Genomic DNA, 53103 nt, shown 5'->3' with positions numbered 1-53103 from the left:
AAAGCACCAGGCTCTCGACTACAAGACCCCGAGGCAAATTTTTGAAGCGGGCCGCGCCTGTGGATATGTGCATAACGCAAGCGCGTTACACACATCCCCACAGCCTCAACAGCAAGAAAGGGATTCAATCGATCAAGGAAAGATGGTAGCCTGAAACACCGACATTCTGGCAAAATCGCCAGCGACAATTAACCGGCAAGACTCTCTATCTTAAGTCAGCCCACTTTCTGTCCAACTGACGGGGTCCACCTAACTGCTCCAATGTCTGGTCAGAATGCGCCCGATCGCGGCGTTCAAGCGCGATGAAGACGAAAATTCATCTGAAGTTTCAAATCCGGGCGCGCCTGACTACGTTGACCCAGAACTCGCTCAACATTCCAACTCAGAAATGACGGCGTTTATTCGCAAGGGGAAAAGCGATGCGGCTACGATTAAGGCGACTTTGTCAAATGCCCCGTTTTGGCCTCGACGAAAGCTAGCAGTTAAGAATATCGAGGTTGGGGCGGTTATCGAACACAATAACGGTGAGTTGACGAATGTGGTTTTTTCGCAAACTGCGCATGCCCTGTCAAAGCATGAGCCAGTCGTCATTGCGTATGGTGCCGGACGTCACATAGGGCATTCAAATCTCCTGACCAATCAAGATCGGGACCAGAATCAATCGCTGTTTACAGACTCCATGGATTTGTATGACGCCGCCGAGATTTTAGGCAGAATGCACTATGCCGTACTAAATGAGCGTAACCATAATACCCAACGAGGAGCCGGCATTGCTCGACCCAAGCGGATCGGAAGATCCTCGGAATCATATTAGGTTTCACGATGAAGTTGTAGTTGGACTTTCTACGTCGGGACTGCTCACCATCTCAACGATGGGACTTGACGCTGGCGCTCGGGATGAAAGCAGGCGCGAGCGGTTGACGCAGCTTCGCTTGTACATTGCTATTATTGAGCGCCTGGGGCACGACCCCCACCCAAAATCCGTAGCAATGGTGGCCAACGCGCGGATTGCTTTAAATCAAGCCCCTACACCGAATGCTCCGTTTAGTTCTATGGCCATAGATTTTTTGGCAAAAAATCCACCACCCATATAACCTATAGGCAACTACGTAACAAAGCGACATATATATTGTGTAAATTTCTATTTTATATTTTATTATATTCTGATGCTGCAATTCATTATTTTGGTAGTGATATTACTTTCCGACAATAGATTCAAATTTACTTAACATATACATTAAATTGACGCGCGATTAATTAAATTGACATTTCAGATTATTTGCGTATTTTCCATCATGAATTTTCATGGAGGATGCAATGCAAACGCCCAGCCCTGTCATCAAAGCAAAGCCTACGAAAATTGACAGCGTTACGCTTGCGCGACTGATCGATGAGGTCCGGAATAACGATCTCGAAGCCTCGACTCGTGCATACGATAGAGTGCACAATCGTCACAACCGGTAATGCCTTCGGCAAAAATAGATACGGTACTCTTAAAGGTCGCTAGCCGCTGCAACCTTAATTGCACCTATTGCTACGTTTATCATATGGGTGATGACGGCTGGAAAACCCAGCCCAAACTCATGAGCGCCGATGTCAAGGCTGCAGTCGTAAAGCGGCTGATCGAACTCAAGCAAGAGCAGGCCGAACCGTTCAGCGTTGTCCTGCATGGTGGAGAGCCTTTGATGATGGGCAAGGCGAGGCTTGACGCCTTGCTTGGTGAGCTGCGCCAAAGTCTGACGCCAGAGACGGGCCTCCATATCCAGACGAATGGCCTGCTTCTCTCCAACGAAATGCTGGATGTTCTTGCGCAGCACCGAGTCGGCGTCTCCATTAGTCTCGACGGACCTATTTCGGTGCACGATAAGTTCCGTGTCGATCACCAGGACGGCGGTTCGCACGGCAAGGTCATCGATGCTGTTGTCCGCATAACGGCGCATCCAGACGCTAAAGCCCTTTTTTCAGGCGTGTTGGCCGTTGTTGATCCGGAATCCGATCCTGTGGCCGTGTATACGGCGTTGAAAGCCACTGGTGCTCCGAGCATCGACTTCCTGTATCGCGACGGCAATCGCACGAACCTTCCATATAAAAAGGCCAGTGTAGACTCGGTAGAGTACGGTGCCTGGATGTCGAAAATACTCGATCTTTATTTAGCGGACGAGGCTCCGCCGGTTATCCGTATTCTCGATGATATGATCAGATTGCTGTTGGGCGGTCGTGGCATCAAAGAAGGGATCGGCATCACGGACTATGGCATCGTGGTAATTGACACCGATGGTTCAATCCAAAAGAACGATACGCTGAAAAGCACCTATTCGACGGCCGACCGGTTCAAGAGTCCCTGGTCCGTACTTAGGGATCGGCTTTCGGACGTTATGGAGAACAACGAGTTCAAGAGCTATCATGTTTCTCAACGGCCTTCGTCTGCTACCTGTAAGAGCTGTCCGTTGCTTGATATTTGTGGGGGCGGTATGCCTGCGCATCGTTGGAGTGCAGAGGCCGAGTTCGACAATCCGACCGTCTTTTGCGCCGATCAGAAGCTTCTGATCGGGCGGATGCAGGAATGGATTGGCGACCATAAGAGAGCTATCGCATGAGCCAACTGAACACATCATTCACCGCTCAATCCACGACACCGTTCGCGCATTTCCGCGTTGATGATCTCTTATCGGAAAACCTTGCCGCGCGGGTGCTGGACTGGTTGCGAAACGACGCGCCCTGGCAACTCGTCATTGAAGAATTTTACGAACAGTACGAATTCAGTCTGCTTTCGTCGCCGCTGCCGGAAGACCTGAATTTTCTGACTTCGCCTGACTTTATCGCATCTATAGAAAGCCTTCTCTCGGCAGGGCTCACCTATATGGGCAAGATAACTATGGTGGAAATCGCTGCGCATAAACTTGTCCCGGGGCAGACAATTCGTGTGCATAATGATTTCATCGGTGAGGAAGAAACTCATCGAATGCTGATCCAGGTTAATGAGGGGTGGGATGCGGACAAGGGCGGTTTGCTGATGCTGTTCAACAGCCGTCGCCCTGAGGACATCGCGGATATCGTCGTACCTGACCACAACTCTGGCTTCGGCTTTGAAATTTCACCGCAGTCATTTCATGCAGTGTCCACCATTCATAATGGGGAGCGGTTCACGCTCGTATATACCTTTCGGCGGGCGCAGTGACGAATGCCGCGCTAGTTGCCGGTGGCGAGCCCTGGCTGTTACCGATTGAGTTCGCATCGTTTTGCGAAACCCCACTTCGTTCAAAACTGGCAACCGTGAATGAAGCGACTGCTGCGGCATTAGGCAAGCGTGGCGTTGTGTGTTTGCCGACGCCCGTACCAGAATCTGCTATCGCAGCAATGGATGATGTCGATATTTTGCTCGCAAAAGCGCCGTCGCTTCTGGAGCGCATAAGACGCTGTGTAGGAGAAATTGCTCTTCTTAAGGCACCGAGCGATGAATACGATGTGAGCCATAGTGAGCCGCAATGGCCTGAGCGGATATATGTCTCCGTACCGCAGTCGTCCTTGGTGCGTGACCTGCGTGTCGCTGAGGCGATCGTTCACGAAGCAATGCATCTTAACCTCAGCAATCTTGAACGTATCCAGCCACTATTCAAAGGTCAAAGTGAGCTGTTCTCACCTTGGAGAATGTCTTTGCGCCCCGTCAGTGGCGTCTTTCATGGTCTCTATGTCTTCACATGTGTTGCCCGGTTTTTCCAAAGCTTCGTGCTGCCTGAGGAAGTCGACGAAGTACGCCGCGATTTCATGAAACGCCGTCTGGCTCAGGTTTCGGATGATATTGCGCTCGTGCCCATCCCCGAGTTACGTCAATGTTTAACGGATTCAGGCGAGGCCATCCTCAAACAGCTATTTGTGAATTAAACATTTCATCTGAAATCCCGGCTTCGGTGCTGTATTTGCCCCCTTCCCTGCCGCGCGACCCTCGGATCGACGCCCCCCCCCCCGTTCCTCAGTTCGTCTCCCGGCTGGTGCGGCACCTGGAGCGGCGTGTCACGGTCGCCGACGCTGGCCAGCATATGCGACAAGTCGACGACGGTGCGGGCAATAAGGTGGACGACGTCGCCTTCCTTCTGGATGAAGCCGGTGATCAGGACCAGGCTTGAGCCATAGACGGCGCGCTTGTATTTCAGCCCGACCTTTTCCCAGACAACGATATTGGCGTCACCAGTCTCATCTTCGATGGTCATGAAGATAACGCCATTGGCCGATCCCGGCCGCTGCCTGACATTATGCCTTCCCCTAAATTTGCCTTGGAGGGCAAGAATTACGATTCCGGCGTCACGAACGTGCGCAATGTCGCCTCACCTCACTGGCGGCGATGGCTGGGCGTGGAAAGCCGGTGCGTTGTGCCAGCGACCTCGTTCTGCGAGCCCGACCAGGCGTCCGGATCCAAACAGAACACGTGGTTTGCTCTCGATGAAAGCCGCCCCCTCTTCTTCTTTGCCGGCATCTGGACGCCGCAATGGACATCTGTGCGCAAGGTAAAAGACGGCGAAACGACCGACGACCTCTACGCTTTCCTGACGACCGAGGCCAATGAGGAGGTCAAGGCCATCCACCCCAAAGCCATGCCGGTGTTCCTGAGGACGGTTGAAGACGTCGAAACCTGGCTGACGGCGCCAACGGAAGAGGCGTTGAAACTGCAGCGGCCACTGCCGGACGGCACGCTGAAAATCGTTGCTCGGAGCGCAAAAGCAGACGGTCCGACTGAACCTGGAGCGATGGCAATACCCACGGCGGGACAGCCAAGTCTTTTCTAAAAGCGGCACAGGGCCAGCGTCTACCGTGCTGGCTTCAGCTCAAAAGCATCGTCGGCCCAAGGCGTTGAAAGATCGACCTCGTCAGACCCGTCCAGCCAGGCTCGCCAGTTTTCGAAATCGACAACGACCGGTTCACGGTCGTGCACCTTCGCCATGCGAGGGCCTGGGTGCCGGGTCAACGAAGCCACGGATAATATGGGCCCATCCATCGTCTTGGCATGATCATAAATGCCGGCGACCCCAAAAGGCTTACCGTCCGCACGGGTGATAGCGACTTTTTTCGCGACCGGCTTTCCGCCGAACACATTGAGGCCGGTCGAAACCTTCTGGACGTATGTTTCCACGGGAATGATGACCCGGCGCTTTAAGGTCCAGGCATTTTGAAAAGACGGCAAGTCGGCCACTGTTTCCAATCGCGCATTCACCGTGCTCGCCTCCCAGGACTCGACAAAGCCGGTATAGGTCGCTGGGATCAGACCCCAATGCATCTCTATGTCGACGACCAGCCCCTCGCGGTTTTTGGCAAGCACCGTAATTGTCTTGGCGTCCCACAAGGCCTTGTTCACCTATCGATATATGCGAAATAAGAACAAATATAGAACGCTATGCTGTTTCGCACAAGAGTAGCGCCGGCCGCGGGCCATTCAAACCGCATCTGCCTTAACGGCTCTCGCTCCCGGTGTTGCAATTGTTTGGTCATTAGCTGTACTGACGCGCAATAATGAAGGGCTCGACGCGAGATTCAAGTTCGGTTTTGACGCACATTAGTTGAGACTGAAACGCGCGACGCGCGCACATTACGTGAGACACTGTTCACAATCCCTGAGACAGACGCAAGATCGTGAGACGATGGCGCCGATTGCTGGAGACAGGTCAGCGGGGCAGCCCAGCGGCACGCATTTCGTCGATCAATTCGTTCGTCCGCTGAGGGTTTAGGTTACCCCGCATGAGCTGGCAGATTTCCACGGCTTCGGCGTCAAACTGATCGCAAAGGGTTCTGACGTCATAACCATGGCGGGTCAATTCCGGTTCCAGGTCATCTATCCTGCGCGATAGCACAGTCTCAACAATGCTGGCATCGATACCCTGACCAATGTGCGACTGCTAGAACTTACTGACGCAGTTGTGTTGAAACATATTCGAAACAGAAGCAAGGAATGCAGCGAAGCAATCAAGCTGCGCGTGCAGCAAAATCCCAAGACAGTGACTATGATCAAGTCTGAACTCATTGCCGATGTCGATTACCAGGTGAATTTCACTGGAGCCGTCGATGCTCAGGTTAAAACAGAAATACTGTCGACTGCCGCCGCGTCCCTTGGGGCTAAAGTCATCAGTAACGACTCCTCAAGCTCCCACCTCACGGGGCAGAATTTGGTCTGGGGTGTCGTGGACGATGCCGTCCTTGGGATGTTTGGGATAAACTTGCCTTCAACTGGGGGCGCGCCTGCTGATCGTCAAATATTGAAAGGCAAAGGGGCGATCGAAAGGACGGAGTCGGCTGCAGTGGCACGCAGAACCTATTCATCCAACAAAACGTCCGTAAGGTGGGACGTACCGCCCATGAAGCAAGTAACTTCGATGGGGTGCTGGGCAACGGTTTACACCATGATGCTGTCTTGGAAGCAGAAACGTGTCGTTCCTGTGACCGACGCATTAACGAGTCTCGGAGGTGATTATCTCGATAGTTATCTACACGACACAGGATTACCCAGCGGGGCTGAGCGTGGGTTTGCAACCTTATCAATGGTTGCCGAACCTCCCGCATCATACACTTTGGCATTTTGGCGGGAAACGTTGGGCCGGTACGGTCCGCTCTGGGTTACTCTTGGCGACGGCATAAACTCACATGCGCTCTTGCTTGTCGGCATTTACGGTAGCGGAGATGGTACGAGCAAAGCCGATTACGACGACTCTGAATTCGAATTTATTGATCCTGCGTCGGGAAGCTATACCTATCAGCCTGCGTTAAGTTTTATGAACCGCTTTGAAGCCGAGGCGGCATTGATCGTCGCTGTCGGAGGCAGTGTCGACCTTCGCTGGCAAATTATCCATTGGCGCGCTTAATGTCCCGTCAAAACCAAAGGTCCAAGATTGGCCAAAAAATTCGGCAGAGCCTTCAAAAAGGTGCTAAAGTCCAGCATCTGCGAATCTTTGGAGTTAGATGAATCTTGACTTTCCATTCCGGAAGGCCATTTTAAACAGTATAATGCTATGCTGGCGAAAACATCGCAATGAGGTGAACCCATGATCAGCGAAACTTACGAGATTGCGCCGCAAGCGAAAATCCAAGTCTCGACTCTTTCACCTAAGGAAACAACTGAACTCAAAAAAGTTCTGGCAGAGCCTTCAGTAGCTAATACCACGTCGACATCGAGCGGACACTTTGTTTCGAGAATTGGCAAAGCCACTCGGGTTTTATGGGAAAAGCCCGTAAACTCCGTTCCACGGATTTTGAACGTACTGAGCTTTTCTGCCGCCAGCCAGAAATAATGAGCCTATTGCTGCCCTTCAAACTCGACCTCCAAGCAGCGGAGGCCGAGCTTTCAAGCTTTGAGGCTTGGTTCTCGACTGTCGGATTTGTGAACGAGAAAATCGTCGTCGACGAAATTAAAAGTCGACCTCATATGTCTATCCTGATCGGCACGATCGGAAACGTAGTCGTTCCAGACCTCTATAAGTGGGAGCTAGGTTTAGGTGGGCTGTATCGAACTGATTTTGTTGTCGGGAACAACAATCTGAGACGTTTCCTGCTGGTCGAATTCGAAGGCGCGAATGAATTCAGCCTGTTTGGCAAAAAAGGCACCGCTCAATATCGCAACTGGTCGCCCGAACTGGAACATGGCTTTGGGCAAACCGTGGATTGGGCCAGCTACCACTCGTATCACAAGACCGATGCTACTCTGGAAAGCAATTTTGGCGGCCCGATTAAATCCGCGAATTACCTTGTCATATGTGGTCGTGACAAGGGTATTGTCGGCCCACTCGAACACCAGCGGCTAACATATCGTCGTGAGCATGTGAGAGTTGAAGGTATTCAGGCTCAAGTGCTGACCTATGACGAGATGCTCGTATCTCTGAAGCAAACACTCGAAATGTTTAAAACCGTTTGATCCAAATGCCTAACTTAGCGTTCACGACCAGTTGGACGATCTTTCGGCTCCTGGTCAATGGGCCTAGTCAACCTAAAGCGATCCGACAACTCTCCGCCTAAGCGCTGATCCTGAACGTCAGGCGACGCATTCAGAGCCACCACCAGATTTGCATACTTCCGGCGGACATCAGCCTCTGTGGATCTCGCCTTCGCAACGCGGTCGGCGCCGGCAGCCCCCTTGCCAACGCTATGCAAAGCTTCGCCGCGATGTTTCATTTCCTGAACTGACTTCTTCTCGCTTCGCTCGGTTTTCAGCCGGGCTTGCCGAGACGTTGCCGCCGCCTCCACCCCATGCTCGCGTAGCGCGTAAGCAAACCCTTCGCGCCAGCGCTGTAAATCCACCTTGCGAGGATTGAGCCTCGTACCATCCAGTCCTCGCGCCTTGACCGTCAGGTGCACATGAGGGTGTTTGGCGGGGTCTTGATCCGGATCGGTATCATAGGTGTGCAGGGCCATCGCATACTGGTAGCCTCCGAACTCCCTTGCGGCAAAATCCCGCGCCGCGTTTTTCACAGCAAGGGCTGGCGTTCCCTCCGGCATCGACAAAACGATATTGAAGGCGTCCTTAACCTCGCCCTCTTCCGCTACCTGAAACCCGCCGTACTTCCATTCGTCGCGCAGCATCTGAAGTTCAGCGCGGCCGTTCACAACCTCACCATCCTGTGTTTCCAATTCAATCTGGCCATTTCGGGAAATGTAATCCATGTGGTTTTTGATCTGGATCATCCCCTTCCCGCCGCCGGAAATCTTCACCATCACCTCAGGCGCGCGTTTGACTACGGCGCGGAGCTTGGCGCGTATGCCGTCGGCGTTCGAGAGTGTGCCGCCCTTGGTCGCCTTCCCTTTACGCACCTTTGGCAGGCGTCCGGTCAGGACGTTTCGAGGCGCCCCCTTGGTATGGAGCGTCGGTGGCTGATTGAAGAGGCTCGCCCCCCAATCTAGCAACATCCCATCAATACGTGCCCTACTCACCATGCAACCTCCAACGGGCCGCATTCCCCGTCATCAGGTTCGAGACCTTGGCGACATGGCTTCGTATCTCTGCCTCCAGATCCCGGATATCGCGGGCCTCCTGAGCGCCGGCACCGCCACGCATGTTCGCGGCCTTGGCCAGGGCGTTCAGGTTTCGACCAATAGCGAGCATCTGCAAGTTGGACTGCGCCAGAGCCTCAAGCTCTTCCTGGCCGAACTGAGCCGTGCCGGTTAGACGCGCCCGGATGAGGGCCACAATCCATTTCGTAATGGATAGGCCGTCGGCCTCGGCCATGGCCGCTACCCGTCCCTGCTCTGAGGCCGTCAGGGCAATCTCATGACGTATGGTCGGCCGCTCTGCGACCAACACCATCAAACTTGATTGTGCAGGCACGGGCCCGCTCACCAGCTTCGCTATCGCCCGTCTCACGGCGTCACTGGGCTTTAAGCTCTGAGCTTTGCACCAGGCAAGCCACGGCTCGTGAAGCCCCCGCAGGTCAACCGTAATCTGTCGTGGCCTTCGCCATTTTGGCGTCGGTAAATCCCCCATCGCGCGGCCCCTCAATCCACAACCCGAACACATCCAACAGAAAATTGCATTGCAATTTCCGGCTGTAGCCTATCCTGCATCTAGTTAAAATAACAGAGTCCGACCATAATATTCCTTGGTCATGACCAAGACTTTCGGGCACCTCATCATGCGGTGACAGCAATCAGACACGGTCCTGTGACCCTTACGAAGTGTAGGACATCCCAGGTATTGAGTTAGGTGTACCAGATCCACGTTGCGCATCTCCCTCTTACTTAAACGCGCGGGGTGGGTGGGCGTAAAAAGCCGCGTGCCGGAGGCGCGCGACCATAAGAAAACCGCGCAAGTGAACAGCTTGCGCGGTCAATAGTTGGATATGGGCGGGATGACTTAAACGGCGGCCATCAGCTTCTTGGCCTTGCCCTCAAGCTCAAGTCTGGCATCCTGATGTTTCTTGCCACGGGCCAAAGCCGTAATCCCCTGCACAAAGTCGAAAACGCTCTGGGGTTTACGGTCTTCTTCTTTCAGCACGGTTTCAATGATTTTGGCTGTCTCGGGCTTGGTGAAACCGCGCTTAGTCAGAAATGCGGTGCGCTCATCATCGGTCTTTGCCACAAGGGTTTCGCGGGCGTTTTTGATACCGGTGATAAAGGCCTGCGGTGAGGAGTCGGCAAACCGTCGCAAGGCGGGGGCCGCTTCCTGCACGAAGCGGTTCGCGGCCAGTTTTGAATGGCGAATGCGGATTTCCTCGAACCCTTCCACCCCCCATAGATTGCGATTCTGACAAACCCCGCGCAGGTAAAAGGAGGCGATGCCAAGGGTCTTTGAGCCGACTTCGCTGTTCCACGCATAGAACCCCCGGAAATAAAGATCGGGCTCACCATTAGGCAAGCGGCCCGCTTCAATGGGGTGGGCGTCATCGACCAGAAACACGAACACATCCCGGTCACTGGCATAAAGCGTAGTTGTTTCCTTGGTCACATCGACATAGGGGTTATGCCGCATAGTTGACCAGTCCAGCACACCGGGGACTTTCCAGCGTGTATCGCCTGTCCCGTTGCCAGCAATTCGCCTGACCGCGCCGACAAGTTCATGATCCCAGATGCGGCCATAGTCAGGGCCTGTTACGGCGCGCAATTCGAGCTGCCCGCCTTCGGTCTCAAGGGCTTTGAGCATTTCGCCCCTGTGGTCGATCAGTCCATGTTGCAGGTTGATCCCGGCTATGGAGGCGGGCAGATGGCGCAAATAAGAGGCAGGGGCGCCGACCAGATTGCAAAGTTGGCCAAAGCTCCAATGGGTCGGGGCAATGGGTTCATCTCGTCCCGGCACCAAGAGTTGCAGTCGTTCATTGTCCAAGCGGTTAGCAACCACCTCAACCGCATTGCTACGCACGGTTCGCACGGTCGTGCTATCTGCGCGGGCTTTAACGGAACGATAGAGGTCATCCAGATTGAGAAAACGCTCATCGTCGGGACGGTTCCACCATTCCGACGACACGCGACTATTGAGGGTGCCGCGCGAAATATCGACCGCAAAGGCACCCGACACCGGAGCATTGTTTGGGCTGATAGGTGAACTGTTCATGGCCATCCCCCCTATTTCACGATGTGGGTGTAATGGATGAGGGCAACGAGATCGGCCAGGGTGAACGCCGATAAGGCATGACGAATGGGCACCATTCGCTCTTTTGACAGCGTCCGGTATCCCTCGTCATCGGGCTCTAGGTCCATAAGGCCATCCAGCACGCACACAAGCAACGGGGCCGCTGCCATGACCTTTCCGAGTATGTGCGCGGTCATGCCTTCAAGTTTCGCCATGGTCAGGCTGGCAACGATTGGGTAGTCCGGGTCATCCTGAACAATGACCATATCTTCGGGCTGGTATTTCAGATTCATTTAGCTCTCTCCTAGTGGGCTTGGGTTACAGCGCTTGAAAAGCCGCGCTGAAACCCTGCCCGTCGGCGAGACCGGGTAGCAAGGGCAAGGACGCTGTGGGCGGAGGGGTATCTCCCAGCCTGCACAAGGCCGCCTTCGGCCGCGGAAGGTTGGGGATGCCGCCCAGGGCGAACAAGGTGATCCTTGCGCGCGCGAGGGCGGACGCCCTTAGCCCTTCCCTCTTCTATCGACCTCCGTCCCAAGCCGCGATAAGTCGGGCGAGGTCGGGATCGATCGGACGCACATAGACGTGGGTCGCTGTGCGGAGCACCTGTCGGGCGTTTTCATTGTCGAGGAAGGGCAACCCGTAATGACGGATTTTGAGGAGTTGGTTTGGCATTGGTTTTTCCTTTCTTGCCATGAGGTGTGACCCATGATTGGCTCACCCTATATTTACTCTTGGGTTGCCGGTAAGGGCCCAGGACAACGCGGAAGGACCTGACATGACGGCCATTCACACCCGCGAGCCGATCATGCTGGAGCCGGATGCATGGGCCCAATGGCTCGACCACAATGAGACGGTCGATCTTGAGACGCCGTCGCCGACGGGCAGCTTCCGTCTGGCCGTGGACGCATGAGAGAAGCGCCTCACCCGATCGGGTGAGGCGCCCTGCGCTTAGTCGGGGTCACGTCGGGACCAGATGAGGAAGTAGCCGTCCTTCTCCTTGTCCTTGAACAGCCCGGCATTGATTGGGGCTGGGAAGGTCGGATCGTCGAACTTGAAGGAGACGTAGTCGCGTCCGCCCTCCGAGGTCTGGCTCCAGCCGGCGCCGGCTTCATAGCCGTTGACGTAAAGGCGATAATCCGGTGCGCTCTCGCCTGCGGCCTCCTGGGCCACGATCCGCGCCTTGACGTTCAGGCGCAGGGTCTTGATGGAACCGGTAAACCCGGTGTCGGTCTTGGTGAAGTTGCCGATGATAGACATGTTTTCGTTCCTTGTGCTCATCAGGCCGCGCTGATCCCGACCTCGATGGCGGTCAAAGGACGAAAGACGATCTGCCTGCACCCGAAGGGGCGAAACGCAGTGGCGCACGGGCTGCGCCCGTTGCGGGTTTTTGATCGAGACCTCCGGTCGGTCTTGCGTCAGACCCGGCCCAAACGAGTTCGCGACGTCTTCCGCGTGCCTGCGCGCAAAGAACGAAGTTTATCATCGGCGATTTCAGCATGACCGTCCCGCAACGGCTCAATCCTCCTGCAAAACAGAAAGCGATGTGCCCTTTGACCAGACGCAGGCGCGCAAACTGAAAATCACCGTGGTCAAAACTCCCGTCGTGTGCGAAGAATACAACCTCACAATGTAGGAGGGCCGTATGCGTAAAGCCGTAGTCGTTCTCATGGTTGCGTTCGCGTTCCCTTCGACACCGGCCCATGCGTGGAACGGTCGAGGACACATGACGGTGGCGGCCGTCGCCTGGAACCACCTGACGCCACAGGCGAAGGCGCGCGCCAGCGCGTTGCTGAAGCTCAATCCGAACTATGCCAAATGGACCACGGGCGTCGCGGCAGCAGACCGGGATCGCGTGGCGTTTCTGGAAGCGGCCACCTTCCCCGATGAGATGAAGGACGATCCGGCGACCTATATCAAGGACGGCTATACGCCGTCCGACCCGGCGGCGGGCGACATCACTGGCTATGCTGACAAGCACATGCACCGGGGCTGGCACTTCATCAACCTGCCCTTTTCGCCTGACAACACAGCGCTCAAAGACCCATTTGGGACCAATGCCGTCACGCAAACCCGTAAGGCGCTGGATATACTGGCCGATGCCACGGCTTCGGACGATGCCAAATCCTATAGTCTGACATGGGTGCTCCATCTGGTTGGCGATCTCCACCAACCCCTGCACGCGACCAACCGGTTAACCCAAGCGATCCCAGGCGGCGACACAGGCGGCAATGCCCAGACAGCTTGCTCAGATACACGCCCCAAATGCGGGGAGCGGGACAGCCTGCATGGCTTCTGGGATGGTGCCGTGGGCAACAGCACCAAGGTGGCGTCGCTGAAGATACTCATCAACCGACTGCCGGCAGCGTCCGCCGCCGATCTTCAGGTAACCGATCCGCAAGCCTGGGCGGAAGAGAGCCTGGAGCTGGCCAAATCGGTCGTCTATCAGCCGCCGGTCGGCGACGACAAAGGGCCTTTCAAACTGACCCTGGGTTACCGGAAGGCGGCAGGGTCATTGGCAGAGAAACGCATCGGCCTCGCCGGTGAGCGCCTGGCTATCCTCCTCAATGCCCGTCTGAGCTAAACTGCACACCTCCATCCACCGCCTCTCACACCCGACGGAGACCGACATGCCTAGCAAATACTGCGATCTGGTTATGAAAGGGGGGATAACGAGTGGTCTGGTTTACCCGACCGCCGCGATCGCGCTGTCGAAAGCCTATCGGTTCAAAAACATCGGCGGAACATCGGCGGGGGCGATTGCTGCGGCGGTCGTCGCGGCTGCCGCTGTGGGTGACCGTAAACGTCAGGCAACGCCGACCTTGACGGGAGACCTTGGGTTCGAAGGTTTAGAACAGGTTGCGCGTGAATTGGCGACAGAGGGCTTTATCTATAGTCTGTTTCAACCGGCCCATGGTGCTGGCAATGCCTATCGCTGTCTTGTCGTTATGGCCGCCGGCGCCGATACAGTGTTTAAGAAAATTCGCAAGGGCCTGGCGCCATTGCTAGCCGTCATCACTATCGCGCCAACGCGCACGGCGCTCGTTTTGCTCGTTCTCTTAGGTTTAGGCTACGGGTTTGCAGGTGTCGGGGGCATCTGGGCTGCGGCCCTACCGGCGCTTATGTGCGCCTTCGCCGCTGGCGCTTATTTCTCGGTGACCAAGATTGCCGGGCTTACGCGCAAGAACCGCATGGGCTTGTGTTCCGGACGGGCCGTGAAACGGCTTTTCCAGGCCGAGAAGCCGGGTCTGACAGACTGGCTCCATCAGCGGCTCCAGTCGTTGTCGGGAAAGCTCGAAGATGCGCCTCTGACTTTCAAAGACTTGTGGGATGCGCCCACCTACCCCGATGAGCCTGTCACCAAGCGTGCCCTGACGCTCCAGATGATCACGAGCGGACTGTCGCACAATGAGCCGCGCACCCTTCCCTTTGAAAACGGCACCTTCTGGTTCCGGCGCGAGGACTTCGACCTGTTGTTTCCGAAAGTGGTCGTCGAGGCGATGGTCAGGGGCGGCAAGAAGCTCGTAATCGATCAGGCCAGCTATTACCCTCTACCGCATGGGGGCGACCTGCCCGTGCTTGTCGGCATGCGCATGAGCCTGAGCTTCCCGCTTCTGATCAGTGCCGTACCGCTTTATGAGCCGGACCAATGGGCCTCGAAGGACAAATCGAAGGCCGACGAGACGTCCGATCTTACCGCCCAGCCGACGGAAAACACCGTCCAGTCCAGCGTCAACAGTCTTGCTCTGGGCGGTCGGCAGGGCGGTGGCGAGATTACACGGTTTCGGGTGTGCTGGTTTTCAGACGGCGGCATCAGCAGCAATTTTCCGGTGCATCTGTTCGACGCCCCTCTGCCGCACTGGCCGACCTTCGCCATAGACCTCATCGATAGCAAGGACGTCGATGCCTCGGACACGAAGGGCAAGGTTTATTTGCCGAAAGGCAATAATGAGGGCTGGCAACGCCGCTACAATGACATTTCGGCCAAATCGGCGACCAGTGAAGTGCGCAATTTCCTGTTCAGCATCATCTCGACCATGCAGAACTGGCGGGACCTCCTGCAATCGCGCGCGCCGGGCTACCGCGACCGTATCGTTCAGGTGCCGCTCACCCAGGCGGAGGGCGGCATGAATCTCAATATGCCGCAGCGCGTTCTGGAAGGTATCGCTGACAAGGGCACTCACGCCGGTGAGGCACTCGACGCCTTTTCGTTCGACAACCACTACTGGATTCGCTGGCGTACCCTTGCCGCCGCCTATCAGGGCTACGCCAGGAAGGTGGCCGACGATCCTGTTCCGCCGATTGCGGATTATTCGGCCGCGTTCGCGCTCGGTACGGACATTAAAACCAAGCCACCGGCTTATGAGTTCAAATCGAAGATAAAGCGTCAGGAGGCCATGAATATCGTCGGTAACCTGTCGACCAAGGGCGAGGAATGGGCTGATGATCCCAAACTGGATGTTATTGACGGCGCGCCGCGCCCACTGCCTCAAATGACCATCACGCCGACTTTCTGATCCGGGGGCTCTTACTTCATGACATGGCAAACCTGTCCGAAATCCATGGATGTCGCGCTTGTCCAGCCGCACGTATCTTTCCATCCACTCGCCAAGGACCGCCCACCTACCGTCACGACCATCAGCTTTACGCCGTCGGAAATGTTCGGCGCGGCAGCGCGCTGCAGCCACCTGATACCGGTCGATCCCACGCTTGTGACGCCGGAATCAAAAATCGTAAAGGCTTTGGTGCGGGAATATGTCGATGACCACTCGGCAGACTTCGCGATCCTGCGGACCGCCAACACATTGAAGGACTACGTGAAGGGATATCTGGCAGGTACGGTCGCCGCCGGTCTTGCCTATCTCGTGATGGTCAGGGAGGGTTATGTCTGGGCCGGGCATTTTGAAATCCTGAAGGGCGGCAATCCGGCCTCCAGACGCAGGCCGGACTTCGTCTTCGCAGCACCCGGCGGTGACATTGCCCTGATGGAGTCCAAGGGATCGCGCAGCTATTCCCGCAAGGCTTTCCATGTGATGGTTGAGGATGGCTACAAGGGCCAGGTTGAACCCCATATCGGCTTTAGCGTCGGTGGCGCCACGGCAAGCCACGGCTTCAGCATCGGCAGCTATCTCAAATCCAAAAAGAAAGCCGAATTCCATATCCATCATACCGCGCAACCCGTGATCGCAGATGATCCAGTTGACCAAGACCCGCCCGAGGCTCAGTCCGTGGAGGCGATTATGCGCGCCAACTACGCGACGGTCTTTTCGCTGGTCCATAGCCCCGACCTTGGCCGGGCCATTCTGCGCGGTGAAACGAGGCACAGGGTTGGTTTTATCGAATTCGATTGGCGGGGTTTGACTTGGTGGGCTGCAAGACCTGAAGAGCGCGCATTGAACCTTGGCACAGCTATCACCGAGGAATATATTTTTGCGATCGAAGCGAGCCGTGCGCGAACGGTCCTTAGTCACTTTCTGGAACCGTTTCCCGACCAGCCCGACCTTATTCTTCCCCGCCTGCCCATTGAACGATTTGGCGAGGAGTCCGCGCCTGAAGATGATTCTGGCGCTATTTTTCCTGATGGTCTGGCTGTTGTGAGCCGAATCGCTACCCTGACAGGTGACATCACACGCTGGCGCTCACAACAATGGATGGCAGCCATGACAAGAGGTGTTTCCTGGGACGAATTTGAACAGCAACCATACGAAGCTTACATGTACACCGAGACCGCAGCCGAGGCCGAGGAACCAAAACCCCTTCTTGAGAACTGGTAAGCCCACCGCGTTAGGGATCGGGCCCGAAGGGTGGAGACCTCTTTGGGCTCCATAGTCGCGGAGCCCGGCGCCGGGGACACCCGGCGAAACGCCAAAGCCCTACCTTCTTTTTGGCATCCAATGTCCAGACAAGGAAATGGGCACCCATGGGGGGCAAGGGTGCCCATTTTAGCGCGCCGGATTCGGGGGGATGAATCGGGCGGCAACGTCAGGTTAGCCACACGATCGGCTGATGACCACTCACGAAGTCGGCTGCTACCAACACGAAACCGTCAACCAAACGGCCGGGACATCGCCCTAATAGCGAGACGGGCGCAGTCCGGGATAGAGCCAGGGCTTGTGCATCTGGCCAGACCTGTCCCGATGCTCGACCACGATCTCGTCCGATAGCTGATCGTCGATCGCTGCTATGGCAGCCCTTTCGCTATCGAGAAGGGCACGGCGCGCATCAAGATCGTATTCCCAGAGCAGGGCTTCACGGAAACCCAAAACGACGGCCCGTTCAGCAAGGACCTTGGGGTGATTGTACAGCCAGTGTAGAAAAGCCAGAGCATTTGGCGTCTGCCGCCAGAGGACACCCTCCGCGTCCACATAGTCCCGCGCGGTTACCGGTCCAGCAAGGTTGGAGGCATGCCAAATGGCCAGGGGCGCAGGCTCCGGATTGCCGCACAGAATTTCAGCAATATAGCCGTTGGCCGTGAAGGCTTGCCGCAGGCGGGTGGCGGCTGAGGTCAGGCGGCCTTGCTTTAGGTATATGAGGGCAAGCTGGTATTGGTAGGGTGGGTAATGATCAGCCTCCTCGTCGAATATGAGGGAGGCCTTCAAAACATCGCCCAGGCGGAGATACCCCCCGCCGATCATGTACCGGATGCCCTGATTGTCACTGGGGTTCCATCGCAGAAGGTTCTCCATGACGACAACGGCGTCCCGGTTTCGGCCAATCGCGGAATAACACGTCGCCAAGCCCTGTGCGGCTCTGAGAAACGGGCGGTTCTCATGCCAGACCCACGCGATCGGCCCAGAAAAACCGACTGGCATGTGCGCCTGTCCAAGCTCATACCCCGAGAGACAGGCTTGTAGCGCCAGTTTCGGTTTGCCTTGTTCCTTGAGCGCAAAGCCCAGATGGGCGTAGCCGTCGATATAGTCCGGATGGTCGGCGATGATGTCCTTAAGAACAGCGATGTATCGGGTCAGACTGAGGCCACCGCTTTCACGATCTTCGATAGCCCTGTCGAGTGCCTCGACGGCCGCCGCAATGCCATCGTCGTAGCGGAACATGCCGCCATCGGTTTCAATACTGAAGGTCACCGCAGACTTCAAAGCGCCTTGTCTCCACAGCCAATGCTGACACCAGCATGCGCGCTCGTGTCAGCCCACGCAACCTTTTCCGACGATATTTATGGTGAAACCCTACGAGGACCACCAACCACTATCGAGCGCGATAGATCGATTTGAGTCGCACACCATCGGGTCTATAATCATCCTGCAAAAGGCGTTGGAGAGGACACACATGGGTGAGGCCAAACGCAGACGTCTGTCGGTCGAAAAGGCGGCATGCCTGTGCGGTTCGGGCAGGGCGGCAAAGACCTGCTGCCTTACCGGCGCGGGCTGGCGTCGTATGCCTGCACGCTTGGGACTGCACGCGCTCTCGGCTGGTCAGGCACTTAATAAGTGTTACATGAACGCGCTTGGCTCGTGTGAGGGCAAGATTTCGGGCGAGCATTTGATCTCTGAATCCGTCATGGACATTCTCTCCAGCGAGGGCGAATTCACGATCTCAGGCACACCTTGGTTGAAGCCAAATGAGGTCAAAGCCGTCGGCTTTAAAAGCCTGACGGCCAATTGCCTGTGCCAGAGGCACAACAGTGCGCTCAGTCCCCTCGATGCGGCTGCCAAAGACTTTTTTTCCGCGCTAAAATCGAACTTTGAAGGGAACTCCGGCACGGTCGATTCTCTCATTTCCGGCCACGATATCGAGCGCTGGCTGTTGAAGACGCTGAAAGCCCTGGCCGTTTCCCGCAATCTTGCGATCGATAACGAACGGATTGCCGGCGAGTTTGCTTCGGACATCAGGCTTTTGGACCTTCTCGACGATCCGACGAGTTGGCCGGATGGCACAGGCCTTTACTGCATCATGAAACCCGGAGACCTGACCGAAAACCACAGCCGGTTTCAGATTGCACCTCTGACCACTGACAGCGGATCGCTACGAGGGCTCGCGACCAACATGCTTGGTCTGCACTTTCTGCTCCTCCTCGAACCTTTGGACCGGGCCCGGAACCCGGATTTCTCACTGGCTGTTTTTCGGCCGGGTGAGATTATTGTACGGCACCCAACGGCCCGGTGCCGGATTGTCATTAGCTGGAGCGATGGCGCCGTCCATGACGGATCTCTGACACTGGAGCCCGTTCAAGATAGTGTGAGTTAGCCTGGGGTCAGTCGGGCGGCGGGTCGAGCCGGTTTCTCTCTATGAACTGTCCGTCATTTCCGAACAGGAAACTCAGGCGTCCATCTGCCATTTGTGCGCGGGCTTCGTCCTCTGTGTACCCGTTGAGAGGTGGCAATATAGCGCCGAAAGCGCGTTCCAGGAGTTGCCCCCGAATAGCCATTTCCCGGCGGTCGAGCCAAAGCCTCGGCCTCACGCCGACAAGTTGCCCCCTCTCATGCTCGGTGTGGCACAGAAAGGAGAAGGTCGGTCGGTCGCGCATATACAGGTTCATCAGGGCCAGTTCGACGACGATCTCGCGCGCTTGCAGCTCAGACAGCGGCCCCGTGATACGCTCAAGGGTCGGATAGAACAGGTTCGTGGCGCCGCCGGAGTCGTTCATCACGGCGTAGATCGCGACATCACCCAATCTGAGCATGGTCGCCTGGGCAAAAGACAGATCGACAAAATCGAATGGCTCGTCGTCCTGTTCCGGATTGACCGGCATGATCAACATACTGCCTACGGCGGTCTCGTCGATGCCTACGCCCGTATAGAAACACCTTACAACCGAATGAATATGATGCAGGTCCTCCCAGCTATAGTCGTCGCCGATACGCGCGTCGCCGAGCTGCCGGTTCAGATGAACGCGGTGGGCCCGGTCTTTCAGGTGGACTTTCAGAAAGATCAGGCCCATCCAGACAAAGACCTTCAGCGCATCGCCACCGACAATAAATTCACGGATTTGGTCGGCACCGCCCCTGACGACGTTGCTCATGGGGGTTTCAACCACACGCCCCATCAGGTCATTGCATTCAACACAACATGGCACCGTGTAGCGATCGTACCGGATACCGACACCATTCGGGAGCGTGAACTGCTTGTGGAAGAGCCCGTATCGGCGCTGAAGCCATTCCGGGAAGACATGCTCGTCATTGAAGGGCTTGTCGTCCGGCCGCGCGCCACAGATAAAGCAGCAATTCCCCGTGGCGATGTCGGTTATGAACCGCTCGAGACTAAAATGGATGATCCTGCCTTCGTCATCCACGACACTGCCATCTTCTATTTCAGTCCACACCTTCGCCTCCCTGACGCTACCATATCTCTCTCGAGCCAACGTTTTGTAGCCAATTGTAGACGACAATGCGGACGAGGTCATGCAGGGTCATGAAGCGGTGTTGTTCGTAGCTACCGCGCAGCGTCATACCCCGCCCTTCCAGGTCAGCCCGAAACACGCTGCCCCCGTGCGCGACGTTGGACCGCATATTGTAAAACTCGTTTTTGAGCTTGGTTGGTACGGTATCGGCCGAGGTATGCGCATCGATGAAGTTCCGGAACAACGCGGTGTTTCCAATCGAAATAGGCTGGCTGCAGGACTCACACGTTCCGGTACGCACGGGTGCCCCCATAAGCGCTTCTACGGCACTCACTAAGGCGACAAATGACGGCGAATTTCCGAAGGGACCGGCGAGACCTGCCTGCCTTAGCCAATAGGCAGCGCGAAGATATTTTTCATGATTTTCAGGTGACAGGCGGGCAATCTTGCCAAGGCTTGTCTCAAGCGAGTCCGGCACTTTAAAGGTGTTGTAGCGATGCTGATGGTCTTTATAGAATTCCTGATAGGGGACCACAGCCATCGGTGAAAGTCCTGCAATATCGCTAAATGCCTCCTGCGGGCCGCCCGGCACGATATACCCAACCTGATCATACTCCTGCCGCCAAAAGGCTGTTTCCGACGGCCCTTGGGTCCAGACCCGTCCGCCATGCGTCGCCTGCATTCTCACGAGTGCAGGGAGGAGCGGAATAAGCGTCAGTTCAATGCGGCTGAGGGCTCTGGCGCCACGCGTGACATTCTGGCCAAAATCGGCGCTTGATGTGAACGCCACTTCGAGCACGCTCGGATAGTCCGAGCAGCTATATTTGGGTTGTGGACTGTCGGCAGGCACCGCCATAATTTGAAACTGGCCCTCCGACTTATAAAACCCCTCGGTCTTAGCTTGTGAAAAGAGGATTTGCCGGGTGATCTGGACGGGTCCGGGTGTCAGCAGATCCTGTTCGATTTTCGTACGCAATGCGGAAACATCGCCGTTCTGGAAGTGCGGGCCTGGCGCTACCGAGGTGATGGCACCTGCAGCGTTGCACTTAACGACAAGCGCCGTCTCGTCCTGAACCCTTCCAAAGGTGGCATCCCGGTCATTTGTAAATTTGCCAGTCGAGTAATACGCCAGGAAAAGCTGGATAACTTCAGCCTGGTCGGCGCCTGCGATTCCCAACTCGTTCAAATAATTGGCCATTCCCCTCGTTCCTGCGGTCCGCCCAACTGGGTACTTCCAGATCCTCTACTTTAGACGCGATTCCCTCCGATCGTTGCGGAATTAGGAACGACCCTATACTTTCAAGCCTTAGCCTATCACAATCGACCGTTGTAGCTGCCATATCAACGCGGCGGAGACACGGATGTGATCTGGCAATTGGGGATATGTGACCATGGACGACGAACAGGACCTTCCATCCATCATTTCGGAGTTTCTGGAAACTGTTGATCCCCTTTTCAACGAGATCGACAAACCTCTCTCGCAACGGCCGCTGCTGGCCGGCATACACTTTATCGATACAAGGGTGATCTCGCTAAGCGGCCATGCGAAAGCGGAATTTGCGACCAGTCCGCATTTCGCCCACATCTACCATCATATCAAGGCCTGGTATGATGATCGTTATGGCCCGATGATGAGGGGCAATCCCTCCGGTTTCGCCCTTGCCGTCGTGAAGGTTCTGGGGCAGCCCGTGGCCGTGAAAGTTCCCTTGACCACGTCGGAGGTAGCAGAGGAAGGCAAAACGGCCTGGCTATGCTTTCCCGACGAGGTGATGGTGAGCGAACGCCCGCTGGCGTGGCTGGATCAAGCCCCCAATCTGGCGACCCTCACAGGCAGTCAGAAAAGCGCCCTTCGTGCGAGGATTGCCAAGACCGGCACGGCACTGAGGCGGGTCCGTCTCCATTTGATGGGTATCGAGCCACCAAATCCGGAAGTCGATGATCTTCTGGATGGCGTTCTTTCTGCCTTGGAGGTGGCGGCCACCGGTATCGTCGCCAACACGCCGACAAGCCGTCTGGGTGCAATGTGGCCGCTTCAGATGGCGCTTGAGCGCAGCATGAAGGCCCTTTGTTTGCACAAGACCGGCACCTTTCAGGAGATACATGACCTATATTATCTCTATGATTTTATTGCGGCCTATTGCCCGCTGGTGAACCGGGACAAGCTCAAGTATCTTCCAAATTCCCGCCTCATGATTGACGGACGGTATGGCCTGGCGCCAAAGCCTTCGCTTGACGACGCTATGGCAGCTTACAATGCCACCTTGGAAATCGTCAGCGGTATCGCCATGCAGTTCGACCAGAAATACCGGATCAACAACCTGCGGATTCTCCTGAAAAAGCCGCCCTGGACGACCTTACCGGACACCGAAGAGGTGTAGCGGCGGTGGTAGCGGCGGCCAGACAGGACACGTCATTTTTTGTATTGGCAGGGGACTGGTTCAGGCGTAGGAGTGGGCGATCGGCGTATCCCGCCGTGCCGTCCACGATGGCGAAGCTCAAGGGCAGGAACCGATCTCTCACCCATATGACCTTTTTCCCAGGGTGCATTTGGGCCCAGTGGACACGCCCGATTTTCTGCGCCCGTCGGAAAACGAATATGAGAATCCAATTCACGTCTATCGACCGGCCAAAACTGGCTGCGAAAACCCTTTCCCGTTTCATCCCATCCTTGCCTTTGTCGAAAGCCCAACAGGCCTTGGCAAAAGCCAGCGATTATCGCGACTGGCACGAGCTTGAGCAATCCATCGGCGGTCAGGCCACCTCGCCTCCTGACCAGATGTGGGATGAACACCTGTTCCGCGACAGAAGCGTTGACCTGATCATTCGCTTGTCGGAGCTGACGGGGGCTTCTACCGGCGACATTCAACACGCGCTGGCGCGATCCCGGCTGACGGGCGACCGTCGCTGGACGCTTGATGACGATATCGAGATACGCTTGCGTATCTGGCGAAGGATGGGCCTTCTGAAAACCGGGCGGCATCAGCCGGGTTCACTCGTTCGGATCAAAGACGTTCCACATAGCGCCTCAGGTTATATGTGCACCTCTGGAGGCCTTGTCCGGGTGTTCACGGAAAGAGGCACGGGACATCGCACGGCGTCGGAGATTGTCGTGCCGCGCAGCCCGTTGCCGGATTTTTTGCCAGCCTTCTTATGGTTACCTTATGGGTTCTGGACCTTGCCCGATGGGGCTCGCCTCGTATTTTCAAGGGAGTATCTGCCGCTTTGGTATCTCAAGCCCGGCCAGAAACCGGAGCGAATCCCGCCCTGGCTATGGATTGAACAGATCGAAGATGAGACCTATTTCGCTCATGGTCGGGAGTGGGAGTGGTATTATCCAGCCTATAGACAGACGTGTATCCGATGGCTGGCCGAGAATGGCATTCATGGCTTGCCAATCCTCGCCGACGCCCTGCCGCTGTTTATGCAAAGTGGCGTCACTGAAATTGAGATTGCGGTCGCCGTCATGGCGACCTCAACAACCGAGCCAGACCCTACGGGTCCCTGGACCCGATATTCCCGGTACAACAAGGTCCATCTCGATAAGAATGATCCTTACTTCTAACACACATCCAAGTGCCGAGGGCGTCGCCCGAGGCGAAAATTTTCCCCCGGCACACAAAAGGAAGGGCCGCGAAAGCGGCCCTTCCCTACCTATCACATTCATATCAAAGGCTATTCGGCGGCCAGAGCCTCGGACTCACCGTCTGAGACCGCTTCGGGCTCGCCCCTCGTCTTTCTGCGGAGGGCTGGCGGAAGCCAACCCGTTCCGGCCAGCAAGGTCTCGGCGGTTTCCGCCATAGCCTGTTTTTTGAGGCCATTGATAAGCTCGGCGTCCTCAACGCCCACCGCTTCGCGCACGGCTTGAAGGATATGCGGTTTGCTCACCCGACTGAAATACGACCGGGCGGTCGCTTGCCAGTGCTGGTCCATGGCCAGTCCGACCCCTTCCGCCAACTGATCGGCCACGGCGAGGGCTACGCGCTTCTGATCGTGCGGCTGCTTGACGGCATTGAAGGTCAGGGACACGCAATGCGCCAACAGGGCCAGGCGGTCGCTGTCACCCAGGGCTGTCAGCAGGTGCCAAATATCCTCCACGTCTTTCGGCATTTGGCTTGCCCATTCGGCATGGCGTTCCGCTAAGGCCTTGGCATTGGCCGTATCGTTATAGCTATCGGCGTAGGTTGAGATGTCTGCGCTGGTTGCCCGAACCTCAATGCACTGCGATGCGCCACCGGAGAAAAAGGTCTGATAGACCAAGGTGTGCAGCAAACCCAAGAGGGCCATGTCAGGATGCTCGCCAAGGGCGACCCGGAGCGCCAGCGTCCGGTGTGTGGTCAGATCGCGCAGCAAGAGGTCAGACAGAGGTTTCAGGGTTTCCACCTCTTCGTCTTCGGCAGGGCCTTGTCCCTCCGTGTCGTCATCCTCGCGCTCGTCATCGCCAAGCGCGTCTGTCCCCTCATCCGCGTCTTCGGCGGGGTCCGGTGTGCGATCCCCCGACCGGATAAAGCCACGCTCGATGGTCGGTTCACCCTGATAGTTGAGGGTCACCAATACCCCGCCGCACGCGATGTCGGCTGGATCGAAGGCCTTTCCGGCCTTGGCGAAAATACCGAGTTGCGTCTCAAGGTCGGTCAGTTCGGCCTCCATATCCTCCGGCACTTCGTCAAGCTGCAAGGCTATGTCTGCCAAGTCCTCGAATTTCTGCTGGCACTCAGCCCATTCCGCCCTCACCTCTTCGGGAAGATCGACATTGCGGGCATAGGCGCGTTCCATACCGTGACCGTGGGGATAGTCGATGTGGCCTTCCGCCCATTTCCAGCCTTCGGCGTCCTTGACCTCATTGGCGACAGCGACCAATTTCTCAACGGCCAGCCGTTGCAGCAGTTGGACATCGTCGAGATAGATACCGGTCTCATCAGCAAACAGATCGCGGGTAACGTGACCGCCAGCGGCTTCATAGGCTTCAACACCAATGAACCTCGCCCGCCTGTCGGTGGCCAACACATGGGTTTCGGTCAATCGGCGGCGTATGTGGCTCGGCTCGTTGGCCCACTGGGTCAAGCCGTCAAAGACCTCTTCCTGACGGGCGTGGTCATCGGTCAGGGTGAAGGCCATCACTTGTGACAGCGACAGCTTGTCAGCCTTGTAGAGGTCCATCAGCTTGGGGGAAACGGCTGCCAGTTTCAGACGTTGCTGCACGATCTTAGGCGTCACGCCAAAGCGGGCGGCGATGTCTTCGGCCCCATAGCCCTTTTCGGTCGCCAGCCGCTGAAACGCTTCGAACTGGTCGGCCGGGTGCATGGCTTCGCGGGTAACATTCTCATCGAGAGAGATTTCGTGAGCATCATGCTCGACGTCGATGACGCACGGCATGGGTTCGTCCTTACGGATTTCCTTGCGCTTGACGCGCAGCAACTGGCCGAGGCGTCGGCCTTCGCCAATGCTCACCAGATAGAAGCCGGTTTCTGCCCCTGCCTCGTCGCGTTCGGGTTCGACCACGAGGTTTTGCAGGATGCCTTTGGCGGCGAAGCTGGCGGCCTTGGCTTCGATGGCCGCTTCCGAGTGCGGTATCTTGCGGGCGTTCTTGGGGGATTTCTTGAGTTTGTTCAGCGGGATGAAGACGTGGGTGCCTGCGATCAGGGCGGTCGTTGTGGTATGTTTCGTCATAGCTTTAAGTCCTTCTGGGCTTGGGTTACAGCGCTTAAAAGCCGCGCTGAAACCCTGCCCGCCGGCGAGGCCAGGGGTAGCAAGGGCAAGGCTGAATTTTTGGAGGGGTATCTCCCACCCGACAGGGCGGCACCTATGCCGTGATCGCGTAGCGATTAGGGGGACACCGAAAATTCTGTTTGCGTGCGCGAGGGACGGCGTCCCTTAGCCCTTCTCTGACGACCCACCTTCCCTCATCCCTTGCGACCAGACCAGGCTCATGACTTTCGCTGGGCCCGCCGCCAGAGGAAATACCTTACTCGACCTGATAGACGGTCACGTCGCCGACTGGCATGGCCAAGATGAGGTTTTTGCCGCGTGGCAAATTGAGGGTGTAGGCCTTATCGCTGTAACTGCCGGCGGCGACGGTCACCAACGTGGTTCCGCTCAAAGACTGGCTCGCGTCCAAGGCCTTTTCGAGAAAATGGAAGGGTTTGAGCACCGTTCCGTCCTCGGCAATAACCAGACTTCCCGTCGTTACGAAGATGGTGTTTTGTGGCGGGATGACCGGATTAAATGCCTTTCCGGGGAACGCCTGCATGGCTGCGACGAGCTGAGGTTCATCGATAGCCTGGGCGATGTTCACGGGGATCGAATTACAGTAGGTATAATTCCCGTTCGACTCTGCGGCATTTATGCCCGCCGCTGAGGGCGTTCCATTAAATACGACCGGGCCACCGGACACGCCCGGCATAGTGTCGGCGAGATAGCAAAATCCATTTGATATTGGATATAGGCTTGAGGTGTCTACATAGGCGCCAGACCCTGTCTGCTGGGTCAAACTGTACTCGCTCTTGGTCGCGTTACCCCGACCCCACTCGGGCGAAGGGCCGTCCAGACCGTAACCGGTAACGGCGACCTCAACAGGCGGCGCCTTTGCTGTCAGGGGAGACAAGGTCACGAGGGACAGGGGCGCCAGATTCAGAAATTTGCGGTAAACTTGGCCGGGTGACTCCCCGTCTGGTCGCACCGCGCGCGCAATTGCCCAATCAGGCAATGTTGTAAACGGTTGGTACCTATGGTCGATAATTTGGAGGTCAAACGTATCTCTGTAGTGGGCATGATTGAGTGTTCCGTCGGCTTCCGACAATGGCACATTGAATTCGATCGAATAGGTCACGTTTGTTTTAACTGCGTGCCCAACCGTCAAAATAGCCCCAAAATATGTGATCCAACCCGTGGCAACTTCCCCGTTCGACATGTAGATTCGACCGACGGCCGGATCATTTGAGGGCACACGCCGGTCCGTACTGTTGATCACGCGACCGGGCGCACCTGGGCCAAAATTGCCCTTCGAACCAGATGGTCGATCGATCGCTTTCTCAGACTTGGTCGTCTTTTTTGTGGAAGGAGCCGCCAAGGCGGATTCCGAGAGGGCTAGTGTCATCGCTGGACCAAAGAGAACGGTCAAGGCCACCGCGCGCAGCCACCGGCTCATTGCGCGGCCTTTGCGCTTTGAGGCGCACAGATTTTTGCCTTAGGATGATCGGTGCAGACTATGGCTTTCAGCTGCTTCACTTCATCCTGAAGCGAAACCATGATCACGGAGTCAGGATTCTGATCCTCGGCGGCTAATGACATGCTCCAGTTTTGGAAATTCGCGGTTCCCCAAGTCCCGCCAAGCCGGCAAAAATACAGATAGCCGCCCTTACCATTACTGTTCGATCCTCCTGGTCCCATGAGGAGCTGGCCCGGCGTACAGGCACTGGAGGGATTGGTCGACGTCGTCGGGACTATGATAGCTCCCGTCACCGTCAGGATTCCCGACATAGTGGCGTTTTTTACCCCCGTAAGATTGTTTCCAATGGCGAGGTCACCGTTGATCCCGGCATTCCTGTCGACCTGAAGATCATGCTGAAAATGGGCGGTGTCGCCCGCGGTGAGCTCACCCGTCGCTGTGATGTTGCCCTGGACGGTAAACGTCTGGCCCAAAGCTACGCTGCTCAGGCAGCCCCCGAAAGCCACGAGGCATATCATCGATCCTGTGGCGTAGATACGACGCTTCACACAACTTCTGAGTTTCATTTCAACCTCCCGCTACCCGCTGTAGGTGAACATCGTTATGTCAAATTAACTATTAGCGCAATAGTCGCAATGACGAGGCAATGCGATTCATGGTTGCCGTACCGGTGGCCGAAGACACGCGCCCTTCCCAGTCAGGTAGTCGGTTTTTACGGGCTGATGTCGACGGCCATTGTGCACCCACGATCACAGCGTTCGAACCGAAGGGGCTCGCCACACGAACCGCGGCCGTGTCTGGCGTCTGGTCAACTTGAACGAATGACAAATTGCGGATCTGCTTTTGGTAGGCGGACTCGCTCGCGCACCACAAATAGACTGCGGCTCGGAGCCTATTGGGGAGAAATCACAGGCGGTCGAACTTGTTATGAGACTCTGATAGGCTTGGTTGGTGTTGCGGCTTCAATCCGCTTGGCGGTATCCTGAGTCTCTTCTGCACGAAACCTTACTCAAATGGAAGCTGACCATGGACAGCGAAACAACGAAATTCGCAAAGCATCTTGCTAAAATTCTTGTAGCGGCCTGCGTTCGTCGTGGTGAGCTTGAGGGCCTCCATGCTGGCATTGTGCCCACATCAAACAAAGGCGACTTCTCTGACGTCTATGTCGTCGATGCGGAGGGCAACAAGATCCCATGGAATGACGTGTCCCGGATCAGCCAGGGCGAAATGAAAGCCCTGATGATTGGTACGGTCGATCGCACCTATACCTTCATGACGCGTACAATCCTTGCCGGTAAAGAGGACATCGAATTTGAGACGGCCGTCAGCCGCGCGGTCGTGCCTTGGACGACCCATTGGGATGAGCCGAGATACCTGCCCTATTTCTTGATGATGCAGCCCCCCGACGAGCGCTGAACGCAACCTTAAACGAAGGCCTCTGCGATACTTGTCGAACCTTGGCTAAGGCGACGCGATCAACCCTTGAGGCCTTCCGAAGGTGCCGGGCGGAAATATCCGCCATTCCGTATATGTTATCACAACATACGCTATTCCGTATTTTTCTTGACAATGTTCAAAATATCCGGTATTCCGAATATTCTACAGCAATATACGGAATTACGTATGAAATATGACATATTTTCCAGTCTGGGTGCGCAATTACGCAGGGCCCGCAAGAACCGAGGCATGACGCAGCCCGATCTGGCTTTACGTCTTGGGCGAACGCAGGCTCGTATTTCAGAGCTGGAGCGGGATCTACTCTCCAATCGCCTTGGGCGGGATCGCCTGACCTTGCTGGTCGAGGCGCTGGATGCCCTCGATCTCGTTCCCGTCCTGGTACCTCGGTCTGCCGTCAGCAGAATGGTCCTTCCCGAATCCGGCGAAACGGTTCCCTGGTTAAAATCCACAGGCTCGGTCTTTGACGAGGTTTTCGTTGACCTGTCCGACGAAGGTGAAGACTGATGTCTCCCAAGGCGGCTATTCTCGGCGTCCATCTTTTGGGGCCAGGCAATCAGACAACGAGGGTCGGTACGCTGACCCGCGATAGCGATGGTGCAACCGCTTTTGTCGTCGATGAGGCTTACTTGCGCGACCCCAATCGTCCACTTTTGAGCCTCAGTTGGCTGGTTCCGGACGACGATGAGCAGACGCAAGCCCGGCTCGCGGCCAGAGGAGACAAGATCGGCCTTCACGGATACCTGCCACCATGGTTTGCTGGTTTACTTCCTGAAGGTGCCCTGCGGGACCTTGTGATTGCAGAGATGGGCACCGGCAACCACGATCAGTTTGATCTCATCGCACGGCTCGGTGCCGATTTGCCAGGGGCCGTAATCGTCATTCCGGAAACCGAAGTGCCAAAATCGGCCGGGCCTTTACAATTCGAACAAGTCCGTGGGTTTCGTGCGCCTGTGCCCGACGGTCGGGTCAAGTTTTCGCTGGCTGGCGTGCAATTGAAATTTGCTGCGCATACGACGGGCGATCGGCTGACCGTACCCGGGCACGCTGGCGAAGGTCGATCAATCATCAAGGTCGCGTCCGAACGTTTTCCAGGTCTGCCAGAGGCAGAATATACGGCCATGTACCTGGCCCGGCTGGCCGGTGTTGACGCGGCCGTCTGTCAGCTTGTAGCAACCGACAAGATCGACGGTATACCCGCGGAATTCCTAAGGTATGGGCCGACCGCTCTTGCCGTTGAGCGGTTCGATCGCGAAAAGGAGGGGCAACGTCTCCAGATCGAAGATGTAGCGCAGGTCATCGGCGCAGTCGGCGAGCGAAAATACACGATGGCCAATTATGAGAGCATCCTCAATACCGTCAAACGTTTCAGTACGGATTGGCGACTGGATGTCATGGAGGGCTTTCGACGCTGCGTGATCGACGTGCTGATCGGCAATGGCGACAATCACCTCAAAAACTGGTCGTTTATCTTCCCGGCGCCGGGTGCCATTCGTCTGTCGCCGGCCTACGACATTGTCCCAACCGTGTTGTATCAGCCGAACGATACCTTGGCGCTTGAATTCGCCGGCACGCGGTCCTTTGAAAAAGTTACGTATAAGCGCATCAGGCGTGTGGCGCGCTTCTTACAACTTGATCCGGACCGGGTTGAGAGTGAAATGAAAGCGCTTGCTCGGGAGGCGGTCAGCCAGTGGCCAGCGCAACTACAAACCTTACTCGGGGAGGAAAAGGCTGCTAAACTTATCAAACGATTTGAGACGCTTAGCCTTGTACAGGAAGCTTTGGTCTAGGTCAGCTCGGCCTCTTTAGGAGACTGGGCTTGGAGATGCCAGGTAGCCCTTCGCTATGAAGTCTTTGTTGCGCTTTAATCGATTTCACCGGCGGACAGAACATGCGGTGACGCTCGAAACCTCTACGCTTCGTGTTTGTCTGTCAGTTGGATAAGGCGGCAGCCCCCTGCCCTCACCGGCTCGTCCTTCGGGCTACCTTCAAAGCGGACAAAGACATGGTCTGGCTGAACCGGACACTGATCGAGCACGAGTTGAGCGCGCCGGCCTTCGACATCGACCCAGACCTCAGGCACGGCCACAGGGACCGCGTCGAGTTCGACGGAGATCGCGACGTTTTGAGTGAGAGCCTCAGGCGGACGGCACGCCGCATCGGCTTCATGCGTTCCAATTGGGGCGCTTCTTTCGCTGTCATCTTCGATGAGCGGTGCCGAGGCCATACTCACGGGCGAGGCTTTAAGGGTTTCGGCTAATCCAGCTACGGTCCGGCGGGTAATTTCCGTTGACGTAGCGCACCAGGCGATGACCGCCTCCGGATGCGACTCGTGCAATGTGCGGAGGTCGTAAAGCGTTTTCGGCGATTGGCAGCGGCCGGAGGTGTAGACGGCTTCAAGACAGGCGGGTGGGTCGATAAGGGCCAAATGCTGTGTGACGGTGGACGCATCGATGCCCAGTTGGCGGGCAATATGCGCCTTCTTGTCCCCGCTCTTGAGTTTGCCGCGAATGAAGTTCGCAAGTTCCAGGGGTTTGAGGTCGTCACGTTGTAGGTTTTCGATGACCTGATCGTAAATCGGTATGGGTTTCATCGATAATGGCCGGGATGCTCTCCTTGCCGGCCATAAACGATCCGCGCAACCGTCTGGCGCCATGATTGAGCATGTATCGCCCGGGCTCGGAAGGGTGTGGCCTCACCGATACGGGTGAGCGTACCCCACGGCGGCGGATGCTTTCAGCGATCTGCGCCATGGCTTCAGGCGTGAAGATTTTACGCGGCTGATTGGGATCTTCGTCGATCTCGCTCAATAGGAGTTGGAGGGGTTTTCCATAAGAGGCGACTGGTAGGTCAAGGGCGGAGAGGTCGATCGTCAATCAGGCCTCCTTTGATAGTTTGCGGGCAATGAGATCGAGGACAGGCTTGATTTCGCGCCAGGTGTCACGGGCGGCGGTCTTACGCATATCAGCGACAAATTGGCCGGAGGCTTGCGCTTCTGCGATTACCGAACGTTTCTGGATCAGGGCGAACAGTTTCGGCATCGACTGGATTTCGAGTAGATGTTGCGGGAAATGGCGGACGATTTGCGCGAAATTGTTGCGCTGGAACGGCGTGGGCTCGACCAGGTTAGGCAAGATACCCATGAAGTTGAGGTTAGGATTGAAGGTCGCCTTGATCTTCCCAAGACCGTAGCGAGCATGATTGAATAGAGCGCCAATGCCGTCTATGGCCTCCTGATTGAGCTGAATCGGGGACAGGACATGGTCGGCTGCGATCATGGCGGCGGCATAGCGGATGTCAGGGTTCGGATTTGTATCGATCACACAGACGTCATACCGATCCGTGGCGCACACCAAGAAGGCTCTGAGAGCCTCTACGAAGCCATTGTGGCCGGAAGGCCTTCGCTCTAGCCCGCTCAGTCCAGAATCGGCCCCTATGAGCGCCAGAGCGGCCTCGGGAGCCATTCCGCCCCTCCCCTCCAGGAGATGGGTCGCCGAAAATGCGCAAGGCGAGGTTTTTGGGTGGCCCAAGAGCGCCTTTGTAGAGTTGCCCTGGTGATCGAGATCGACAAACAGCACTCGCTTGCCGGCTCGAGCTAGATGATAGGCAAGCTGGCACGCAAGCGCGCTCTTACCTACACCGCCTTTTTGATTTGCCAAAACCAATGTCTGCATAGCCCTCCCCTCGCCCAGCGGTAACTGGTGACGGCTGCCAAGAAAGCACACTATCGTTCTGCGGGTAGCAAAATCTCCCTGAGATTGAAAAATCATTTGGCGTGTACGTAGGATAGTGTAGGGCTTAGCGCAAAGACATATGGCGACCTACGCCCCGGCAGGGCGTTATAGGGCATTGCATTGCGCAATATTGCAGGACATTGCGCAATAGCCTACATGGCGCTACAACATTGCGCAGCAGCTGTGATGTCGATATGCTCTGGAGGCGAGAATTCGGATACGGCTGGTTCAATTCGCGACTGTCGATGCGAGCAAGGCTTATCCACCGAGTCGCTTCCCGCCACAAACTGTTCACAAACCAAATTGCGGCCTACAGTACTGTAGGCGCGCCTATAATAGGCTACAATATTGCGCTATAGGCGATTGCGCAGTTGCCGTGATGTCGATAGCCTTTGGAGAGTATGATTCGGATACGGCCGTTTCATTTATCGTCTGCCGTTTCGAGGGAGGTTTATCCACCGAGTCGGCGGGCGCCGTAAACCGTTCATAAACCATATTGCGGCCTACAGTGTCGTAGCCTTGCCTATAATAGCCTACTATATTGCGCAGCGTGACATTGTAGGCCGTTGTAGGTCTGCCTAGGTACAGGAGAAATATATATGCCGGTTATTGCGTTCGCTAATTCGAAGGGTGGGTCTGGTAAAACGACGACCGCTTTGCTGCTTGCCTGTCATCTTGCCCGTTCGAGGCGGGTAACTATCATCGACGGCGATCCACGCCAGCCGATAACCTCCTGGGCCGGCAAGGAGGGTCACGTTCCGGAAAATCTCACTGTCATCGGCAAGATTACTGAAGACAATGTCCAGCAGATTATCGAAGACGCTGCTGTCAAAGACCCGTTCGTAATCGTCGATCTCGAGGGCACGGCGTCAAAGCTCATGGCCTACGCTATCGGACAGAGTGATTTTATCGTCATCCCTTGCAAGGAACAACAGCAAGACGCCGAGGCCGCTGTGCAGGTAATCCGTGCGATGCAGCGTGATTTTAAGATGATGGGCCGCTCGGTTCCGTTCGCCATCCTTTTCACAATGACCAAATGGATCAAAGCCAGAGCCTCCAAGGTCATCGTCGAGCAATTCAAAACCAGTACGATTCCAACCTTTAACGCTGAAATCACCGACCGCGACGCGTTTTCGCAGATATTTTTGCGGGGAGGGACCATTTATGACCTCAAGGGTACTTCGAATAACCTTGAGAAAGCCGTCGAAAATGTCGAGCAGTTCACCATTGAACTCATTCAGAAAATTAAAACCGAAGCTAGGGACGCAGCCTAATGTCTATCACCGAACAAACGCCTAAGGCGCCGATGAAAACTCTGGCGCTCGATGACCTGATCGACGATTTCGAGCCGCGCCCGGCCACAGCACCTAAACTGTCGCCAACCGAAAAAAAGACGCTTGAAAAAAAGACTACGTTTCCGTCCCGAGAACCAAAGGGGCCGAGTTTCGTCCAGGTTAACTGCTCGATGAAGGCGGAACTCGCGGAACGCCTGAAGGCCTTCGTCAAGCGGGACGAATACACGACGTGGAGTTATGGGCAGGCTATTGAGTTTTTGCTCGACCAGTACGAAAGGAAACAAAAATAGGCGATGTGGTGAGATCGGGGGCCTTGCTTGTTTGAGCAGATATTCGCTCCTCTTATCTTGTCCGATTCGTCTTGAGGCCGGGAATCACACGTCTTTTAGACCGAAAAAATGGTGATGCAGGTTTCACCCACACCAAACCCGAATGCCTCTTTTTTTGTCGGAAATACTGCAGGACGCGTTGCCTGTTTCGCTCAGTTATCCACAAGGCCATTGTGTTATATATAGTGTTATATATGTGTTACGGGGTAATTTTTCTGCACTATTTATTTGAATTATTTCATATTTTTTGACTGTTGTTGTGTGTGATATGTCGAAGAAACGTGTGTGAAATGACGTGCCTGCGTGTGTGAAATGACGAGGGCGGTTATTGCCTGTGGACAGGGCGTTCGCGTGTGTGAAATGACGATTGATCTTGACTTCGCTCTGGAATTTGAGATCTTTGTGGGTAATCCGTGGGTGAAATGACGTTTATAACGCCTAGGGTGTGTGTGTGAAATGACGAAGTTCGAGAGATCTCGAGCTGACGGGCGTGCCAACGGGGGCGAATTTGGCCTCGTGTGTGAAATGACGAAACACATCCGGGGGGCTTTGCCCCTTGGGCGTGTGTGAAATGACGAAGTTTCCGGCCGTTTTTTCGGTCAATGTGTGTGAAATGACGAATCGGAGTACTCCAGTTGAGCCCGAAACGTCGATGGGTAGCGAAACGACGGATTCTTTGCACGCTCGGTGTGTGTGAAATGACGAAGTACTTTCGGGTATGTTGCCTCTTGAGTGTGTGTGAAATGACGAAGTTGGCCTGGAAAGTGAGGCGTGTGTGAAATGACGAAAGCCAAGCGTAAAGACGCGCCCACCTTGTTTGACCACATCGAGGCGGCGCCCCCCGTTCGTTCACCTCTTCTGCCCAAGCGCCACGAGGAGGACCTTTTCGTCTGCGATATCATGGATGCCGTTCCAAAGGCGGATATGGCTTCGATGGAGCACCCGGTATTTTCGCTCTCGACTAAGCCCGACATGAAAACGCGCCGGTATGAAAACGGTGATCGGTTTGTCGAGGTTATGCCCTCGGCCAAGGGCATGGCCACGGTTCATGACCGTGACGTGCTCATCTACTGCATCAGCCAGACGATCGCGGCCCTGAACCAGAAGCGGCCGATCTCTCAGACCGTGACGATGAAGGCCTACGACTTTCTGATCGCTACGAACCGCGTGACGAGCGGGGAGGCCTATGAAGGCCTTAAGGCGGCACTGGAACGCCTGGGCGGTACCCGTATCAGCACCAACGTCATTACGGGCGGCGAGGAGGTGTTTGATAATTTCGGCCTGATTGAGAGGTCGCGGATCGTGCGCGAGACCCGCGATGGGCGGATGCAAGAGGTGGAGATCAAGCTATCGGACTGGGTGTTTAATGCCATCCAGGCGAAGGAGGTGCTCACCCTCCATCCGGAATATTTTCAACTCCGCAAGCCGCTGGAGCGGCGTATGTACGAACTGGCACGCAAGCACTGTGGCCAGCAGGCGAGCTGGCAGATTTCGCTCGAATTGTTGCAGAAGAAGTGCGGTTCGAATTCAACCTTGCGCGAGTTTCGCCGGATGGTGCGTGCGATCGTGGCGCAGGATGAAACCCATAGCCATATGCCTGACTATGCCGTGACCATGGACGAGGACATGGTGACCTTCCTGAACCGTAAGTCTGCCAAGGCCAAGCAGAAGCTGGCGATCGCTATGAACAGCCAGGTTGAACCGCGGGTGGATCCGGAAACCTTCACCAAGGCGCGTCGTGCGGCGCCCGGCTACGACGTCCAAAGCCTCTATCACGAGTGGGTCAACTGGTGGCGGTCAGGCGGGTGCGTCGAATTGCGTAGTCCGAATGCGGCATTCTTACAATTCTGCAAGCGCAAACATCAGCAACAGCCGCTCAAGTCGGGTTCGATCGACGACTAAAGGTCAACTCCGGCTTTCCGGCTGCCTGCTCACGCCGCACAAATGTCAGCTAGCTTTCCTTAAGGCGCTGACAGCGTAGAATTCGCGTGAGAATGCAGCGGGATAAATTTACCGTCGACTTTACCCGAGCGAGGAGGGGCTGCCGGCCGTTCCGAGACTTGGACATGGTCCGGGAGCGTTCGTGCTCGGTACATTATTCGTTTGCTGGCAATAGCGTGACTAAGAAACAATATTTACGCGTAATTGATCGCTCCACACGTTGTCCACAAGTAACTTCAATTTCTCGCGTTAGTTGTCATCCAGGCGTCTTGAATTCATCACACATGAGGTATTTATTGCACGGGTCGACAAAAGGTCGACGACAACTTCAGGAGGTAAACGTGTTCAAATTCAGTATTAAAAAAATGATAGCCGGTGCAACGGCTTGTATCGCAATGGGCGCTCTCGCCACTTCAGCGATGGCTACATCTTCAACGGTTTTTACCGGCGGCGGAACCCTGAATCTCTATGGCTCCAACTACAGCAGCACTAACTTTCCGCAAGTCGCACCAAGCGGCACGATTTCGAAGATTTCTTATAAGTGGCAACTTAATCGACAGGCCAGCAAGCTGACAGTAAAGCTATGTGCGGGCACGAATTGCACAACGGTTCTGAACAATGGAAGTGCTATCTCCGGGACGGGCAGTACGACAATTTTCAACGGCTTGCCGGCGAGCCAAATTTTTCATTTTGAGTTTAAAACGACCACAGGTTCGACGGGGAGCGTTATCTCACCGAGCCTCTACCAACTCCAACATTCTCTGACGATGACCTACTAAATATGTGACGGACTGGGGCGACTTGTCCTGGGCAATTTACATAGGCACAAACTACCGCCTCGCGAGTAGTTTGTGCCGAGTATGCTGCAGTTCAATTCGCGCAGCCCTTGTATTTAAAGGGTCTTTTTCTGGCACGACTTTTGCGAGAGTCGAAGGCCATACATTTAATCAGTGAAGGTCCCATGCAAATTTCTACACAGAACACTATTGCGGGCGTGGGGGCTCCAAGTTCGGCGGCAAAATCTCCCATCAAGGGAGAAAAATCCATCGTGGACGCCGTTGCCCAACAGGCAGAAGCCGCCCCACTTGGTTTCAACATGCAGGGTTTGTTGCATTCCAGCGCGGTAACTGCCGTCATTAGCTACGATGACGCGGGCGGTATGCACTGGAAGAATCCCGGTCGGACACTGACCTCTCAGGAGAGCATTGCTTGGAATGCGTATTCCAGCGCTAACCCTGATGCCATCCCAGACAATACGACATGGTACAGCTCCAAGCTTACGGACCAGGATCGATCCTATATTCGCAAAACGACCGGCTTTAACGTCGTCGATTTTGCAAATGGGGGAAGAATGATTGTGGACGATCAAGGCAGATTCCCTGCAGAGAATGACGCCCACGCCAAAGCCGCGAAAGACTTGGCGGATTGGATTGATGGGGACAGAAACACCGGAGACCTCAGCGGCGATCTTACCCCCTCGTATATCAATAATGCGATGAAATGGTTTGATACATTTGGATATGGCACGCCTGCAGATGTTAGTTCCAAGTCTAAAGAATGGTTTGATACACTCCTAAAGATGGTTTCGGATACGACACAAAACGACAAAGCGCCTGAAATGCCGATGGGGCCTCAAGCCAGAGACGCTGTGCTCGCCTATTCTCAAGCAGAAAGGCAGGCATCCGACATGGATGTGGCCATGAACACATCGCCAACGCTTTCTGCATCGACGCCCACCTTTTCGTAATCAGGGCAATACAAACGCCGTTTCTATCGCCTAGCTTAGGTGGAAAAGGTAAAATTACCTTCCGAGGGCGCTTGCGCCAGCCTCTTAAACATGAATGTGCGCTTTGATGCTTTCGCTCAAGGGAATATCCAAGATCTATGAGGTTGGTTCTGAACGCGTGAGCGTGTTGAACGGTGTCACTCTGGATATCCAGGCCAGAGAGTTTTGCGCCATTGTCGGCCCATCTGGGTCGGGAAAAAGCACCTTGATGAATATCATGGGGCTGCTGGATCGGCCGACCAGCGGCAAGGTTCTGATCGACGGCGAGGATATGGGGGCCGCCAGCGCAGACGACACTGCTGCCGCGCGAAATCGGCTATTGGGGTTTGTCTTTCAATCATTCGAGCTTTTACCGCGGCTGACGGTCTGGGAAAACGTTGCCTTGCCTCTGCACTATCGCCGGCTTGATAGTGTGACGCGTAAACGTCTGGCGCTGGAAATGCTTGGGATGGTGGGCCTGAGTGATCGAGCCTATCACCGGCCTTCAGAGCTATCAGGCGGTCAGCGTCAAAGGGTGGCTATTGCCCGCGCCCTGATCGGGCAGCCGAAGATCATCCTGGCTGATGAGCCCACGGGCAGTCTTGATAGTGTGACCGCCGCGCAGATCATGGACCTGTTCAAAACGCTCAATGCACAGACCAGCGTCACCGTCATCATGATCACCCACGATCAGGGCATAGCTGCGCAGTGCCGACGACGCATCGATATTTTAGATGGCAGAATTGTCGGCGATCTCACACAGGCTCCGGCGGATTGCGCTCATGATTAGGGGGCTACCTTCAAAAAGCGCAATCACGCATCTGGTCTCCGAAGCGGTCTCAAACCTGCTTGCCCATAAGCAGCGTACACTTCTGGCACTTCTTGGTATCGTCATCGGCACCGCCTCTGTCATTGCTATGCTATCTATCGGGCATATGGCGCAATTGGAGGCCATTGGCATGTTCCGGGCAGTCGGCGTTAATACGCTGCTGGTCAATGCCGGCCAGACCCAACTCGGCATTGGCCTTGATCCGTCTCTCATCACAATCCTGCCGGAGCGCGTATCGGGCGTGACTCTGACCGCCCCTATAGCCATCGCTCAAGCTCCAGTGGCCAATTTCGGCCCGGAGACCAATATCGTTGTCGCCGGCCTTCCACCAGCCGGACAGTCTCTGCTGGGGCTTGGTCTGGGGGAGGGACGCCTCCTGACATCATTTGATACCAACAATCACGTCGCTGTCATCGGGGCTGAAGTGGCGATTAAACTCTCAACACCTGGCAGGCCGGCCGTTCCCGGACAGACTTTGCGCGTCGGCAAATATGTCTACACCATCGTTGGCATTCTGAAACCTGTTACCTTAAGCTTTATGACGGCGCTGGATGTGAATAATGCGGTGTTAATCCCCTTGTCCTTGTCGGCGGGGACGACCGGACAATCGGGCGTCAATGCCGCTTTCATCCGCTTTGATCCGACATTAGATGCCGATGACATGTCGCGGAGGGTCACAGAGGACTTAACCCGACAGGCCCCTGAAAACTCGATAAATGTACAGAGCCCCAAACAACTGATCGCCGCCATGAAAAAGCAAAAGGCCGTTCAGTCACAACTCCTGGCGGCCATTGGAGGCATATCGCTTTTGGTCGGTGGGATAGGCGTCATGAATGTCATGCTGATGAGTGTTATGGAACGCAAGCGAGAAATCGGCCTGCGCATGGCGATTGGCGCTGCTCCAAAGGACATACAGGGGATGTTTTTAACCGAGGCCGTCGTTCTAACCCTGACAGGCGGTGTTATCGGCATCGCTTTGGGCCTTGTGATTTCGTTTGTCGCAGCGAGTTTATGGGCATGGGAGTTTAGCTTGGCGCTCTATACGCTGCCAGTCGGGCTTGGCTTATCGGCCTTTGCAGGCATTGTGTTCGGCTTCTTTCCGGCGCTGAAGGCCTCTCATCTCAATCCGATTGAGGCTTTGCGTGCGGATTAGACCTGTGCGATCTATGGTGATAGCGATCATGGGCCTTCTGGCGCTGTGCGGGGGGATCGTGGCTAAGGCGCAGACCCTGCCTCTGAATGCTCCCACGTCGCCTTATAACGCCCCGCAGGTGCCTGTAGGCCCGCGCATCCAACTTAGTCTGAGCGAGGCTGTGGCGTTAGGTTTGCGAGATAACCGTACCCTTCAGTCGTCCTATCTGAGCCGGAAGGCGCAAAGATTTGATCTGGTGGTCGCCAACAGGCGGTTTATGCCAAGGCTGGATATCGCGGTGAGCACGGATCGGGCGCGTAACGACAGGGTGTCAACGTCCACGACGACCCTTGAGCCGACGGCTGCATGGTTGTCGCCCATAGGCACAGCGGTCCAGTTTTCCTGGAGTCGGATCAGCGCTCGCGGGGAGGGGCAGAAGGCTACGGGAGAAGCTTCCGGCGTTAGTTTTAGCCAGCCTCTGCTTAAGGGGGCTGGTCTGGCTGTCAATCAGGCACCGGTTCGTATTGCCACACTTCAGGAAGATATTTACCGCCTCAACTTGAAAACCTCTGTTTCGGATACCGTTAGCAATATCATCTTCGCCTATCGCACATTGGTGCAAGCTCAGGAGCAGGAACGCTTGGCCCAGGCCTCTCTTGCCAGGTCTGAAACCTTTATCAGCACCAATACGGCCTTAGTGACGGCTGGGCGCATGGCCTCCGCCGACCTGATCCAGAACCAGGCTGACGCCGCCAATCAACGGGTGGCTAGCTTGCAAGCGCAGCAACAGACGAATAGCGCGCGGCTAGGGCTGCTGCGATTGTTGGCGCTCGATCTGCGCACGAACATTGAGGCGGCCGATCCGATCAGGGGTGAACATGTGGAGGTCGATCTGGATAAGGCCATTGCCCTTGGACTCAATGGCCGGATGGATATTCTGAGCCAGCGAAAAGTCCTTGAGCAAGCCCGACAGACACGGCTTGTCGCCCGCAACAATCGCCTGTGGGATGTCTCCGTAACCGGTGCTGTGCAGGACCGGCGTAACATCAATACATCGGTCGGGGGCATAGACCTCTATCCTGCCGGAACGAACAGCACGATAGGCCTTCAGGTCAAGATACCGTTCGGGGATTACACACTTAAACAGGCGGATGTACAGGCCTCGGTCGCGCTAGAGACGGCAGAGTTGCAACTGGAAGATCTGCGTCAAGCGGCGGAAGCACAGATCCGTGATGCTGTGGCCAATGTTGAAACGAGCTGGCGGCAGGTCGAAGCAGCGAGGCAAGCGCGCGACTTGGCCGGTCAGGCGCTTGATTTCGCCCGCAGGAAGTTCAACGCCGGCCGGGCCTCAAACTTCGAGGTCTTGTCCTATGAGGCGGGATTGCGCATTGCCGAAAATCAGGAACTGGCCGCCAATATCGGCTACCTTAACGCGCTGACGGCCCTTGATCAGCAACTGGGAACCACCTTGGACACATGGCACATCAATCTCAACGACTAAGGACGGCTATGTCGTATGCCAGCCGCCACCCTCTGCTGACTGGAGCCAGTGCCTTACTGTTGGCGGCCCTCGTGTGGGCAGGATGGTCGCTTGTACGTCCAATTCCTTCTGGCTCCAAAGAGCAGATGCAGGAACTTGTGGTTACCAAACGTCCGTTCACGGCAACCCTGAACGTTGTTGGAGCCGTCGTTGCTGGCGATAGTCTCGATCTGACGGCGCCTTTTGAAGGTACGGTACGTTTCATTGGGTTTGACTATGGCGATATGGTCGTGAAGGGACAGAGGCTCTTCGTTATTGATACGTCTTTGCTCGAACAAAGTCGCCGTGACGCCAAGACAGCGCAGCTTAAGGCCTCACAAGCCGCACGCGATATGGCGGCGTGGAAAAGTGGTCCTGAAGTCTCACGGGCCAGACGCGCGGTGGCGGTGGCTGAAATGGCTGTAGCCAATACGCATCGCAAAATCGTGGAAACCAAAGACCTGTTGGATCAGGGGCTGGTTCCCCGCAATGAATATGACGCGCTGTTACAGGAAAAGACGGCGCAGGATATGAGCCTCGTCTCCGCCCGAGAAGACATGACCCAGGCCCTCGCCCGTGGCGAAGGTGAAAACCGCCAGGTGGCCTCTCTTGATCTGCAAAGTGCCAATGCCAAACTCCACCTCGTCAACGACCAGATGGGCAACGCCGTCATCTTCGCCCCTATATCCGGGGTGATTGGGCGTCCGTCCGCAGAGAAAGGCGAGGGCGGCGCTACGGGCGCGCTACGGGTCGGGCAAAGGATTTCGCAAGGCCAAAGCCTGGGTTTTGTCGCTGACGCTGAAAATCTGGCCGTAGCGCTACAGCTGAATGAAACAGACATTCAACGTGTAAAGGTTGGCCAGATGGTGCGCATCGGCGGGTCTGGTTTCGGAGATGCCACGATGACGGGGAGAGTGGCCAGCATTTCGGGGGAGGGCACGCCGGCTCAAATGGGCGGCGGGGTGGCGACATTTGCTGTTCGCGTTCAACTCGACACGGCTTCGAAGGCTCAAACACAAACTGCTAGGATAGGTATGACTGCCAATGCCGCGATTGTGATCTATGAAACGCGGGCAGCTATCGTCCTGCCGCCACAGGCCTTGCAGAACGGATCGAATGTTCTTGTTAAAGATCTGCGGACCCACAAAGTCAGTACACAGCAGGTAACGACCGGAGAGGTTTCACCCGAGGGGGTTGAAATCCTTGGCGGACTCAAAAGTGGCGATACCGTCCTGTACTCACAAACCGGCACAACTCAAAAGGTGCAATAGTCAGAACGCTGAATTCAAAGGCTTAATGCCACTTTACTCGCACTTTAATTGTGACATTTATTCGCGTATGCAACTCACGATAACTTTACTACCATGCCGAATCGTCAAGCGCTATACACGTCAGCGGCGAAATTAATCGCCTTCTGAGGGAAACGATATTATGCGCAAAATGTTCAAGAAAATTGGTCTTCTCGCTGCGATGGTGATGGGCGCTACGGCTATCGCGGGGGCGGCTTCTGCCGCTCCGAATGGCACATATCTCATCAAGAATAACGCCAGTGCTCAGGTTAACCTGACAGCCAATACGTTTACTTCCGCAGGGACTACCGCCAGCTTCCCGAGCTCCGTCGCGGGTGGGGGCGGTGTTGGGTCAGGTTCTGCATCTACCTCTGCCAATGTCCTTTCCGGGACAGTCTATTATCAGGATCCGGCTACGGGTTACGGTTGCGGCTTTACGACCGTTGTGAGCTATAACAGTGGTACGGGCCTGTACACCTTCACCTTCAACAAATCTGTTCTCGGTGGCGCTGGCTCGACGGCGACCTGCGCCTTCACGGCATCGCGCAACACGTCTACGGGCACATATTCTGCTACCGCAACCATCGGCGGCTTCTGAGCTAATTTTACGACAAGTTAACAACTCTAGCCTAAGTTTACTGCCGGGCCGCAAAACGCGGCTCGGTAGTAATGTTAAGGAATGGCAAATGGAAATATCTGTAAGTCAGCCGACAGTCGTGAATGCGTCGGACGCAAAAATTTCGCAAAGCACGTCTTCAGCTACCGCAGCTGTCAACCAGAGCGTGACGGACACTGCTTTTTCTCAAAATGAGAACCAGTTCAACGAACTGACGTCAACTTTGCTAGATACGAGTGGAAAGTTTTCCCAGGACGAGCAACTCCAAGCCTATACAACGCTCCAAAAAATGGCCGTTACGGCACAGCTTCGCGGAATGGATGCGGACAGTCAGAAGCTATATGAGAAAGCTTCGATGCAGAGCGAGATAGGCAAGAAGGTTTCCAATCTTCAACAGCAGGAAGTCCAGACACTAATAAGCGCGCAAAGAAGTGGCGGCGCTGCCGGGGCAGCGCAGGCAAAATTGAATTTTTTCGACAATCTGTCCTCGTTCGACAAGCAGGTACAGTTTAACACTTATGGCGATCCGGTAAATTTCTCTGGTAACAAACGCTTTGCGAACATTGACGATTATCGCGCCAACCTAAGCGCCAATGCCCAACTCGCAAACTATATCCAGGATGCGCAAAGTAAGGGCGTTTCGGCGGGGGCTGATAGTAAACTCGCCTCTCTGTTAAAACTGGCCGACGCAAAGACCTCCGACTACAATTCATGGACAGCAAAGGTCCTGAGCCTGTTTGGCAACACGAGTACGCCCGAAGACAAGCTAGATCTGTCGCCACAAGCCCAAAAGATCGTAGGCGACCTCCCCTCTGGCAAGGGTGGCACAAGCCTTCATGCCTATCAGCCAGGCTCAATAGCGTCGGAACGCGCTTAAGGGCACTATGGATAGCCGCAACTCACATCGTGGCATCGAACTCGATCAGCCGCTCCATCGGATTTTTCCCGTTTGGCACCTTGAGCTCGCCGTCAGGCTTAAACAACTGACTCTGGTAAAGCCGTCGCTGTGGATAGATCCGGCAGAAGACCCCTGCGCTAACTTCATGCTTGATCCGGGCGGTAATCCCGAAAAGCACCAACAGTCCCTGTCTGATTATCTCCGGCCGTGTTGGGCACAATGCTGGTCATTTGAGGCGGATTCAGATGTTCTTTTACGAGCCTATTCTCGTGTGATTCTCGATCCGCTTATCCGGCGGAACATCGACCCGTCAAATGAGGGGGTTCGTGTTACAACGACAGCTCGCCGGCTGATCGCCACGATGGAGCAATGGGCGATCCAACATGAATCCGACCATTTTTTCATAGCGCCTGTTACTTATGAGAAGCCGGATCACTTTCGTCAAAGTCTGGTCAATCAATTGTCACGTCCTGAAGGTCCAAACCACTTCAGATCGCCTGATGCTCGCGCGGATTCCCTTCTTGTAAAGCGGTCGATGTTTCAGGACGAACGTGAAGTTCGTATTCTGTGCGTCGGTACAGGCCAATTGCACGAGGGTGATAAAATCAGGGCAATGCCGATTTTACCCAACCACCTGTTTACAGAGGTCCGATTTGACCCGCGACTTACTGCGTTCGAGAGACGAGAACGTGAGGAGACCCTGCGCAAGCTCGGATACGAAGGCACCTTCGTCGACGACGGCAGTTATGTACCTGTGTTGACTCTCGTCCCTCTGCCAAACGGTTGGCCATCGCCCGAATAGGGACAAGCATCCTCGATAAAGGCCTATATAATCTGCGCCGTCAGCTCACGATCGGATGAGGTGGGGATGTAACCGCATCGACAAAAATCCTTGAACTGAGCGACCTGCCTGTCGCTGAGGGTGTCTCGACGCCAGAGCTTTGTAGTGATCGCGACAGGACTGGTCGGCTGCGGCGGATCGGGAGGTTTGTGCGCGAAATTTATCAACCAGGGCCACTTTATCCCGTCCGACAGGACTCAGGTGCCGCGCCCCACGGCCCCTGCGGATGTGGGTATAAATATACAGGCGGCCCCATCGTCGTTCCGTCGCACGCATAGGAAGTGCTTCGACTTTGATTGAAGGATGATTTTCCGGAGAAATTGCGCGATACAAAAAACAGAAAATCCCTATTTTGGGGTAAGCTATTGATGACTCGGTATGATTGATGTGCTCATAAACTACACCCAGAGTAGTTGTGGGCGTAGCGTAATTCAGGTGGGCATCCTTTACGCCTATACCTGATGGGGGTAATAAATGCCGTTGTCATTCTATGCGTTAGCGCAAACATGCTCGCCGGGTGTTCATCCGGCCACTCTGGAACGGGTCGTCAGGGTTGAGTCCAGTTTCAATCCTTTCGCCATCGGCGTCGTGAAGGGCAAACTCGCGCGCCAACCGAAATCGCTCGAAGAGGCCAAGGCGACCGTCGCCATGCTTGAGCAGGCCGGGTACAACTATAGCTTGGGTCTGGCGCAGGTCAACAAACACAATCTCAAAAGCCATGGTCTCACACCCGACAGCGTTTTTGATCCATGTGAAAATCTACGCGCCGGCGGTGAGATCCTCATCGATTGTTACAAGACCGCGGGCAATATCAGCACGGATGCGCAGGGCGCGCTCCGCGACGCCTTGAGCTGCTATTATACAGGCGACCACAAGCGAGGTTACAAGCTAGGCTATGTTGCCAAGATCGAGCGGGCTCTGAAGAGCAATATACCTTCGTCCGAGCTTCGCCGGCGCACTCATGCGCTTGAGCCTCACGCCGCGCCGGTTTCGCCGGGCGCCATGCCGAACGCACCGAACGCCACCAGTTCACTGCTGTTCTAATCTTCGCAATCCGCGCCCGGACTCTGTTCTGACCGCCATGGCTTTTGCCCTTGCGTTACGAGAAACCGTGTTCGGCCGGATACCTTCTTCATCGTCAATCCAACAGAAAGCGAGTGTCATCATGCGCGTGCCTACACGTCTGCCCCTCTCATCAAAACCCTACGTCCGCTCCGCCGCGATCATAGGCTCCGTCATGCTGGCGACAGCCAATCCGGCTCTGGCCCAGGTCGCCAAGCTCACGACCGTTATGGACAATGTGAAAGCCGCGCTTGTTGGCATAGGTGTTGTTGTTCTGACCATTGCCATCATCTGGGCTGGCTTCAAGATGGTGTTTCAACACGCAAAATGGTCCGAAGTCTCGAACATCGTCATCGGCGGCGTCTTTATTGGCGGCGCCGCTGAAATCGCAGGCTGGATCATAGGCTGATGGAAGGCTTCAGAGATCCCATTTTCAAAGGGTGTACGCGACCGGCGATGTTCCTTGGCGTGCCGATGGTGCCTTTCCTTGTGATCTCGGCCACCTTTCTGCTTGCGGCGGTGTGGCTGATGTACCTGATCAGCCCCATCGTCAGCGTGCTGATCCTGCTCGTCTATGTGCCGCTAGTCCTCGCCATGCGCCAGATCACCAAGAAGGATGACCAGCGCCTTGGCCAGATGTTCCTGCGGGCAAGGATGCGCCTGCGCCATCAATCCGGCCGGAAACTCTGGTGCGCGATCTCTTATAGCCCTTTGACCTATATGAAGCGGAAACTCTGATGCGCTCTAAAGCTCTGCTCAAAGCCGCTGCAGTGGCGCAAATCTCTTCCAGCGAGTTCGTGCCCATGGGCGCGCACGTCACCGATAATGTCGTGAAGCTACGCAATTGCGGTCACTATATCGCAAGCTGGCGGCTCGATGGCATCACCTTCGAGACGGCGGATATCGAGGAGATCCATGTCCGCAAGGAAGGCCTCAACAACTTTATCCGGTCGCTGGGGGGAGGGCACTTTGCGCTTTGGACCCACAAGGTCCGGCGCGTGGTCAGGGAGCGTCTCGATGGCGCCTTCGATATCCCGTTCTGCGCGGCGCTGAACGACCGCTATAATGAGAGTTTCGACACCCATCGGCAGATCAAAACCGAGTTATATCTGACGCTGATCTATCGGCCGACGCCGTCGAAGGTTATGCGATTCTTCAAGGGGGCGGCCAAGAGATCGATGGCGGACATCAAGGCCAAGGATGCGCAAGCTCTGGCAGCCCTTGATGACGCGGCCCGTCAGTTCGAAGCCGCCATGGGCCGGTACAGCCCTCAGCGTCTGGCGACCAGAACCCGCAATGGCGTTGTCTACTCTGACATGCTGACCTTCTATGGCTACCTGCTTAATGGCGTTTGGGAAGAGACCTCCTTGCGCCGGGCGTCGATCGATCAATATCTGCCAAGCTCCAGGCTGCACTTCGGCGATCGGAACGGCATGATGGAGATTTGGCATCCGCAAGAGACCAAGTTCGTCGGCTTCCTCGACTTCCAAGACTACCCCAAATGGTCAGAGCCCGGTATGGGCAATGGCGTCCTTTATGGTGATTACGAATATATCGAGACCCAGTCGTTTAGCATCCTCAACAAGCGCGATGCCATGACGGCGCTTGTACGCCAGAAGGGGCAGCTTATAGCCTCTGAGGATGCCGGTGAGCGCGAAATCCAGGAGATGGATCTGGCTATGGATGACCTGCAAAGTGGCGTCATCGATCTTGGGGATTACCACTATGGCCTGGCTGTGTTCGGATCGTCGCTTGAACGGGTGGCGACGTCGATGTCGGAGGCGAGGTCTGTCTTACAGGATGGGCCGGGATTTAAGATGTCGGTCATCGACGCGGTGCCGGAATGCGCCTGGTTCGCGCAATTGCCGGGTAACTGGGGCATGCGGCCACGCGCCGCGCGATTGACGTCGCGCAATTTTGCAGCCTTGAGCCCGTTCCACAATTTCGCGCAAGGCAAGCGGTCCGGCAACCCGTGGGGCGAAGCTCTGGCCCTGCTCAAGACGCCGTCTGGCCAGCCCTATTATTTCAACTTTCATGCCTCGCCGGAGGGCAAGGATTCGTCGGATGAGAAATATGCCGGCAACACCTTCATCTGCGGGTCGACCGGCGTCGGCAAGACCGCGCTTGAGATGGCATTATTGGCGTTCGCCACCAAATATCAGGGCTTGCGCTGCGTTTTCTTCGATAAGGACCGGGGGGCTGAGATCGCCATTCGCGCCATGGGCGGACAGTACCATGTGCTCAAACGCGGTGCGCCGACCGGCTTCAATCCGTTCCAGCTTCGCAGTACCGAGCGCAATATTCAGTTCTGCGAGCGGTTCCTGAAGCTTCTGGTCCGCACGAATGGCAATGTCCATCTGAGCGCTCTGGAAGAGGAGCAGATCAGCCACGCGGTGCGTACCGTCATGGGCGCTGGCGTTGGCGCACGCTTGCGCTCAATCTCGGCCATTGTGCAGAACCTGCCGAAGACCGGTGATAACAGCATCGCGTTGCGTCTCAAGAAATGGATGCGTAGTGAGCCGCTCGGTTGGGCCTTCGACAACGCGACAGAGGATCAGGATTTTAGCCAAGGCAACATCTTTGCCTATGACTACACGGAATTTCTTGACGATCCGGAGGTCCGGACACCGATCATGGCCTATCTGCTGCATGTGACCGAGCAACTGATCGACGGGCGACCTTTCATTTATGTGATGGAGGAGTTCTGGAAACCATTGATGGACGAGCACTTCGCCGATTTTGCCCTCAACAAGCAAAAGACGATTCGTAAGCAAGGCGGGCTTGGCATCTTCGTGACCCAAAGTCCGTCGGACGTACTCACGCACAGGATCGGCAAGACGATGGTCGAGCAGACCGTAACGCAGATCTTCATGCCCAATCCGAAGGCGGACCATGACGACTACGTGCATGGCTTCAAGGTCACCGAAGCCGAATATCGCATCATCAAAAACCTGGGCGAAACGAGCCGTCTGTTCCTCGTCAAGCAGGGCCATAGCTCAGCCGTGGTGAAGTTCGATCTCGGCGGCATGAATGACCTCCTCAACGTGCTGTCCGGCACGACGGAGAATGTTGAACTGCTCGATCAGATCCGCGGCGAGGTTGGGGATGATCCGGACATCTGGCTGCCGGTCTTCCGCGAACGGGTCCGTCTGCGCCGCAACCTCATAAGCAAAAGGAGCCAGCAGGATGCGTAACCGAAAAGCGACTAAAGCTATGCTTGCCGTGATGGTCCTATTGTCGGGTATCAGTGACCACGCGCTGGCAGACCCTGCACGAAAGACCATAAAACCAAGAGTTTCTACGGCTGAGACCTTTGTGTTTGTGCCATCGGACGCCGTACTCAAACAGGTCGGCCAGACCCGCGCGCAGTATAATGCCGCCAATCCGCGAGCGGAAAAGGAATGGCGCAAGGCCTGGGTCGTCAAGGGCACGCCCAATGATAACGGCTATTTTGAGATGATCCGCACGCAATCGGCGGCACCGAAGGACAAAACCGGGGAGGGCAACTGATGGCGGGCCTGGCCTCCGAGATCGAGACCGCGATTGACGCGCTGCTCAACACCTTCGTCACCGAGAAGAGTGCGGCGGTCTGCGGCGTCCTGACGCCCGTGGCTCTGACGGGGGCGACCCTCTATATCCTGATGATTGGCTATGCCATCATCCGGGGGGAGGCGCATGATCCGATCCACACCTCGCTGTGGAAGTTCGTCAAGATGGCGTTTGTGGCCGCGGCGGCGCTTGGGGTGGGCACCTATCAGGGCGATGTCCTCAATGCCTTCTACGGCATCCAGGAGGGGTTAATACAGGCCTTTAGTGCTCAGACCACGGTCGGCGGTGTCATCGACGACTTCATGGTGCCCTACGACGCCCTGGCGGCGGCCATCGGTCAGGAGGCCTCGACGAGCATGGTGCCGGACCTGACGCTCTATCTGGCGATGGCCATTGTTGTTCTAGCCGAGGTGTGGATTTTTGCCATCGGGATCGGTCTTTACCTGATGGCCAAGGTGGCGCTGGCGCTTGTTCTCGCGCTTGGTCCGGCGTTCATCCTGTGCGCCATGTTTCCGGCCACCCAGCGCTATACTGAAAACTGGATCGGCCAGGTGATCAACTATGTGGTCTTAAGCGTGTTGGTCGTCGCGGCCTTTACGATGCTCACGCTTTTTGCTCAAGCCTTTGCGCAGGCCGTGCTCAATAACCTGGCGAACGACAGCGCCATCATCAAGGATTGTGTGGCCTTGCTGATCGTCTCCATTGCCCTGGGCGTGGTCATGCTGAACCTCAACTTCATCGCAAGTTCCCTGGCCGGCGGCGCGGCGATTTCGTCGCAAGGCATGGGTGTGGCCGCCATGCTGGCCGGAGGCGCTCTGGCGTTTAGCGCCTTCGGCGGCGGCGACAGGAAGGGCAGGACTTCAGGACAGACCAATTCGATTAGCCAGGGAAACGCCCAACGCGCACCCAACGCGCCAAGCCGTCCGGCGCCGGCGGCCCTGCCGTTGTACCAGCGACATACTGACGACAACCTCAACCGATGATCACAAGGAGATTTCGCATGCGTAAATGGACAGCCTTCGCCCTTGGGGTCGCCCTCGCAGCCAGCGCCTGCGGCGCAAACGCCCAGACCGTGGTTTATGATCCGCTGAACACCGCGCAGGCGATCAAGCAGGTGGCGGCGTGGAAGCAGCAATACGACCAGATGGTCGCACAGTACAACAAGCTGCAGAGCCAGCTTGATCAGGCCAAAACCCAGTACAATGCGCTGACAGGCAGCCGTAACCTCGGCGAACTGGCGTCAAACCCGTTGCTGAAAGACATCGTGCCGGCGGGTACGGCCGGGGTGTTTACGGCGATGAACAAGGACGGTTTTGCCGGTATGACAGCAACAGCGCAGGCCCTGCGCCAGGCCGAGATGCTCTACAATTGCGAAGATCGGGAAGGCACGCAAAAGACAGCGTGTGAGGCGGCGCTTAACACGACCAGCCAGGCCCAGGCCAATCAGCAAGGTACGATGGCGCTTCTGGTCCAGCGCAGCGATCAGATCACCGCGCTGCAATCACAGATCAATTTGACGCAAGACCCCAAGGCCATTGCCGAGCTTCAGGCGCGCATTCAGGTCGCCCAGGCTGAAATCGTCAATGACGCCAACCGTATTGCGGTGATGAACGCTATGGCGGCGTCGCAAGGTGAGGCGGCGCAACAGGCTTTGCGCGAGCGCACCTTGAAACGGCTGTCGGCTTCGGCGCCGGCGGTGATCGACAGCTTCACCTTCACCGTACCCAACGCCAATTGACCTCCACTACAATCGAGCCCCCAAAATCCAGACGACCTAACCCATAGGACAATACTGATGTTAGATAAGCCAGCGACGGTCTCAGCGGCCGGCGAACGGGATTTCTATGCCCAAAGCATAGACTGGGAAGCCGACCGGCAGGACCGGATCGAGCGTTCCGAGCGGCGCGCGTGGTGCGTGGCGGCGGTTGCGTCCGTCACCGCAGTGATCGCCGTCATCGGGATGGCGAGCCTGTTGCCCCTCAAAAAGATCGTGCCCTACGTGTTCGAGGTTGATAAGGCGACAGGCAATGCGGAACTGATCACAGCGGTGGGCGACGGCAAGACGGTCGAGTATCAGGACCTGCTGGATAAGCACTGGGCCAAATCTTACGTCACCGCGCACGAGACCTACATGTACCGGCTTTTGCAGGCCGATTACGACACGACCCTCGGTCTCAGCGCCAATGACGTCGGCCAGGCCTATGCCAGGCAATTCGAGGGTCCGGATGCGCTTGATAAAAAGCTCGGCGCCAATAGCGAGGTGCGCGTGAAGGTCCTCAGCATCACCCTCGCCAAAGATGCCACAGGCACCAAGGCGGTTGTCCGGTTCCAGAAGACCCTGAGCCATAACGAGTCCGGGGTGACGGAGCCGCCGCAGTTCTACGTGGCAACCCTGGCCTACGAATATAAACCGTCGCAGCATGGCAGCGAAAAGGACCTCATAGAGAACCCACTTGGCTATCGCGTGACCAGCTACCGCGTCGATTCCGAAATCACGGCGCCCGTGCCGCTGGCTGCACAGTAGGGGAGGGGGCCATGAAACGCATTGCCATTTCAGCGCTTTCGCTCCTGGTTGCAACGACCAGCAGCTATGCGGCCGATACGCCCACACCGGGCTCCGGCGACAGCCGTGTGCGCTATGTGACCTATAGCAGGGATCAGGTGACGAGCGTCGGGGTGCATGTCGGCACGGTGTCGCGCATTATCCTGGGCGATGACGAGCGTATTCAGGTATCGGCGTCGGGCATGTCGGCCGATTGCCAGAATCCCGACAGTCTGTGGTGCATCCGGGCGGATATCGACACGCATGAGATCTGGGTAAAGCCGAAGCCGGGCGCGCGGCGCAACAATCTCGAAGTGCGCACTGACAAGCGCGACTACTCCATCGAATTTGTCGTTGATCCTGCGGCCAATGGCAGCAGGGCTACACCTGCGACCATGTACCGGGTGATGTATCGTTATCCGATTGAGATTCCGACCATGGCGGCCTTCATGGCGCAAACAGCGGCCGTCCCCCACATGGACGAAGCCGCTGTGCTGAGCGATCGTCTGGCAACCAAGCCTATTCCCAAAAACTGGAAATATAGCCAAAAAGCCAAGAAGGGCTCTGACGATATTAAGCCGACTCTGGTCTTCGACGATGGTCGGTTCACCTATTTCCGCTTTGCGGGCAATCAAGAGGTGCCGACGATTTTCTATGTCGATCCGGCGGGCGATGAGTCGCGCATCAATTATCACATGGACGACGACCTGGCTGTCGTCGAACGGACGGGCAAGCGCTTCGTCCTGCGGCTGGGTGCATCCGTCGTCGGTATCTGGAACGAAGCCTTCAACCCGGATGGGTCGGGCAGCCCTGCC

General features: G+C 56.1%; 57 protein-coding genes (1 of these 57 cut by a window edge). 40 read left to right on the top strand and 17 right to left on the bottom strand.

Annotated elements, in window-relative coordinates:
- The first annotated feature begins 274 nt into the window (after nucleotides 1-274).
- From B060_RS0113980 to B060_RS26160, 5 genes are all read left to right on the top strand, one after another.
- Nucleotides 275-814, top strand: coding sequence for a hypothetical protein (locus B060_RS0113980; protein WP_155847649.1), 540 nt, complete (start codon nucleotides 275-277; stop codon nucleotides 812-814).
- A 491-nt stretch (nucleotides 815-1305) separates the two neighbouring features.
- Nucleotides 1306-1464 (top strand): YhhA family cyclophane-containing RiPP, encoded by a 159-nt coding sequence (yhhA, locus tag B060_RS28440; protein ID WP_425303996.1) that lies wholly within the window; start codon nucleotides 1306-1308, stop codon nucleotides 1462-1464.
- Nucleotides 1464-2597: a cyclophane-forming radical SAM/SPASM peptide maturase YhhB gene (gene yhhB, locus B060_RS0113975; protein ID WP_026172848.1), complete on the top strand. Its 1134-nt coding sequence runs from the start codon at nucleotides 1464-1466 to the stop codon at nucleotides 2595-2597. Before yhhA ends, yhhB begins: the two co-directional genes overlap by 1 nt.
- Complete coding sequence (gene yhhC, locus B060_RS0113970) at nucleotides 2594-3178, top strand: cyclophane-containing peptide 2OG-Fe(II) oxygenase YhhC (protein WP_018082417.1); 585 nt, start codon at nucleotides 2594-2596, stop codon at nucleotides 3176-3178. Before yhhB ends, yhhC begins: the two co-directional genes overlap by 4 nt.
- Nucleotides 3175-3882 carry an aKG-HExxH-type peptide beta-hydroxylase gene (locus B060_RS26160; protein ID WP_155847650.1) on the top strand — a complete coding sequence of 236 codons (708 nt, stop codon included), beginning with the start codon at nucleotides 3175-3177 and terminating at the stop codon, nucleotides 3880-3882. The genes yhhC and B060_RS26160 overlap by 4 nt, the downstream gene beginning before the upstream one ends.
- A gap of 5 nt (nucleotides 3883-3887) precedes the next feature.
- On the opposite strand, the gene B060_RS24630 is transcribed toward B060_RS26160, so the two are convergent.
- On the bottom strand, nucleotides 3888-4286 hold the full coding sequence (locus B060_RS24630) for an OB-fold nucleic acid binding domain-containing protein (RefSeq protein ID WP_269078009.1): 399 nt from the start codon (nucleotides 4284-4286) through the stop codon (nucleotides 3888-3890).
- Here B060_RS24630 and B060_RS0113955 point away from each other — a divergent pair.
- Entirely contained in the window at nucleotides 4251-4781 is a 531-nt protein-coding gene (locus B060_RS0113955; RefSeq protein WP_018082414.1) for an SOS response-associated peptidase family protein, read from the top strand. The genes B060_RS24630 and B060_RS0113955 overlap by 36 nt on opposite strands.
- 20 nt (nucleotides 4782-4801) lie before the next feature.
- Here B060_RS0113955 and B060_RS0113950 read toward each other — a convergent pair whose 3' ends face one another.
- Nucleotides 4802-5335 (bottom strand): SOS response-associated peptidase family protein, encoded by a 534-nt coding sequence (locus B060_RS0113950; RefSeq protein WP_018082413.1) that lies wholly within the window; start codon nucleotides 5333-5335, stop codon nucleotides 4802-4804.
- 571 nt (nucleotides 5336-5906) lie between these two features.
- Between B060_RS0113950 and B060_RS0113940 the strand changes: the two genes are divergently transcribed.
- The 3 genes from B060_RS0113940 to B060_RS0113935 all read left to right on the top strand — a co-directional run bounded on the left by B060_RS0113940 (nucleotide 5907) and on the right by B060_RS0113935 (nucleotide 7891).
- On the top strand, nucleotides 5907-6845 hold the full coding sequence (locus tag B060_RS0113940) for a papain-like cysteine protease family protein (protein WP_155847651.1): 939 nt from the start codon (nucleotides 5907-5909) through the stop codon (nucleotides 6843-6845).
- 180 nt (nucleotides 6846-7025) lie between these two features.
- A complete protein-coding gene (locus B060_RS27220; protein ID WP_157405643.1) occupies nucleotides 7026-7271 on the top strand; it encodes a hypothetical protein in 246 nt (81 codons plus the stop codon).
- On the top strand, nucleotides 7271-7891 hold the full coding sequence (locus B060_RS0113935; RefSeq protein WP_018082410.1) for a Shedu anti-phage system protein SduA domain-containing protein: 621 nt from the start codon (nucleotides 7271-7273) through the stop codon (nucleotides 7889-7891). The genes B060_RS27220 and B060_RS0113935 overlap by 1 nt, the downstream gene beginning before the upstream one ends.
- A 14-nt stretch (nucleotides 7892-7905) precedes the next feature.
- Here the strand turns inward: B060_RS0113935 and B060_RS0113930 are convergent, their stop codons facing one another.
- The 5 genes from B060_RS0113930 to B060_RS27215 all read right to left on the bottom strand — a co-directional run bounded on the left by B060_RS0113930 (nucleotide 7906) and on the right by B060_RS27215 (nucleotide 11707).
- On the bottom strand, nucleotides 7906-8907 hold the full coding sequence (locus tag B060_RS0113930; RefSeq protein ID WP_018082409.1) for a relaxase/mobilization nuclease domain-containing protein: 1002 nt from the start codon (nucleotides 8905-8907) through the stop codon (nucleotides 7906-7908).
- Nucleotides 8897-9298, bottom strand: a complete 402-nt coding sequence (locus tag B060_RS26155) for a hypothetical protein (RefSeq protein ID WP_155847652.1) — start codon at nucleotides 9296-9298, stop codon at nucleotides 8897-8899. Before B060_RS26155 ends, B060_RS0113930 begins: the two co-directional genes overlap by 11 nt.
- A gap of 525 nt (nucleotides 9299-9823) precedes the next feature.
- A complete protein-coding gene (locus B060_RS0113920) occupies nucleotides 9824-11017 on the bottom strand; it encodes a hypothetical protein (RefSeq protein WP_026172846.1) in 1194 nt (397 codons plus the stop codon).
- A gap of 11 nt (nucleotides 11018-11028) precedes the next feature.
- Nucleotides 11029-11328: a hypothetical protein gene (locus tag B060_RS0113915; protein WP_018082406.1), complete on the bottom strand. Its 300-nt coding sequence runs from the start codon at nucleotides 11326-11328 to the stop codon at nucleotides 11029-11031.
- A gap of 223 nt (nucleotides 11329-11551) precedes the next feature.
- Nucleotides 11552-11707: a hypothetical protein gene (locus tag B060_RS27215; RefSeq protein ID WP_155847653.1), complete on the bottom strand. Its 156-nt coding sequence runs from the start codon at nucleotides 11705-11707 to the stop codon at nucleotides 11552-11554.
- Between the two features lie 103 nt (nucleotides 11708-11810).
- Between B060_RS27215 and B060_RS28055 the strand changes: the two genes are divergently transcribed.
- Nucleotides 11811-11945, top strand: a complete 135-nt coding sequence (locus tag B060_RS28055; protein WP_018082405.1) for a hypothetical protein — start codon at nucleotides 11811-11813, stop codon at nucleotides 11943-11945.
- 38 nt (nucleotides 11946-11983) lie between these two features.
- Here the strand turns inward: B060_RS28055 and B060_RS0113905 are convergent, their stop codons facing one another.
- Nucleotides 11984-12292 carry a DUF736 domain-containing protein gene (locus tag B060_RS0113905; RefSeq protein WP_018082404.1) on the bottom strand — a complete coding sequence of 103 codons (309 nt, stop codon included), beginning with the start codon at nucleotides 12290-12292 and terminating at the stop codon, nucleotides 11984-11986.
- 385 nt (nucleotides 12293-12677) lie between these two features.
- On the opposite strand from B060_RS0113905, the gene B060_RS0113900 reads away from it, so the two are divergent.
- From B060_RS0113900 to B060_RS0113890, 3 genes are read left to right on the top strand one after another with little or no spacing between them, the layout of a single operon-like run.
- Nucleotides 12678-13616, top strand: a complete 939-nt coding sequence (locus B060_RS0113900) for a S1/P1 nuclease (RefSeq protein ID WP_026172845.1) — start codon at nucleotides 12678-12680, stop codon at nucleotides 13614-13616.
- A 46-nt stretch (nucleotides 13617-13662) separates the two neighbouring features.
- A complete protein-coding gene (locus B060_RS0113895; RefSeq protein ID WP_026172844.1) occupies nucleotides 13663-15549 on the top strand; it encodes a patatin-like phospholipase family protein in 1887 nt (628 codons plus the stop codon).
- Nucleotides 15550-15567: 18 nt separating this feature from the next.
- Nucleotides 15568-16806: a hypothetical protein gene (locus tag B060_RS0113890; protein ID WP_155847654.1), complete on the top strand. Its 1239-nt coding sequence runs from the start codon at nucleotides 15568-15570 to the stop codon at nucleotides 16804-16806.
- Nucleotides 16807-17103: 297 nt separating this feature from the next.
- Here B060_RS0113890 and B060_RS0113885 read toward each other — a convergent pair whose 3' ends face one another.
- Nucleotides 17104-18114 (bottom strand): tetratricopeptide repeat protein, encoded by a 1011-nt coding sequence (locus B060_RS0113885; RefSeq protein WP_201768084.1) that lies wholly within the window; start codon nucleotides 18112-18114, stop codon nucleotides 17104-17106.
- A 202-nt stretch (nucleotides 18115-18316) separates the two neighbouring features.
- On the opposite strand from B060_RS0113885, the gene B060_RS26150 reads away from it, so the two are divergent.
- Complete coding sequence (locus tag B060_RS26150) at nucleotides 18317-19234, top strand: hypothetical protein (RefSeq protein WP_155847655.1); 918 nt, start codon at nucleotides 18317-18319, stop codon at nucleotides 19232-19234.
- 7 nt (nucleotides 19235-19241) lie between these two features.
- Here the strand turns inward: B060_RS26150 and B060_RS24620 are convergent, their stop codons facing one another.
- Together B060_RS24620 and B060_RS0113870 are read right to left on the bottom strand one after the other, a co-directional pair.
- Nucleotides 19242-20309 (bottom strand): hypothetical protein, encoded by a 1068-nt coding sequence (locus tag B060_RS24620; protein WP_018082398.1) that lies wholly within the window; start codon nucleotides 20307-20309, stop codon nucleotides 19242-19244.
- A gap of 16 nt (nucleotides 20310-20325) precedes the next feature.
- Entirely contained in the window at nucleotides 20326-21525 is a 1200-nt protein-coding gene (locus tag B060_RS0113870) for a hypothetical protein (RefSeq protein ID WP_018082397.1), read from the bottom strand.
- A 193-nt stretch (nucleotides 21526-21718) separates the two neighbouring features.
- Between B060_RS0113870 and B060_RS0113865 the strand changes: the two genes are divergently transcribed.
- Both B060_RS0113865 and B060_RS0113860 read left to right on the top strand, forming a co-directional pair.
- Nucleotides 21719-22705, top strand: coding sequence for a HEPN domain-containing protein (locus B060_RS0113865; RefSeq protein ID WP_018082396.1), 987 nt, complete (start codon nucleotides 21719-21721; stop codon nucleotides 22703-22705).
- Between the two features lie 218 nt (nucleotides 22706-22923).
- Nucleotides 22924-23889 carry a hypothetical protein gene (locus B060_RS0113860; protein WP_155847656.1) on the top strand — a complete coding sequence of 322 codons (966 nt, stop codon included), beginning with the start codon at nucleotides 22924-22926 and terminating at the stop codon, nucleotides 23887-23889.
- A gap of 110 nt (nucleotides 23890-23999) precedes the next feature.
- Here the strand turns inward: B060_RS0113860 and B060_RS0113855 are convergent, their stop codons facing one another.
- From B060_RS0113855 to B060_RS0113840, 3 genes are all read right to left on the bottom strand, one after another.
- The gene (locus B060_RS0113855) at nucleotides 24000-25994 is read right to left on the bottom strand and encodes a ParB/RepB/Spo0J family partition protein (RefSeq protein WP_018082394.1); all 1995 of its coding nucleotides are present in this window, start codon (nucleotides 25992-25994) and stop codon (nucleotides 24000-24002) included.
- Between the two features lie 295 nt (nucleotides 25995-26289).
- Nucleotides 26290-27471, bottom strand: a complete 1182-nt coding sequence (locus B060_RS0113845) for a trypsin-like serine protease (RefSeq protein ID WP_018082392.1) — start codon at nucleotides 27469-27471, stop codon at nucleotides 26290-26292.
- Nucleotides 27468-28058: a hypothetical protein gene (locus B060_RS0113840; RefSeq protein WP_155847657.1), complete on the bottom strand. Its 591-nt coding sequence runs from the start codon at nucleotides 28056-28058 to the stop codon at nucleotides 27468-27470. The genes B060_RS0113845 and B060_RS0113840 overlap by 4 nt, the downstream gene beginning before the upstream one ends.
- 460 nt (nucleotides 28059-28518) lie before the next feature.
- Here B060_RS0113840 and B060_RS26145 point away from each other — a divergent pair, with 460 nt between their 5' ends.
- From B060_RS26145 to B060_RS0113825, 3 genes are all read left to right on the top strand, one after another.
- Nucleotides 28519-28908: a hypothetical protein gene (locus B060_RS26145; protein WP_018082390.1), complete on the top strand. Its 390-nt coding sequence runs from the start codon at nucleotides 28519-28521 to the stop codon at nucleotides 28906-28908.
- Nucleotides 28909-29115: 207 nt separating this feature from the next.
- The gene (locus B060_RS0113830; protein WP_026172841.1) at nucleotides 29116-29454 is read left to right on the top strand and encodes a helix-turn-helix domain-containing protein; all 339 of its coding nucleotides are present in this window, start codon (nucleotides 29116-29118) and stop codon (nucleotides 29452-29454) included.
- Nucleotides 29454-30737: a type II toxin-antitoxin system HipA family toxin gene (locus B060_RS0113825; RefSeq protein WP_018082388.1), complete on the top strand. Its 1284-nt coding sequence runs from the start codon at nucleotides 29454-29456 to the stop codon at nucleotides 30735-30737. The genes B060_RS0113830 and B060_RS0113825 overlap by 1 nt, the downstream gene beginning before the upstream one ends.
- A gap of 122 nt (nucleotides 30738-30859) precedes the next feature.
- Here B060_RS0113825 and B060_RS26140 read toward each other — a convergent pair whose 3' ends face one another.
- Genes B060_RS26140 through B060_RS26580 form a run of 3 tightly spaced genes read right to left on the bottom strand, consistent with a single transcriptional unit; the run spans nucleotide 30860 to nucleotide 32621 of the window.
- Nucleotides 30860-31540, bottom strand: coding sequence for a KorB domain-containing protein (locus tag B060_RS26140; protein ID WP_018082387.1), 681 nt, complete (start codon nucleotides 31538-31540; stop codon nucleotides 30860-30862).
- Nucleotides 31491-31823, bottom strand: a complete 333-nt coding sequence (locus tag B060_RS26585) for a ParB/RepB/Spo0J family partition protein (protein ID WP_081606861.1) — start codon at nucleotides 31821-31823, stop codon at nucleotides 31491-31493. Before B060_RS26585 ends, B060_RS26140 begins: the two co-directional genes overlap by 50 nt.
- Nucleotides 31824-32621, bottom strand: a complete 798-nt coding sequence (locus tag B060_RS26580; protein WP_026172840.1) for a ParA family protein — start codon at nucleotides 32619-32621, stop codon at nucleotides 31824-31826.
- A 659-nt stretch (nucleotides 32622-33280) separates the two neighbouring features.
- On the opposite strand from B060_RS26580, the gene B060_RS0113810 reads away from it, so the two are divergent.
- From B060_RS0113810 to B060_RS0113705, 21 genes are all read left to right on the top strand, one after another.
- Nucleotides 33281-33955 (top strand): ParA family protein, encoded by a 675-nt coding sequence (locus tag B060_RS0113810; RefSeq protein ID WP_018082385.1) that lies wholly within the window; start codon nucleotides 33281-33283, stop codon nucleotides 33953-33955.
- Nucleotides 33955-34266, top strand: a complete 312-nt coding sequence (locus B060_RS0113805) for a hypothetical protein (protein WP_018082384.1) — start codon at nucleotides 33955-33957, stop codon at nucleotides 34264-34266. Before B060_RS0113810 ends, B060_RS0113805 begins: the two co-directional genes overlap by 1 nt.
- An 819-nt stretch (nucleotides 34267-35085) precedes the next feature.
- On the top strand, nucleotides 35086-36207 hold the full coding sequence (locus tag B060_RS0113800) for a replication initiator protein A (RefSeq protein ID WP_018082383.1): 1122 nt from the start codon (nucleotides 35086-35088) through the stop codon (nucleotides 36205-36207).
- A gap of 380 nt (nucleotides 36208-36587) precedes the next feature.
- Complete coding sequence (locus B060_RS27210) at nucleotides 36588-37025, top strand: flagellar protein FlhE (protein WP_018082382.1); 438 nt, start codon at nucleotides 36588-36590, stop codon at nucleotides 37023-37025.
- Between the two features lie 182 nt (nucleotides 37026-37207).
- Nucleotides 37208-37993, top strand: a complete 786-nt coding sequence (locus B060_RS0113790; protein WP_018082381.1) for a hypothetical protein — start codon at nucleotides 37208-37210, stop codon at nucleotides 37991-37993.
- 106 nt (nucleotides 37994-38099) lie between these two features.
- Nucleotides 38100-38801 carry an ABC transporter ATP-binding protein gene (locus B060_RS0113785; protein ID WP_018082380.1) on the top strand — a complete coding sequence of 234 codons (702 nt, stop codon included), beginning with the start codon at nucleotides 38100-38102 and terminating at the stop codon, nucleotides 38799-38801.
- Complete coding sequence (locus B060_RS0113780) at nucleotides 38746-39993, top strand: ABC transporter permease (RefSeq protein ID WP_081606858.1); 1248 nt, start codon at nucleotides 38746-38748, stop codon at nucleotides 39991-39993. Before B060_RS0113785 ends, B060_RS0113780 begins: the two co-directional genes overlap by 56 nt.
- Before the next feature lie 13 nt (nucleotides 39994-40006).
- On the top strand, nucleotides 40007-41473 hold the full coding sequence (locus tag B060_RS0113775; protein WP_018082378.1) for a TolC family protein: 1467 nt from the start codon (nucleotides 40007-40009) through the stop codon (nucleotides 41471-41473).
- A gap of 8 nt (nucleotides 41474-41481) precedes the next feature.
- Nucleotides 41482-42762, top strand: coding sequence for an efflux RND transporter periplasmic adaptor subunit (locus B060_RS0113770; protein ID WP_018082377.1), 1281 nt, complete (start codon nucleotides 41482-41484; stop codon nucleotides 42760-42762).
- Nucleotides 42763-42922: 160 nt separating this feature from the next.
- A complete protein-coding gene (locus B060_RS0113765; protein ID WP_018082376.1) occupies nucleotides 42923-43378 on the top strand; it encodes a hypothetical protein in 456 nt (151 codons plus the stop codon).
- 88 nt (nucleotides 43379-43466) lie between these two features.
- Complete coding sequence (locus B060_RS0113760; protein WP_018082375.1) at nucleotides 43467-44273, top strand: hypothetical protein; 807 nt, start codon at nucleotides 43467-43469, stop codon at nucleotides 44271-44273.
- Nucleotides 44274-44280: 7 nt separating this feature from the next.
- Nucleotides 44281-45096, top strand: a complete 816-nt coding sequence (locus B060_RS27205; RefSeq protein ID WP_155847659.1) for a hypothetical protein — start codon at nucleotides 44281-44283, stop codon at nucleotides 45094-45096.
- A 513-nt stretch (nucleotides 45097-45609) separates the two neighbouring features.
- Complete coding sequence (locus tag B060_RS24605; protein ID WP_018082372.1) at nucleotides 45610-46179, top strand: lytic transglycosylase domain-containing protein; 570 nt, start codon at nucleotides 45610-45612, stop codon at nucleotides 46177-46179.
- Between the two features lie 121 nt (nucleotides 46180-46300).
- Entirely contained in the window at nucleotides 46301-46606 is a 306-nt protein-coding gene (locus tag B060_RS0113740; protein WP_018082371.1) for a TrbC/VirB2 family protein, read from the top strand.
- A complete protein-coding gene (locus B060_RS0113735; protein ID WP_026172836.1) occupies nucleotides 46606-46935 on the top strand; it encodes a VirB3 family type IV secretion system protein in 330 nt (109 codons plus the stop codon). Before B060_RS0113740 ends, B060_RS0113735 begins: the two co-directional genes overlap by 1 nt.
- Nucleotides 46935-49391 carry a VirB4 family type IV secretion/conjugal transfer ATPase gene (locus B060_RS0113730; RefSeq protein WP_018082369.1) on the top strand — a complete coding sequence of 819 codons (2457 nt, stop codon included), beginning with the start codon at nucleotides 46935-46937 and terminating at the stop codon, nucleotides 49389-49391. The genes B060_RS0113735 and B060_RS0113730 overlap by 1 nt, the downstream gene beginning before the upstream one ends.
- A gap of 121 nt (nucleotides 49392-49512) precedes the next feature.
- On the top strand, nucleotides 49513-49707 hold the full coding sequence (locus B060_RS0113725; protein ID WP_018082368.1) for a hypothetical protein: 195 nt from the start codon (nucleotides 49513-49515) through the stop codon (nucleotides 49705-49707).
- Nucleotides 49707-50729 (top strand): TrbL/VirB6 family protein, encoded by a 1023-nt coding sequence (locus B060_RS0113720; RefSeq protein ID WP_018082367.1) that lies wholly within the window; start codon nucleotides 49707-49709, stop codon nucleotides 50727-50729. Before B060_RS0113725 ends, B060_RS0113720 begins: the two co-directional genes overlap by 1 nt.
- Before the next feature lie 17 nt (nucleotides 50730-50746).
- Nucleotides 50747-51484 carry a TrbJ/VirB5 family protein gene (locus B060_RS0113715; RefSeq protein WP_018082366.1) on the top strand — a complete coding sequence of 246 codons (738 nt, stop codon included), beginning with the start codon at nucleotides 50747-50749 and terminating at the stop codon, nucleotides 51482-51484.
- A 57-nt stretch (nucleotides 51485-51541) separates the two neighbouring features.
- Nucleotides 51542-52270 (top strand): VirB8 family type IV secretion system protein, encoded by a 729-nt coding sequence (locus tag B060_RS0113710; protein ID WP_018082365.1) that lies wholly within the window; start codon nucleotides 51542-51544, stop codon nucleotides 52268-52270.
- A gap of 11 nt (nucleotides 52271-52281) precedes the next feature.
- Nucleotides 52282-53103, top strand: the 5' portion of a protein-coding gene (locus B060_RS0113705; protein ID WP_018082364.1) for a TrbG/VirB9 family P-type conjugative transfer protein. The gene runs 42 nt beyond the window's last position; 822 of the gene's 864 nt are visible here — the first part of the coding sequence; its start codon is at nucleotides 52282-52284; the stop codon falls past the right edge of the window.

The sequence above is a fragment of the Asticcacaulis benevestitus DSM 16100 = ATCC BAA-896 genome (assembly GCF_000376105.1).
Classification (GTDB): Bacteria; Pseudomonadota; Alphaproteobacteria; order Caulobacterales; family Caulobacteraceae; genus Asticcacaulis; species Asticcacaulis benevestitus.
This window is presented reverse-complemented; position numbering and strand designations above follow the sequence as displayed.

Bases quoted from the DNA above. Each gene is read 5' to 3' on its own strand.
- B060_RS27205 (WP_155847659.1), top strand. From the start codon at position 44,281: ATGGATAGCCGCAACTCACATCGTGGCATCGAACTCGATCAGCCGCTC.
- B060_RS0113915 (WP_018082406.1), bottom strand. From the start codon at position 11,328: ATGAATCTGAAATACCAGCCCGAAGATATGGTCATTGTTCAGGATGAC.
- B060_RS0113780 (WP_081606858.1), top strand. From the start codon at position 38,746: ATGGCAGAATTGTCGGCGATCTCACACAGGCTCCGGCGGATTGCGCTC.
- B060_RS0113800 (WP_018082383.1), top strand. From the start codon at position 35,086: ATGACGAAAGCCAAGCGTAAAGACGCGCCCACCTTGTTTGACCACATC.
- B060_RS26140 (WP_018082387.1), bottom strand. From the start codon at position 31,540: ATGAAACCCATACCGATTTACGATCAGGTCATCGAAAACCTACAACGT.
- B060_RS0113895 (WP_026172844.1), top strand. From the start codon at position 13,663: ATGCCTAGCAAATACTGCGATCTGGTTATGAAAGGGGGGATAACGAGT.
- B060_RS0113715 (WP_018082366.1), top strand. From the start codon at position 50,747: ATGCGTAAATGGACAGCCTTCGCCCTTGGGGTCGCCCTCGCAGCCAGC.
- B060_RS0113855 (WP_018082394.1), bottom strand. From the start codon at position 25,994: ATGACGAAACATACCACAACGACCGCCCTGATCGCAGGCACCCACGTC.
- B060_RS0113905 (WP_018082404.1), bottom strand. From the start codon at position 12,292: ATGTCTATCATCGGCAACTTCACCAAGACCGACACCGGGTTTACCGGT.
- B060_RS0113785 (WP_018082380.1), top strand. From the start codon at position 38,100: ATGCTTTCGCTCAAGGGAATATCCAAGATCTATGAGGTTGGTTCTGAA.
- B060_RS0113765 (WP_018082376.1), top strand. From the start codon at position 42,923: ATGCGCAAAATGTTCAAGAAAATTGGTCTTCTCGCTGCGATGGTGATG.
- B060_RS0113930 (WP_018082409.1), bottom strand. From the start codon at position 8,907: ATGGTGAGTAGGGCACGTATTGATGGGATGTTGCTAGATTGGGGGGCG.
- B060_RS0113740 (WP_018082371.1), top strand. From the start codon at position 46,301: ATGCGCGTGCCTACACGTCTGCCCCTCTCATCAAAACCCTACGTCCGC.
- B060_RS0113760 (WP_018082375.1), top strand. From the start codon at position 43,467: ATGGAAATATCTGTAAGTCAGCCGACAGTCGTGAATGCGTCGGACGCA.
- B060_RS27215 (WP_155847653.1), bottom strand. From the start codon at position 11,707: ATGCCAAACCAACTCCTCAAAATCCGTCATTACGGGTTGCCCTTCCTC.
- B060_RS0113890 (WP_155847654.1), top strand. From the start codon at position 15,568: ATGACATGGCAAACCTGTCCGAAATCCATGGATGTCGCGCTTGTCCAG.
- B060_RS26150 (WP_155847655.1), top strand. From the start codon at position 18,317: ATGGGTGAGGCCAAACGCAGACGTCTGTCGGTCGAAAAGGCGGCATGC.
- B060_RS0113770 (WP_018082377.1), top strand. From the start codon at position 41,482: ATGTCGTATGCCAGCCGCCACCCTCTGCTGACTGGAGCCAGTGCCTTA.
- yhhB (WP_026172848.1), top strand. From the start codon at position 1,464: ATGCCTTCGGCAAAAATAGATACGGTACTCTTAAAGGTCGCTAGCCGC.
- B060_RS0113860 (WP_155847656.1), top strand. From the start codon at position 22,924: ATGAGAATCCAATTCACGTCTATCGACCGGCCAAAACTGGCTGCGAAA.
- B060_RS0113825 (WP_018082388.1), top strand. From the start codon at position 29,454: ATGTCTCCCAAGGCGGCTATTCTCGGCGTCCATCTTTTGGGGCCAGGC.
- B060_RS0113790 (WP_018082381.1), top strand. From the start codon at position 37,208: ATGCAAATTTCTACACAGAACACTATTGCGGGCGTGGGGGCTCCAAGT.
- B060_RS26580 (WP_026172840.1), bottom strand. From the start codon at position 32,621: ATGCAGACATTGGTTTTGGCAAATCAAAAAGGCGGTGTAGGTAAGAGC.
- B060_RS0113870 (WP_018082397.1), bottom strand. From the start codon at position 21,525: ATGGCCAATTATTTGAACGAGTTGGGAATCGCAGGCGCCGACCAGGCT.
- B060_RS24605 (WP_018082372.1), top strand. From the start codon at position 45,610: ATGCCGTTGTCATTCTATGCGTTAGCGCAAACATGCTCGCCGGGTGTT.
- B060_RS0113845 (WP_018082392.1), bottom strand. From the start codon at position 27,471: ATGAGCCGGTGGCTGCGCGCGGTGGCCTTGACCGTTCTCTTTGGTCCA.
- B060_RS28055 (WP_018082405.1), top strand. From the start codon at position 11,811: ATGACGGCCATTCACACCCGCGAGCCGATCATGCTGGAGCCGGATGCA.
- B060_RS0113920 (WP_026172846.1), bottom strand. From the start codon at position 11,017: ATGAACAGTTCACCTATCAGCCCAAACAATGCTCCGGTGTCGGGTGCC.
- B060_RS26145 (WP_018082390.1), top strand. From the start codon at position 28,519: ATGGACAGCGAAACAACGAAATTCGCAAAGCATCTTGCTAAAATTCTT.
- B060_RS0113730 (WP_018082369.1), top strand. From the start codon at position 46,935: ATGCGCTCTAAAGCTCTGCTCAAAGCCGCTGCAGTGGCGCAAATCTCT.
- B060_RS0113840 (WP_155847657.1), bottom strand. From the start codon at position 28,058: ATGAAACTCAGAAGTTGTGTGAAGCGTCGTATCTACGCCACAGGATCG.
- B060_RS0113775 (WP_018082378.1), top strand. From the start codon at position 40,007: ATGGTGATAGCGATCATGGGCCTTCTGGCGCTGTGCGGGGGGATCGTG.
- B060_RS0113720 (WP_018082367.1), top strand. From the start codon at position 49,707: ATGGCGGGCCTGGCCTCCGAGATCGAGACCGCGATTGACGCGCTGCTC.
- B060_RS0113980 (WP_155847649.1), top strand. From the start codon at position 275: ATGCGCCCGATCGCGGCGTTCAAGCGCGATGAAGACGAAAATTCATCT.
- B060_RS0113805 (WP_018082384.1), top strand. From the start codon at position 33,955: ATGTCTATCACCGAACAAACGCCTAAGGCGCCGATGAAAACTCTGGCG.
- B060_RS0113830 (WP_026172841.1), top strand. From the start codon at position 29,116: ATGAAATATGACATATTTTCCAGTCTGGGTGCGCAATTACGCAGGGCC.
- B060_RS27220 (WP_157405643.1), top strand. From the start codon at position 7,026: ATGATCAGCGAAACTTACGAGATTGCGCCGCAAGCGAAAATCCAAGTC.
- yhhC (WP_018082417.1), top strand. From the start codon at position 2,594: ATGAGCCAACTGAACACATCATTCACCGCTCAATCCACGACACCGTTC.
- B060_RS0113810 (WP_018082385.1), top strand. From the start codon at position 33,281: ATGCCGGTTATTGCGTTCGCTAATTCGAAGGGTGGGTCTGGTAAAACG.
- B060_RS0113900 (WP_026172845.1), top strand. From the start codon at position 12,678: ATGCGTAAAGCCGTAGTCGTTCTCATGGTTGCGTTCGCGTTCCCTTCG.
- B060_RS0113935 (WP_018082410.1), top strand. From the start codon at position 7,271: ATGAGCCTATTGCTGCCCTTCAAACTCGACCTCCAAGCAGCGGAGGCC.
- B060_RS0113735 (WP_026172836.1), top strand. From the start codon at position 46,606: ATGGAAGGCTTCAGAGATCCCATTTTCAAAGGGTGTACGCGACCGGCG.
- B060_RS0113865 (WP_018082396.1), top strand. From the start codon at position 21,719: ATGGACGACGAACAGGACCTTCCATCCATCATTTCGGAGTTTCTGGAA.
- B060_RS0113710 (WP_018082365.1), top strand. From the start codon at position 51,542: ATGTTAGATAAGCCAGCGACGGTCTCAGCGGCCGGCGAACGGGATTTC.
- yhhA (WP_425303996.1), top strand. From the start codon at position 1,306: ATGGAGGATGCAATGCAAACGCCCAGCCCTGTCATCAAAGCAAAGCCT.
- B060_RS0113955 (WP_018082414.1), top strand. From the start codon at position 4,251: ATGCCTTCCCCTAAATTTGCCTTGGAGGGCAAGAATTACGATTCCGGC.